Here is a 44,850-nt window from a genome sequence, read left to right as displayed (position 1 = left end):
AGGTAGCCGATGCCGAGCCGGGCGCGGCGGTACATCGGCATCGAAGTGACGTCGAAGCCGTCGATCTCGATCGTGCCTTCGTCCACCGGCACCAGCCCGGTGACCATATAGAAACAGGTCGTCTTGCCGGCGCCGTTGGGGCCGAGCAGCCCGACCGCCTCGCCGGCGCGCACGCCAAGCGTCACGCCGCTGACGACCTTGCGGCCCTTGTAGCTCTTGGTCAGGCCCTTGGCGATCAAGGTGCCCTTGAACTTGGCGGAATCGGCGGAAACCGTTGCCGGCGCCGCTGGTTTGCCGGCGGCCCGCCCCGGAAGGCGAGCCAGCAGCGACGATACGCCGGCCATTATTGCTTCGGCGCTCCCGACTTCGGCGGCGGCGTCATCGACATGATGACGCGCCCGCCACAGCCGTCGACCTGGGCGAGGCCGCTCTTCATCTGCACGGTGAGCTTGCAGCCCTTGAGCACGTTGGGGCCCTGCGACAGCACCACTTCCTTGCCGGAAAGCACGAGCACCTGGCTCTTCATGTCGAACGTGCCATTGTCGCCGGTGGCGATCTGGTCGTTCGACTTGATGTAGACCTTGTTGTCGACCACAAGGTGGTCGATGTTGGCCGAGCCGGTCATCGCCGACGCGCCGGCGGCGGCGCCCTTGGCGGCATTGGGATCCTTGACATAGTAGACCGTCATCTTGCCGGCCTTGAGCGTGGTCGGCCCCTGCGTCACGGTGACATTGCCGCTGAACACGGCGACGCTGTCGGCCTGGCGAACCTCGAGCTTGTCGCTCTCGATCTGGATCGGCTGATCGCCGGAAAGCTTGAGGCCCGAGACCTGGCTGGTCGTGCCGGACTGGGCAAGCGACGGCGACGCGCCGAGCAGCAGCAGCACCGAAGCCGCGCTCAAAAGCCGTGCCATACTATTGCGACGCATTCGATTCTCCGCCCTGTTGCTCTGCCGCCTTCAAGCTGGCGGGATCGATGTTGACGCGCACCTTGCTCTCGAAGACCAGGACCTTGCCATTGTCCTGGACCGCCATCGAATCCGCCGTGATCCGCGAGCCGCCACGGCTGACATCGACCGGATCATCCGTCTTCATAGTGCCTTTGCCCATGTCGAGGAAGACCGATTTGAGCTTGGCCTCGATGCCGTCGGTCGTCGTCACCGTAATGTCGCTGGTCAGGCTCATCGTGTTGCCGTCGCGGTTGTAGACGCCGCGCGTGGCGTTGACGGTCGCCACATTGTCCGATGTCAACGGCAATTTGGCGTTGATCCCTTCAAGATCGATGATGCCTTGCTTGCCGACGTCCTGGATGGCGCGCAGCGCCGTCAGCGAATAGGGCAGCTTCTGCTTGGTGAAGCCGTTGAGCTTGGGGTTGGCCATCACCAGCTTGCCGTCGGCGAAGGCGCTGCCTTCGGCCTGCACCGAGATCGAAACCGGGGCGGCAAGATAGGAATAGACCGGAAAGGCGATGGCGATGCCAGCTGCAAGCAGCGGCACCGCGAATTTCAGCACGCGCACCCGGCGCGAATGCCGCTGCGCGCGGTCGAACGCATCACCGCGCGTGCCGGCTGGCGCCGCTGGCGCCAAAGCCGTCTCGGCATTGGTCGTTTCGTTCGATCGCGCTAGCATGACTAAATTCTAATAAACCCTTGCCCCGCCAAATCACCGCCTATAGGTGGGATGTCGGCCCCCGTAAGCAAGCACAAGCGGAGGAAAACCGCAAAAATGTGACGGCTGCCGTTGTACAAACGGAAGTGAAGTCGACGCAATTTCCGCACTTCATAGCAGATACGGACGAGCGGCGTTAATTTTTCATGAAGCACCGCCTCGCGCCGCGCGGACGCTTTGACGCAACCCCGCCAGGAAACGGTAGCCGGGCGCGGACGCTTGCTTTAAAAGCAACTCTTCCCACCGACCGAGAGGCTGACCATGGCAATGAGAGCCGATGATCTGATCGACCGCCGCCGTTTGCGCCGCAAAGTGACGTTCTGGCGTGTTGCCGCGCTCGTCGTCGCGGCCATCGCGTTGATCGCCCTGTCGACCTGGGTCTATCGCGACGACTTCAGCGGCTCGGCCGTCGACCATATTGCCAAGGTCCGGATCGAAGGCACCATCACCGAAGATGAGGAGCTCATCAAGCGGCTGGAGACCATCCGCGAATCCCCGAGGGTGAAGGGCGTCATCCTGTCGATCGACTCGCCCGGCGGCACCACGGTCGGCGGTGAATCGATCTTCGAGGCAGTGCGCAAGCTCGCCGGCGACAAGCCCGTCGTGGCGGAAGTCGGCACGCTCGCCGCGTCCGCCGGCTACATGATTGCAAGCGCGGCCGACCATATCGTCGCGCGCAAATCCTCGATCGTCGGCTCGATCGGCGTGCTTATCCAGTATCCGGACGTCAGCGGCCTGATGGACAAGCTCGGCATCAAGCTCGAGGAGGTGAAATCCTCGCCGCTGAAGGCCTCGCCCTCGCCCTTCAAGCCGACCAATGAGGACGAGCGCGCCATGGTCCGCAAGCTCATCCTCGACAGCTATGACTGGTTCGTCGGCATCGTCGCCGACCGCCGCAAGATGACCCACGAGCAGGCGCTGGCGCTTGCCGACGGCTCGATCTTCACCGGCAGGCAGGCGCTCGCCAACCATCTGATCGACGCCGTCGGCGGCGAGACCGAGGCGATCGGCTGGCTGGCGACCAAGGGCGTCGACGCCAAGCTCAAGGTGGTGGAGTGGAAGGACACCGAACGGCACGGCGGCTTCCTGTTCTCAAAGACAATGGCGAAAACCATCGCCGGCGCGCTCGGCCTTCCCGACGCCGGCGGCGACGTCATTCACGAAATTGGAGCGGACCGCTTGTTTCTTGACGGTCTCGTTTCGGTCTGGCACCCTTGACGAGCCGTTTGGGACGAGCGAAAAAGCAAATAAAATCATCCTCATAATTTGACTGAAGTGCTTTCAGGGGAGCCGTTCTCATGATCAAATCCGAGCTTGTGCAAATTATTGCCACACGCAATCCGCATCTTTTCCTGCGCGACGTCGAAAACATCGTCGGCGCGATCTTCGACGAGATCACCGACGCCCTTGCCGAGGGCAATCGGGTCGAGCTGCGCGGTTTCGGCGCCTTTTCGGTGAAAAACCGGCCCGCCCGCACCGGCCGCAACCCGCGCACCGGCGAATCCGTCGAGGTCGAGGAGAAGTGGGTGCCGTTCTTCAAGACCGGCAAGGAATTGCGCGAAAGGCTTAACGGCGGCAAATAGGCGCGTAATTCATGCGCCGGCCTTCCGACAGGCCTGCTTTCGACAGGAAATCAGATGTTTAACCGCTTCATGCTCGTCGTTGTCTTCGTGCCGCTGGCCATCATCCTGATCGCGCTGGCCGTCGCCAACCGCGAGCCGGTCGCCTTCACGCTCGACCCGTTCAATCCCGGCAATCCGGCGCTGACGCTGAAGCTGCCGCTTTTCATCTTCCTGTTCCTGGCTCTCGCCGTCGGCATGATCGTCGGCAGCATGGCGACCTGGGTCAAGCAGGGCCGTTATCGCAAGCTGGCGCGCCAGCGCGGCGTCGAGGCCGAGAACCTGCGCCAGGCGGTTAGCCGCGCTCCGCAGGCGCCGCAGGGCCCGGCCCTGCCGAAGCCGACGGCCTGAAGCATTGCAACGCCGCGTGTCCCTTCAGGGCGCGCGCCAGGGATGCCGCAAGAATTTCCGTTTCGCGGGCGCCCTCACTGCACGGAGTCTTTCATGCTGACCATTTCGGCCGCCGAGGTCGACCAGGCGCTGACCTTTCCCGGGCTGGTCGAGACGCTGCGCACTGCTTTCCGTGACGGCGCCGTGCAGCCGGTCCGCCATCATCACACCGTCGAACGTCCCGACGGCGAGGCCTCGACGCTGCTGTTGATGCCGGCCTGGACCGACTTCAACGCCGCCGGCACCTCGGCGGGTGGCCATATCGGCGTCAAGATCGTCACCGTCTCGCCCGACAACAACGCCATCGGCAAGCCGGCCGTGATGGGTCTTTACCTGCTGCTCGACGGAACGACCGGTGAGCCGGAAGCGCTGATCGACGGCCAGCGGCTGACGCAATGGCGCACCGCTTGCGCCTCGGCGCTTGCCGCCTCCTACCTCGCCCGCAAGGACGCCTCGCGGCTGCTGATCGTCGGCGCCGGGGCGCTTTCGACCTTCCTTGCCAAGGCCCATTCGGCGGTACGGCCGATCACTGCCATTCGCATCTGGAACCGGACCCCGGCCAATGCCGAAAAGGTCGCCGCCGGCTTGCGCGCCGAGGGGCTGCCGGCCAGCGCCGCCGAAGACCTCGACGCCGAGCTTTCGGAGGCTGATATCGTCTCCTCGGCGACGATAACCACCCAGCCGCTGGTCAGGGGCGCGTTGTTGAAGCCGGGCGCCCATGTCGACCTTGTCGGCGGCTTCACGCCGACGATGCGCGAGAGCGACGACGACGCCATCCGGCGCGCCCGCGTCTTTGTCGACACCCGCGCCGGCGCCACCAAGGAAGCGGGCGACATTGTCCAGCCGCTCGCCTCCGGCGTGCTGAAGCCGGATGCCATCATTGCCGACCTGCATGAGCTGGCGCGCGGCGAGAAGGCCGGGCGGCAAAGCGACGGCGAGATCACCCTGTTCAAGTCGGTCGGCGCCGCGCTCGAGGACCTTGCCGCCGGCATAGCCGTCTACAAGGCGCTCAAGCGATAGCGTCTGCCGGCGCCACAGCCCTGCGATCGAACTTCCTGATCGCTTCGGCGCTGACCGGAGTGAACAAATTCACCAGATTGCCGTCGGGATCGCGCAGCAGCAGCGATCGGTTTCCCCATGGCATCGTCGTCGGTGTCTGCACGAAGTCGCCGATGGTCTCCACCAGCCTGCGATACTGCGCGTCGACATCGGCAACGCGAAATTCGATGATCGCCGAACGATTGGCGGCCGGCTCCGCCACATCCGCTCCGAACAGCGCCAGGGTGCGCGTGCTGCCGATCGCCAGCGTGCAGGAGGCGGTTGCCAGTTCGGCGAAATCCGGAGTGAACCAGGTCGCCGTCAAGCCGGTGATCGCCTCGTAAAATGCCACCAGAGGCTTGATCTGGTCGGTGATGATGCGGATCGAGACGAAGTCCATAATGTTCTCCTTGGGGCAAGCGCGGCGGATCAGGTGGCTTCTCGCACGAGGCTGCTGACAGCCTGGTGTCAGCAGCCTGCCACTGCGGACCTCAGGCTGCCTCGGTGGCCTTGGCACCCATGGCCTCGGCAATCAGCCGAAAATCGTGTTCGTCGATTTCGAACAGGCCGAAGCGCAGCTGATAGCCCCAGTTCGTCTTGCCCGCCGTGAAGTCCAGCCTGTCGAGCAGCGGCTTGATCGCCGCTTCCTCCGCCTTCGCCCAGGCGACATCGCGCCGGAATGGCGTGAAGCCACCGCCCATCTCGCCCTGGTAGGGCTCGCCTTCACGCACGGTGCCGATTGCCGTGAACGACTGCAGGCCGTCCTTTTCGCCGAGGACCGTGTTCGGCGAATAGTAGGCGATGCCGTCGCCGGGTCTGATGCGGCGCAACGGCGCCAGTCTGCCGTGGTTGACCTGCATGAAGCCGCCCGCGCGGCCGAGCCGGACATGCGCGGCCGAGGCGACGGCGATCCAGTGCGCGCTCATGCCTGGTCCCCGTCGTTCAGCCAATAGACGCGCAGCCGGTGATTGTCGGGGTCGAGCGCGACGAAGGTGCGGCCGAAATCCATGTCGGTCGGTGCCTGCAGGATGTTCAGGCCGCGACCCGCCCAGTCCCGGTGGGCGGCGTCGACCGCCGCCGGCGTGTCCTGCCCGAAGACGATCTCGGCGCCGCCGCCCGCGGCCGCCGCCGCCGGCTCCACCGTATGGCGCGACCACAGGCCGAGCTTGAAGCCGCCGTCGAGCACGAACAGCACGAAGGTCGGCGATGCCTCGACCGGCTGCCGCCCGATGAGCGCGGCGTAGAAGGCGCCGCTCCGCTCCGGGCTGTCGACATAGAGGATGACGAAATTGGGGGTGTTCATTGCTGTTCTCCAACGTGTCTTCGATTGGAGGACCTTACGCACCACCACTGTCAGATTCTGGCAGCAGCCATCAGCGGCCGGTGCCTTTCGACGCATCCCGACCCGCTTGCGGCGTGTCGAGCGTTGCCCGCCACTCCTTGAGCAGCGACTGGCGCCGGCGCGGATAGCGCACATCGGTGGCGTTGAGGCCGGACATGCGATCGGCGCGGAAATGGCGAAAATCCTGCCGCGTCTCGCACCAGGCGACCATCACCCGCACCTTGTCGAAGAAGCCGATCGCGAAGGGCCAGACCATGCGCTGGGACTGGGCGCCTGCGCCATCCCGATAGAGGAACCCGAGCTTGCGTTCGTTGCGGATGGCCAGGCGCCGAGGCCACCGAAGGCATCGACCTTGGGCTGGTGCGCCTGGCCCGACGAGCAGCGCGTTGGCGTCGAGATCCTCGCGCAGGTCATCCGGCAGCACCGCCGCGATTTTGGCCAGCGCATCGGTAGCGGCGGCCGAAAGCCGCTTGTCCGGCTGCTTGGCGACCCAACGCGACCCGAGCACGACGGCCTCGATCTCCTCGTCGGTGAACATCAGCGGCGGCAGCATGAAGCCAGGCTTCAGCACATAGCCTAGCCCCGCCTCGCCCTCGATCGGCGCGCCCTGCCCCTGCAGCGTTGCGATGTCGCGGTAGAGCGTGCGGATCGAGACGCCCATTTCGCCGGCGAGCGTGCGCCCGCTCACCGGCCGGCGGTGGCGGCGCAGGATCTGGATCAGGTCGAGCAGGCGTTCGGAGCGGGACATGGCCCAGATTTGCCCGTTTCCCCCGCTGAGGTCCATCACGGACGTCGGACCATTTTGTTGCGCCGCCGATGGCCCTATGTCAAAAGCGGCCTGCCGTTCCGGAGAGTGTTCTTGAAATCCTTTCGCGATCGAAACCGCGACAACCGTCCGCGCCAGCCCGCCAAAGCCAATGCCGCCCAATCGCATCCCCGCGAGGCCGGCGCGGCAACGAGGCAGGAGCCACAGGGCCGCCCGGAGCCCAAATCCGCGCCGCGCGTCCTTGCGCGCCGCGAGGGCGCGCTGCCGGCCGAGCGGCTGCCACTGATCCTCGAAGTGGCGCCCAATGCCGACTACGCCCTGCTGGACAGCGGCGCCGGACAGAAGCTGGAGCAGTACGGCCCCTATCGCATCGTGCGGCCGGAGGGCCAGGCGATCTGGCAGCCGGCGCTGCCGGCCAGGGACTGGGAGCGCGCCGACGCCATCTTCACCGGCGACACCGACGAGGAGGGCATCGGCCGCTGGCGCTTCCCGAAAACGCCGCTCGGCGAAACCTGGCCGATGAAGCATGACGGCATCGACTATCTTGGCCGCTTCACCTCGTTTCGCCATGTCGGCGTCTTTCCCGAACAGGCCTCCCACTGGGATCACATGGCCGGGCTGATCATGGCCGCCAAACGGCCGGTCAAGGTACTGAACTTGTTCGGTTATACCGGCCTTGCCTCGCTGGTGGCAGCCCGCGCCGGCGCCGAGGTCACCCATGTCGATGCGTCCAAGAAGGCCATCGGCTGGGCCCGGGAAAACCAGGAGATGGCCGGGCTCGCCAGCAAGCCGATCCGCTGGATCGTCGAGGACGCCGTGAAGTTCGCCGAGCGCGAGGAGCGCCGCGGCAGCCGCTACGATATCGTCCTGTTCGACCCGCCCGCCTATGGCCGCGGCCCGAAGGGCGAGGTCTGGCAATTGTTCGACGACCTGCCCGGATTGACCGACCTCTGCCGCTCAATCCTGACGCCGAAGCCGCTCGCCGTTGTGCTGACCGCCTATTCGATCCGCGCTTCATTCTTCGCCATCCATGCCCTGATGCGCGACACCTTCGCCGGCATGGGCGGCACGGTCGAATCGGGCGAGCTGATCATCCGCGAGAAATCCGCCGGCCGCGCGCTGTCGACCTCGCTGTTCTCGCGCTGGGTGGCCTGAATGAACGCTTATGAGAGCTCCCGCGCCGTCGGCCAGGTGAAGGAGGTCACCAGCCTCGCCAACCCGCTGGTCAAGGACATCAAGGCGCTGGCGCTGAAGAAATTCCGCGACCAGCAGAACGCCTTCATGGCCGAAGGCTTGAAGCTGGTCATCGACGCGGTCGATCTCGGCTGGCATATCCGCACGCTGGTCTTCGCCAAGGCCGGACGCGGCAATGCGGCGGTGGAGAAGGTCGCGGCGCGCACCGTCGCCGCCGGCGGCACCGTGCTCGAAGTCTCCGAAAAGGTGCTGGCGGCGATCACCCGCCGCGACAACCCGCAAATGGTGGTCGGCGTCTTTGCCCAGAAGGTGCTGCCACTGAGGGACATTCGCGCCACGGATGGCGACGTCTGGGTGGCGCTCGACCGGGTGCGCGATCCCGGCAATCTCGGCACCGTCATCCGCACCGTCGATGCCGTCGGCGCCAAGGGCGTCATCCTGGTCGGCGAGACCACCGATCCCTTTTCCGTCGAGACCGTGCGCGCCACCATGGGCTCGATCTTCGCCGTGCCCGTCGCCAGGGCGACGCCGGAGGCTTTTCTGGCCTGGCGCAAGGGCTTTCCGGGCCTCGTCGCCGGCACCCATCTGAAGGGCGCGGTCGATTACCGTTCGGTCGATTTTACCAGGGGGCCGGTGCTGCTCTTGATGGGCAACGAGCAGCAGGGCCTGCCCGACAGCCTGGCCGAGAGCTGCGACCGTCTGCTCAGGATTCCGCAAGCCGGCCGCGCCGATTCACTCAATCTGGCGGTCGCCACCGGCATCATGCTGTTCGAGATCCGGCGCGCCGCGCTGAAGCTGGGCCCGGACTAGACCATGATGCCAAGAAATGGCGTCCGGTATTCGGACAGGGTCATGGTCAAACAAGAGGGCATCAAACCGTGAAGTCGTGGTCCCCCTACGCCCTGCTGGTCGTCGTCGCCATCGCGCTCGACCAGTGGATCAAGCACCTGGTGAAAAGCGGCCTCACCTTCCAGGAGAAGGTCGATCTCCTGCCCTTCCTGGCGCTGTTCCGCACCTACAACACCGGCATCGCCTTCTCGATGTTCCAGTCCTTCGGCGATACCGGCCTGGTGGTGATTGCCGTCCTCGTCGTCGCCTTCGTGCTCTACCTCGCAACCCGCACGCCGGCGGGCCACGCGGTTGCCCGGACCGGCTTCGCGCTGATCATCGGCGGCGCGGTGGGCAATGTCATCGACCGCGTCGCCTACGGCCATGTCATCGACTACATTTTGTTCCACACGCCGGTCTGGTCCTTCGCCGTCTTCAATTTGGCGGATGCCTTCATCTCGGTCGGCGCCGCGCTGGTCCTCTTCGATGAATTGATCGGCTGGCGGCGCCAGCCCAAGACCTCGCAAGATTGACCTCGCGCGGCCGTCGCCGCACAGTCCGAGCACCGCACAGCCGGGAGAAGAACGTGTCCGATACCTTCAAAGCCATCCTCGTTTCGCGCGACGCCGACAAGAAGCAGTCGGTCGCCGTCACCGACCTCACCGAAGCCGACCTGATGGAGGGCGATGTCACCGTCGCGGTCGAGGCGACGACCGTGAACTACAAGGATGGGCTGGCCATCACCGGCAAGGCGCCGGTCATCCGCCGCTGGCCGCTGGTGCCGGGCATCGATTTCGCCGGCACCGTCATCTCCTCCTCGCATGCCGACTGGCGCAAGGGTGACAAGGTCATCCTCAACGGCTGGGGCGTCGGCGAGACGCATTTCGGCGCCTTTGCCGGCCGCGCCCGTGTCAACGGCGACTGGCTGGTGCCGCTGCCGGAGGGCATGAGCCCGCATGATGCGATGGCGGTCGGCACCGCCGGCTACACCGCCATGCTCAGCGTCATGGCGCTCGAGCGGCATGGCATCGTGCCGGATCGCGGCCCGGTCGTGGTGACCGGTGCGGCCGGCGGCGTCGGCTCGGTCGCGGTCTCGATCCTCTCCAGCCTCGGCTACCATGTCATCGCTTCGACCGGCCGCAATGCCGAAAGCCCCTATCTGATCGACCTCGGCGCCGCCGAGGTGATCTCGCGCGACGAGCTCACGCAGCCGGCAAAGCCGCTCGCCAAGGAACGCTGGGCCGGCGGCGTCGATGCGGTCGGCAGCCACACGCTCGCCAATGTACTGTCGATGACCGCCTATGGCGGAGCTGTGGCCGCCTGCGGGCTTGCCGGCGGCATGGACCTGCCGGCGAGCGTCGCTCCCTTCATCCTGCGCGGCGTCTCGCTGCTCGGCATCGATTCGGTGATGGCGCCGAAGGCGGTGCGTCTCGAGGCGTGGCGCCGCATCGGCACCGATCTCGACCACAGGAAACTCGCGACGCTGTCCAGGACCATCGGTTTTGACGGCATAATCGACGCCGCGCGCGACATCGTCGACGGCAGGATCAGGGGCCGCGTCGTGGTCGATATGTGAGCCGCGGATAGGGCGAAAACCGCGCGACTGTTAAAATTCGAACGATCCGCCGCAGCCTTCCATAATCTCTCTGTGGCAAGGCTTTCCGCATGATCGCGGAATCCGGCATCAAGGCGGCGCAGAGTGCCGAAGGCGTGGGCGGGCCAAGCCCCGACGCGCCGAAGCGGCAGCTTGTCGCCCCGCCGCCGCTGGCGCCCGTGCTCCCCCCGGCCAATCCCGAAGGCTTGCCTTTCCTGACCGTCGTCGCCATCGCGGTGTTGGCCGGGCTGGCTCACCTGACCGGCGCGCCGATCTTCGTCACCCTCGGTTTGCTGGTGACGGGCCTTGCCGGCCTCGGCATGCATCTGCGCAGCAAGCGCAACGAACGCCGCGCCACGGCTCTGCTCGACGAGACCGCCGCCCGCAACCGCGCCGAGATCGAGACGCTCGCTGACCGCATGTGGGAGATGCAGGAAAGCGAGGAGCGGTTTCGCGGGCTGATCGACGCGCTCGGCGACCTCGTCGTCCATCGCGATCGCGACGGCCATATCGTCTACGCCAACAAGGTTTTCGCCGACCTTGTCGACATCGATCAGCGCGACCTCGCCGGCAAGAGCTTGTCGGAGCTTGGCATCGATGTCGGCATCGTTCCCGACGCCGCCTTCTCGGATCATGAGTGTCTGAGCTCCACCGACGTCGCCATCCGCACGCCGAGCGGTCCGCGCTGGTTTTCCTGGATCGAGCTGTCGGTGCGCGACAAGGACAACGGCGCCGTCTCGCACCGGGCGATCGCGCGCGACATCACCGCCCGCAAGCGCGCCGAATCCTCGCTGATCACCGCCCGCGAGCGCGCCGAATATGCCAGCCAGGCCAAGTCGCGCTTCCTCGCCACCGTCAGCCATGAGATCCGCACGCCGATGAACGGCATCATGGGCATGGCCAAGCTCCTGGTCGACACCGATCTGTCGCCCGAGCAGCGCACCTATGTGGGCGCCGTCTCGACCTCGGCCAGCGCGCTGCTCGCCCTGATCGAGGACCTGCTCGACTACTCCAAGATCGAGGCCGGCCGCTTCGACCCCGAGCCGCAGCCGACATCTGTGCGCGAGATCGCCGACAACATCATCGAACTGATGGCGTCACGTGCCTTCACCAAAAGCATCGGCCTTGGTTGCCATGTCGAGCCCGACGTTCCGCAGATGATCACCGCCGATCCGGGCCGGGTGCGCCAGGTGCTGCTCAACCTGATCGGCAACGCCATCAAGTTCACCGACACCGGCGGCGTGCTGCTCAGTGTCGCGCGGGCGCGCACCGAAACCACCGACCGCATCTGCTTCACCGTCGCCGACACCGGTCCGGGACTGCGCGAAGAGGACATGGAACGCATCTTCGAGGAGTTCGAGCAATCCGACGGCACCTCGACCCGGGTGCATGGCGGCGCCGGCCTCGGCCTTGCCATCTCCAGGCGCCTGGTGACCGCCATGGGCGGCTCGATCTCCGTGTCGAGCCGGCTCGGTGAGGGATCCGAATTCGTCTTCGAGCTTCCGGCGGTGGCGGCGACCGAGCCGCCGCAAAACCGGCAGGACATACTGTCCGGCCGGCGTGCCGTGATCGTGTCGAAGAACGCGGTCGAGGCCGACGCCATCGCGCGGACCATCCGCGCCCATGGCGGCGCCGTCGAACTGGCGACGACGCTCGCCCAGGCAACGCCTTTCGCGGCGGGTTGCGATGCGCTTCTGGTCGACGCCGCGATGGAGAACGGCGACGGGCGCCTGCTCAAGCGCTTGCGCCAGGGCGGCTTTGCCGATTGCGAGGCGATCACGCTGATCGCGCCGACCGACCGCGGCATGCTCGGCGAATTCCGCGCCAATGGCTATGCCACCTTCCTGGCGCGGCCGGTGCGCGGCGAGACGCTGCTGCGCGTGCTTTTGACCAGCCATGCGCCCGCCGTTGCGCTGCCGCAGACGGACAGGCAGGGCGCACCGCCCGCGCGCGCCGGCGGCCGCCGCGGCGAGCACGGCCTGTCGGTGCTGATCGCAGAGGACAACGACATCAACGCCATGCTCGCCCGCGCCACGCTTCTGAAGGCCGGACACCGCGTCAAGGTGGTCGGCAACGGCAAGGCCGCCGTCGAGGCCGTCACCGATGCCGGCCTGAAGCATCGCTTCGATGTTGTGCTGATGGACCTGCACATGCCGGTCATGGACGGGCTGGATGCCATTGCCGCCATCCGCCGCCACGAAGAGGCGCTGGCGGTGCCGCCGGTTCCGATCATGGTGCTGTCGGCGGACAGCCAGGAAAAGACCCGCCATACGGTGCTGGCGCACGGCGCCAGCGGCTTCGTCACCAAGCCGCTCGATCCGGATGCTCTGGTCAGCGCCGTCGAGGCGCAGGTCGCGGCCTGATTTTTTTGCCCCGGCAATCGCCCTTGGATCGCTTGGCTTTGCTTCGTTAAGGTAGCCGGTTGAGGGCATTCGCCAGCCGACGAAGTATTGCCCGCCGCGCCGTATCACGGTACTGTCACAATCCTGTTGCACCTACACCGTATCCCCGTGCCAAGAGGGATGGCTCGAAGGAGAATCACTCGTGCATACAGTTATGCCGGAATGTGACACTCGGCCGAACGCGGGCGGCGCCCTGCTCGCCACGCGGACGGCTGATGCCGTCGCAACAGGCGCCCCTCTCGGCCGCATTGGCAATCTCGAAGTCCGGCTTGCCCGCAACGAAGCCGAGATCGCTGCCGCGCAGGAGGTCCGCTACCGGGTGTTCTATGACGAGCTTGGCGCCAGGAAGGACCTGTTCCAGGCGCAGGACCGGCGCGACGCCGATCGTTTCGATCCGCTCTGCGATCACCTTTTGGTGTTCGACACATCGCTTCCCGGCCCTGAGCATCGCCGCATCGTCGGCACCTACCGGCTGCTGCGGCAGGAGATCGCGGCGACGGCTGGCGGCTTCTATTCCGAGGGCGAGTTCGAACTGACCAATCTGATCGCCCGTCATCCCGGCCAGCGTTTTCTCGAGCTCGGCCGCTCCTGCGTGCTTAAGGAATACCGCTCCAAGCGCACCATCGAGGCGCTGTGGCAAGGCATCTGGGCCTATATCAACCACTACGGCATTGGCGTGATGACGGGCTGCGCTTCCTTCCACGGCATCGTGCCGGCGGCGCATGCCGAGGCGCTAACCTACCTCGCCCATCACTGCCGCACCAATTCGGCGTGGGACGTCAAGGCGGTTGCCGGCCGCTACTGCTCCATGGACCTGATGCCGATCGAAGCGGTCAACGCCAAGGCGGCCATCGCGTCCATGCCGCCGCTGGTCAAGGGTTACCTGCGCGTCGGCGCCCGCATCGGCGACGGCTGCGTCATCGATCACGAATTCTCGACCGTCGACGTCTTCGTCGTCATGCCGGTCAAGGAGATCGGCGCGCGCTACGTCAACTATTATGGCGGGGAAGGCCAGCGCTTCGCGGCCTGACGCGAGTAGGCAGTAGGCAGTAGGCAGTAGGGGAAGACATCACGTTCACGCTCCCCTGACTACTGACTATTCCCTAATCCCTCCATCACGGAATATCCTCCGGCCGCCGCCCGGGCCTGCTCTTGTAGGCCGGGAAGGCCCAGCCGAATTTGAGCGCGCCGCCGCGCACCGCGAATGCCGCGGCGAAACCCACCAGACCGGCCGCCAATGGCGGCAGGCCGGCAAGATCGCCGACGGTGAAAAGCGCCGCACCCGCAAGCGCAGCCGTGACGTAGATCTCGGGCCGCAGAAGCACCGATGGCTCGCCCGCCAGAAGATCGCGCAGGATACCGCCGAAGGTTGCGGTCAGCACGCCCGTAATGGTGGCGACGACCGGGGACCCGGTGATGGCGAGGCCCTTGGCGGCGCCCATCACCGAGAAGGCGGCGAGACCGATGGCGTCGAGCCAGAGCAGCAATTTGTAGCGGGATTCGACCAGATGGGCGCTGAAGAAGACCAGCACCGCGACCACCACGCAGATCAGCACATAATCGCGGTTGCCGACCCAGAACACCGGCAGGTTGAGGATGACGTCGCGCAGCGTGCCGCCGCCGATACCGGTGACGCAGGCCAGGAACAGAAAGCCGATGATGTCGAGTTGCTTGCGCGAAGCGGCAAGCGCCCCTGTCGCCGCGAAGACGGCGACGCCGGCATAGTCGAGAAGCTCGATGAGGTTCATGGGAATAAGGGAATAGGGCAGTAAGGGAGTAGGGGAATAGGGACCTCTAGATAGCACAAGCCGCGTGAATAGTCCCGCCGCTGTCCCTACTCCCTTACTGCCCTACTCCCTTAACTACGCATCCTTCTCGGCCTGCTCGTTCACCGGGCCGGGCTCGACCGGCGCCTCGGTGGCCGCGGCCTTCGGGCCGCCCTTGGCGACGCCGACCATGGCCGGCCTCAGCACGCGGTCGCCGATCGAATAGCCCGGCTGCACGACCTGGACGACGGTGCCGGCGGCAACGTCGGGATTGGGCACCTCGAACATCGCCTGATGGAAGTTCGGATCGAACTTCTCGCCCTCCGGCGCAAGCTTCTTCACCCCATGCCGTTCCAGCGCCGAAAGCATGGCGCGCTCGGTGAGATCGACGCCCTCGATCAGCGCCTTGAAGCCGGCATCTCCGCCAGCCTTTGCCTCGGCCGGAATGGCGTCCAGCGCGCGGCGCAGATTGTCGGACACCGACAGCATGTCGCGGGCGAAATTGGCGACCGCATAGGTGCGCGCGTCATGCACGTCGCGCGCGGTGCGGCGGCGCAGGTTCTCCATCTCGGCCGCCACGCGCAGCGCGCGGTCCTTCAGTTCCTCGTTTTCCTTCAGCAGCCGCACCAGCGCCTCATAGTCGCCGTCGACGCTGCCCTGCGGACGCTCGCCACTGGCCTCGGCAGGCTCGATATCCTCGGGCGCGCGTTCGTCTTTTGCCTGGTCGCTCATCGCCGTTTCCCGTCATTCCGAATGGTTTGGATTTGCGCCCGATATCGAGGTTTGAGGGCCAAAAATCAAGGGGCAAGCGACCCAGCGCAGTTTCACGGCGTCTCCAGGGAACGTTCGACATTAAATCAAATTTTACCTTAATCGCCGGCTTCGCTTGCGAGAAAGCGACGGCGAGGGAACCATTGCCGGGTTGAGGGAGTTTCGAAGCCGACACAGGATTTGGGACAATGAGCGGCAACAAAGGCGAACGGCGCGCGGAACTCGCCGCCGATATCAGACGACAGCTTGGCAGCGAAGCGACGAAGCGCTTCCTGCGCACGCTGCCGTCATTCCGCCTGGAAACGAACACGCCCGAGCATTTCCGCAACCTGCTCGACCAGCTCGATGACATCGAGACCAGGGCCGCCAACGGCGAACGTCGCCAGTAGGCCGCACGAACCGCGGGCATCGCGCGACAATTACGCGCAGTAATTTCGCGTGATCGCCGTCTTGCTGGGGCGGGATGCGCTGCCTATGCTCCCTGATGAACATGATTTCCCCCGAGACGGCGGCAAACAGCAAGCGCGCCTGGTTGAAGATCCTGGCGCGCTACAAGAAGCCTGACCGGCGGCGCAGCGCCATCGAACTAGCCATAACCCTCATCCCTTTCGTCGCACTCTGGGCTCTATCTTCTGCCGCCTATTCCTACGGCCATTGGTGGGGGCTGACCCTCGTCGTTCCGGCGGCCGGCTTTCTGGTGCGGATATTCATGATCCAGCACGATTGCGGCCACGGCTCCTTTTTCGCCAATCGTTATGCGGACGACTGGATCGGCCGCGCCCTCGGCGTGCTCACGCTGACGCCTTATGATTGCTGGCGGCGCGCCCATGCCACCCATCACGCCAGCGCCGGCAATCTCGACGAGCGCGGCATGGGCGACATCAGGACACTGACCGTCGCCGAATACCGGCAGCTATCCTGGCCTGGCCGCCTTGCCTATCGCCTCTATCGCCATCCGCTGGTGATGTTTGGTCTCGGCCCGATATGGCTTTTCATCTTCGAGCAGAGGCTGCCGGTCGGCATGATGCGCGGCGGCCTGACGCCGTGGGTGTCATCCATGGCGACCAATCTCGGCATCGCGCTCGCCGCGGTGACGCTCATCTGGCTTGTCGGGCCGGGCGCGTTCCTGGTCGTCCACCTGCCGATCGTGATCCTCGCGGGCTCGGCCGGCGTCTGGCTGTTCTATGTCCAGCATCAGTTCGAGGAGACCGAATGGGCGAAGGATCCCGATTGGGAATTCCAGCGCGCCGCGCTGCATGGATCGTCCTACTACGACCTGCCGCCGGTGCTGAACTGGTTCACCGGCAATATCGGCGTCCATCACGTCCACCACCTCTCCGCCAAGGTGCCGTGCTACCGGCTTCCGGAAGTGCTGCGGGATTATCCGGAGCTGCGGCGGATCGGCCGCGTCACGCTTCTCGACAGCCTGCGCTGCGTGAAGCTGGCGCTATGGGACGAAAACCGCGGCAAGCTGGTGTCGTTCCGCGAAGCGCGGCTTGCCGCTTGAGGCATGCCGCTCAAGGGCGTTTCGGCGCGCCTTAAGAGCGGCTCAATATCCATTGCCCGCCGCACCGGGATGCGGCGGGTTTCTTCAAACCTTGCTCAGGCCGCCTTGCGTTCGTCGCGCATCAGCGCCTTGCCGTCGCGGATCTCGGTGCCGAGCACCTTCAGGCATTCGCGCATGAACGCTGCAAGGCCAGGCCAGCCCTTGGCCGATACCAGATTGCCATCGACATGGGCGCCGGTCGGCGCGACATCGATGTAGATGCCGCCGGCCAGCGTCACCTCCGGCTCGCAATATTGCAGCGCCGCGACCTCGCGGCCGCGCACCACGCCATCGACGGCGATCAGGATCTGTACGCCGTGGCAAATGGTGAAGATCGGCTTGCCGGTCTCGTGGAAATGCCTGACCAGCGCCTGCACCCGCTTGTCGATGCGGATGTATTCCGGCCCGCGCCCACCGGCCGCATAGACGGCGTCGTAATCGGCCGGGTTCACCTCGGCGAAGCTCTTGTTGAGGATGTAGTCGTGGCCGAGCTTTTCGGTGTAGGTCTGGTGGCCTTCGAAATCGTGCAGCGAGGTCTTCAAGATGTCGCCGGCCTTCTTGTCGGGGCAGACGACATGCACCGTATGGCCAACCGCATGCATGGCCTGTTCGAAGACGAAAATCTCATACTCCTCGCTGAACTCGCCAACGAGCATCAAAATCTTTTTGCCTGCCATGCCGGTTCCTCCCTTAGCTGGCTATTTATTTCGAGGCACGAAATATAGCCCTATCGTAAGGGCAAGCAGGCCGGAGGGGAAGCGCAAATCGCACGATTGGTCCTACCAGATTGATTCCGTGGCGCCCGGCGAGCGATAAAGGCAGGGCTTCCGGAGCAAAACCGGGCAGGCTGGTCTGACCAAGATGGCGTCAGGCTGCCGCCCGGATCATATCCGCCGCCTTCTCGGCGATCATGATCGTCGGCGCATTGGTGTTGCCGCCGACGAGTGTCGGCATCACCGAGGCGTCGGCGACGCGCAGCCCTTGCAAGCCGCGCACCTTTAACTGCGGATCGACGACCGCCATCTCGTCGATGCCCATCTTGCAGGTGCCGGCCGGGTGATAGATCGTGTCGGCGCGGGCCCTGATATGCGCCATCAGCTCGGCGTCGCTGGCAGCGCCGGCGGTATAGATTTCCTTCTGGCGATACCTGGCCAGCGCCGGCGCTTCCAATATGCCTCGCATCATCCGCACGCCCCGGAGCAGAAGCTCGGCGTCGCGCTCGTCCTCGAGGAAACGCGGGTCGATGCGCGGCGGCGCCAGCGGGTTCGCGCTCGTAAGCCCGACCTCGCCGCGCGAATGCGGCCTCAGCACGCAGACATGGCAGGAGAAGCCATAACCCATATGCAGCTTGCGGCCGTGATCGTCGACGATGGCGATGCAGAAATGCAGTTGCAGGTCGGGCCGCTCGGCCGCCGCGTCGGATTTGAGGAAGGCGCCGGCCTCCGCATAGGGCGTGGCGATCATGCCGGTGCCGTCCTTGCGCCAGCGCAGCATGTGCCTGAGCAGTCCGGGCAGGCCGCGGAGGCCGATGCCCATCAGCTCGGTCTCGCGCGACTTCCAGGCCAGGATGAAATCGAGATGGTCCTGCAGGTTCTTGCCGACACCGGGCAGTTCATGGACGAGCGGAATGCCGTGCACTGCCAGCTCCACCGCCGGACCGATGCCGGAAAGCAGCAGCATTTGCGGCGAGCCGAACGCGCCACCGCACAGGATGACCTCGCGCCTGGCTTCCGCCGCGGCTTCGCTCTTGCCGGCACGATAGCGCACGCCCGTCGCGCGCTTGCCGTCGAGCACCACGCCGGTCGCCTGCGCGCCGGTGATGACGGTGAGGTTCGGCCGGCCCATCGCCGGATGCAGATAGGCTGCCGCGGCCGAGCAGCGCTCGCCATTGCGTTGCTCGCCCCAGAATTGCGTGACCTGGTAGAGCCCCGCCCCTTCCTGCTCGGGCCCGTTGAAATCGTCGTTGCGGCGGATTTGGTTTTCGCCGCAGGCCTCGACGAAGGCTTTCGAGATCGAACGCGGTTCCTGCTGCTCGGCCACCCTGAGCGGTCCGTCGCCGCCGTGCAGCGCGTCAGTGCCGCGTTGATTGCCTTCGGCGCGCCGGAAATAGGGCAGCACCTCGCTCCACGACCAGCCGTCGCAGCCGAGATCGGCCCATTCGTCATAGTCGCAAGGATGGCCGCGCGTGTAGAGCATGGCGTTGATGGCGCTTGAGCCGCCCGGCGCCTTGCCACGCGGCTGGTAGCCCTTGCGGCCGCCAAGCCCTTCCTGCGGCACCGTCTCAAAGCCCCAGTTGTTGATCTTGGGCCTGCCCGGCAGCAGCGCGATGATGCCCGCCGGCGCGCGGATCAGGAGATCCTTGCCTTCGCCGCCCGCTTCGATCAGGCAGACCGTCTTCGATGCATCCTCGGAAAGCCTGGCGGCAAGCGTGCAGCCGGCGGAACCGCCGCCGGCGATGACATAGTCGTAGCGCATGGCCTCCTCCCGGCGGATGTTTCCGTCCGTGCGGTCAGAGAAAGCCTGCTTGCGCGCGTTGTAAAGACGTCGACGAGTTACCGCTGGGTCAGCCGGCGCGTTTGCGCCGCCAGGAATATTTCGGCCCCTTGGCCTCCGACTCGGCGGTCGGCTGGTAGTAGAGCCCCAGCCCGCCGGTGCGGCCTTCCTCCAGCCGCTTCAAAAGCACCGGGTTCGAGATTTCGAACTCGTCGAAGCCGACCCGCAGCATATGCGGCAGCTGGTCGACCAGCACCTGGCCGGTGGCGCGGACGGCGCCCTCGAAATGATGGCGGCTGCGCAGCAATTCGCCCTTGGAGAAGGAGCGGCCGTCATTGAACGCCGGGAAGGCCAGCGCCACCAGCGACAGCTGGTCGAGCAGGCCGACGATCTTGTCGAGCTCGTCGCCGGGCTGCAGCAGCACCCCGATGCGTTCCCTGGCCGACTTGCGCACCTCAAGGTCGAGCCCCAGGAACGCCTGCAGCGGCAGGATGAAGCGGCCGTTGCCGGCGAGCGCCTCGGCGCTCTCGGCCTGGATCCACTCGTCCTCGCGGAAACCGTTCGGGGTCCAGAGGCGGGTTTCCGATTTGGTCGGTTCAGTCATCAAAATTCCCAAAATCCAAAAATCAAAGGATGTGTCGCGTTTCAGGTCAGGCCGAGCCGGAGCGGAGCGTCCCGTGGGCACCGGAAACGCAGGAAACCGACGATTGCGGGCCGGCCTCACCTGAATATCAACATAGCCTAAAGGGATGCGTCGGTCAGCGACTTCTCCAGGCCGGAAAGGTGGATGCCGCACTCTGTCTTGGCGTGCCCGGCCCAGCGGCCGCTGCGCGCGTCCTCGCCCGGCTGTACCGGCTGCGTGCACGGGAAGCACCCGATCGACAGATAGCCATAGGCGACGAGCGGATTTTCGCGCAGCGCGTGCGCGCGCATGTAGTCGGCCTGGTCCGCCGTCGTCCAGTGTGCCAGCGGATTGATGCGGATGCGCGAGCCGACCGCCTCGAAGACCGGAAGCGCCGCGCGCGTCGAGGCCTGGAAGCGCTTGCGCCCGGTGAACCAGGCGCGGAACGGCTCGACGCCGCGCGCCATCGGCTCGACCTTGCGCACGTTGCAGCAGGCGTCGGTGTTGGTCTCGTGCAGCCTGCCGGTCGGATCGACCCGCTCGAGCGCGGCCTCTTCCGGCTTGATCACCCTGACGTCGGTGAAGCCGAAATCGGCGACCAGCGCATCGCGATAGCCGAGCGTTTCCTCGAAATGCTTGCCGGTGTCGAGGAAGATCACCGGCAGCGCGCGGTCGACCTTGGCGATCATGTGCAGCAGCACGGCGGAATCGGCGCCGAAGGAGGAAACCGCGGCGATGCCGCCGCGAAACAGCTCGTTCGCCGAGCGCTCGATGACCTCGATCGGGCTCAGGTGACCGTAAAGCGCGTCCAGCCCCGCCGCCTCGGCGGCGACACCGGCCTCGACATCAACGACCCGGTCAAGCGGCCTTGGTTTCGCCAGCATAGAGCGCCTCCTTGAACGGCGCGGGACCGACTCTGCGGTAGGCGTCGATAAAACGTTCCGAGGGACTGAGCCGAAGGCCGAGATAGGTATCGACGATCTGCTCGATGGCGTCGGTGATCTCTTCCGACGAGAAGCCGCGGCCGATGATCTCGCCGACGGAGGTGTTCTCGTCGGCCGAGCCGCCGAGGGTGACCTGGTAAAGCTCGGAGCCCTTCTTCTCGACGCCGAGAATGCCGATGTGGCCGACATGATGATGGCCGCAGGCATTGATGCAGCCGGAGATCTTCAGCTTTAATTCGCCGATCTCGCGCTGCCGTTCCAGCGAAGCGAAGCGCTGCGAGATCTCCTGCGCCACCGGAATGGAACGGGCCGTGGCCAGCGCACAATAGTCGAGGCCGGGGCACGAGATGATGTCGCTGATCAGATTGGAGTTGGCCGTCGCCAGGCCGATGTCGACCAGCGCGTCATAGACGGCCTTCAGATCGGCGCGCGCCACATGCGGCAGGATCAGGTTCTGCTCGTGGCTGACGCGCAATTCGTCGAAGGCGTATTTCTCGGCGATGTCGGCGACCGCCTCCATCTGGCTGTCGGTGGCGTCGCCAGGCACCTCGCCGATGCCTTTCAGCGAGATCGTCACCGCCGCATAGTCGGGATGGCGATGCGTCACCACATTCTGGTCGAGCCATTCCGAGAAATTCTTGGAATCGAGCCGCGCCAGCTTCACTGCCGCGTCGCCTTCCGGCCGCTCGGCCAGACCCGGCGGCGTGAAATAGGCGTTGATGGCCTGGATGTCGGCTTCCGGCAGCTTCAGCTCGGCGTCCTTCAGCTCCTGCCACTCGGCCTCGACCTGGCGCGTGATCTCCTCGACGCCGGTCTCGTGGACGAGGATCTTGATGCGCGCCTTGTACTTGTTGTCGCGGCGGCCATAGAGGTTGTAAACGCGCAGGATCGCCGTGCAGTAGGAGAGAAGATCGGCTTCCGGCAGGAAGTCGCGGATCTTCCGCGCCACCATCGGCGTGCGGCCCTGGCCGCCGCCGACATAGACGGCGAAGCCGAGCTCGCCGGCCGCGTTCTTCTTCAGGTGCAGGCCGATGTCATGCGTCTGGATGGCGGCGCGGTCGCGCTCGGCACCCGTCACCGCGATCTTGAACTTGCGCGGCAGGAACGAAAACTCCGGATGCACCGACGACCATTGCCGCAGGATCTCGGCATAGGGCCGGGGATCGGCGACCTCGTCGGCCGCCGCGCCGGCGAAGTGATCCGCGGTGACATTGCGGATGCAGTTGCCAGAGGTCTGGATGGCATGCATCTCGACGCTGGCGAGATCGGCCAGGATCGCGGGAATGTCGGACAGCGCCGGCCAGTTGAACTGGATGTTCTGGCGCGTGGTGAAATGGCCGTAGCCCTTGTCGTATTTGCGCGCGATGTGGCCGAGCATGCGCATCTGCTTGCTGTTCAGCGTGCCATAGGGCACGGCGATGCGCAGCATATAGGCATGCAGCTGCAGATAGACGCCGTTCATCAGCCTCAGCGGCCGGAACTGATCCTCGGTGATCTCGCCGGCAAGCCGGCGCTGGACCTGGTCGCTGAACTCGGCGACGCGGGCCTGAACGAAATCGTGGTCGAACTCATCGTAACGGTACATGCTTCGTCTTTCAGGGCGCGTCCGCCCACATTGCCTGTTTGGTCTATGCCGCCCGCATGGGTTGCGGGCTCGCCTGCTTGCCGAGATCTTCGCGGATGGTCGGCCCGGCGGCGCGGATCTTTTCGCGCAGCCGCACCGGCTCGACCAACCCGTCGACCACCGTGACGTCGATCAAATTGACGTCGACCACCTCGTTGTTGGCGTAGGCCGCCGCGCCGATCGCTTCCAGCCGGTCCTCCGCCGCCTTGTCATGGGCGAGGTCGGCGCCGCCGACCGTTTCCGCCCAGCCGCCATCGGCGTACCAGACGGCGATGCCGTCGGTGAGCCTGTTCGCGGTCAGAACCTTCATTGTTCAACTCCTTCGGCCGTTGCGCTGGCCGTATCTTCATGCCTGTGTGCCGCGAGCGGCTCGGAACGTTCGAAATTGGCGCCGGCGACCGCGTCGCCGATGATGGTCATCACCGGACCGGCGAGATCGGCGCGGGCCTCCAGCGAAGGCAGGTCGGCCAGCGTGCCGTGGAAGCGGCGGCGGTTGCCGAGGCTGGCGTTCTCGACCACGGCGACGGCGGTGTCGGGCGACAGGCCCGCCTCGATCAGTCGGCCGGCGACTTCGGCCGCGACCGAGCGGCCCATATAGACGGCGACGGTGGCGCCGGAAATGGCGAGCTTGGCCCAGTCGGGCAGCGAATTGCCCTTAAGGTCATGGCCGGTCGTGAACACCAGCGAGGACGACACGCCGCGCAGCGTCAGCGGCAGTTCGAAATCGGCGGCGGCGGCGAAGGCCGCGGTGACGCCGGGAACCACCTCATAGGCGATGCCGGCATCGCGAAGTGCCGCCATTTCCTCGCCGGCGCGGCCGAACACCAGCGGGTCGCCCGACTTCAGCCGCACGACGCGCTTGCCCTCGCGGCCAAGCTCGACAAGCAGCGCGTTGATCTCTTCCTGGCTCTTGGAATGGCAGCCCTTGCGCTTGCCGACCGGCAGGCGCTCGGCATCGCGACGGCCCATGGCGACGATGGCTTCCGGCACCAGCGCGTCATGGACGATGACGTCGGCTTCCATCAGCAGGCGATGCGCCCTGAGCGTGAGCAGATCCTCGGCGCCCGGACCGGCGCCGACCAGCGCGATGTGGCCCGAGGCCGGCGCGTCGGAGACAAGCAGCTCGACGGCGGCATCATGCGCCCTCGCAAACTCGCCCGCCTCGACGGCTCGCGCCGGCGCGCCGGCGAAGAAATCGCGCCAGAAGCGGCGGCGACCGGTGCCCTTCGGCAGCCGCTCGGCGGTGCCGCGGAAGGACGCGGCAAGCGTGGCCAGCGCGCCGAGCGACGGCGACAGCATGCGATCGATGCGGCCGCGCAGCATCTGCGCAAGCACCGGGCCGGCGCCTTCGGTGCCGATGGCGATGGCGACCGGCGCGCGGTTGACCAGCGCCGGCGTGAAGAAATCACAAAGCTCTGGCCGGTCGACCGCGTTGACCGGAATGCTCAAGCGGCGCGCATCCTCGACAACGCGGCGGTCGAGCGCCTCGTCGCCGCTGGCGGCGAACACAATGGTCGCGCCTTCGAGATGCGCGGCCTCATAGGCGGCGGCGACATGGACAGCACCGGTCGCGGCAATGAAAGACAGCAGCTCGGCTTCGGCGGTTTGCGCTATGATGCGCAGCACCGCGCTCGACTGGCCGACGAGCCGCGCCTTGGCCAGCGCCGCCTCGCCGCCGCCGACAATGGCCACGGCTTCGCCCTCGACCCGCATGAAGACGGGGAAAGCGTTGAGCTTGGCATTGGCCTGCGGCATGGCGAGCAGATTCCTGAGCAATTTGGCAGTTTTACGCGCGGGCGTGAAAAACCAGAAGCAAAGCACTCGCGCATCCCGCGATGGCAGGCAATCGCTTTTTCGCAAGCGCGAAGAGCAGGAGAAAAAAATTCCACATCCGGGAGAGGATCGGATTGAAGCCGCTGTTGCGGGCCCTGATCTCAGGCGTTTTTAGCTGCAAATACTCCACGCTGCAAAACAGATTTTTCTAAATTCTACCAATTTAGTAGATTAAGGCCGCAAAAGGTCGTCGCGGGCTTGCACGCTACGTTGGATGAGCGCCACAACGATATCGGAACATTCCTGCTTGAGCGGGCGTTTGCCATACGGACCCGCCCCGGCCTGCCGCCGCGAACGGTTCGCAACGCAGCAAAACCAGGAGGAGCCCGTATGAGCAATGTCACGCTGAAACATGGCCTTTGGATCGTGGTCGCCGATGGCGAAAAAGCGCTGTTCCTGCGCAATGAAGGCAACACCCGCAATCCGGACCTGCAGGTCGTGCAGGAGATGGAGCAGGAGAACCCCGCCACGCGCGAGCAGGGCAGCGACCGCCCCGGCCGCTACAATGACGGACCCTCCATCCATCGCAGCGCGGTCGAGGACACCGACTGGCATCGTATCGGCAAGGAGCGCTTCGCCGACGACATTGCCGAACGGCTTTATGGGCTCGCCAATCGCGGCGCCTTCAAGGAGATCGTGCTGATCGCGCCGCCGCTGGTGCTGGGCGAAATGCGCCGGAAGCTCCACAAGCTTGTCGGCGACAAGGTGACGGTGGAAATTCCAAAGACGCTGACCAACCACACCATCCCTGAGATCGAAAGCCTGCTCCAGGCAGCCTGACGGCGCCCGCAAGCGCAATCCGCCCTTCGCCCGGCATTCGTGCGCCTTTGCCTTTCGATTTCACGGCTTTACGGGTTGCCTCGCGGCCATGCCTCCCCCCATATTGCAAGGGGCGGCTGCCGCGGGGCGGCCCTATCCTGCATCGTGATTTTTTCGAAAGGCGCTCCATAGACAATGCCGCATGACACGCCCCTTATCGCCACCATCGTCGCCGGTCTGGGGCTGGCTTTCATCTTCGGCGCGCTCGCCAACCGTTTCCGCATCCCGCCGCTGGTCGGCTATCTCGTGGCCGGCGTCCTGGTCGGGCCGAACACGCCGGGCTTCGTCGCCGACGCAAGCCTGGCCACCGAGCTTGCCGAGATCGGCGTCATCCTGCTGATGTTCGGCGTCGGCCTGCATTTCTCGCTGAAGGACCTTCTCTCCGTCCGCGCCATCGCCGTGCCCGGCGCCATCGTCCAGATCGGCTTTGCCACGCTGCTCGGCGTCGGCCTTGCCTGGCTGCTCGGCTGGTCGGTGGGCGCCGGGCTGGTCTTCGGCCTGGCATTGTCCGTCGCCTCGACGGTGGTGCTGCTGCGCGCGTTGCAGGAACGACGGCTGATCGAGACCGAGCGTGGCCGTATCGCCGTCGGCTGGCTGATCGTCGAGGACCTTGCCATGGTGCTGGCGCTGGTGCTCTTGCCGGCGCTGGCCGGCGTGCTCGGCGGCGTGCCGCAGGCCGACGTCCATGCCAGCCTGCTGGCGCTGCCGGCCAGCTACGGCATCTGGGGCGTCGTCGGCGTCACGCTGGCCAAGGTGGTGGCCTTTGTCGTCGTCATGCTGGTGGTCGGCCGCCGCGTGATCCCCTGGATCCTGCATTATGTCGCCCATACCGGGTCGCGCGAGCTGTTCCGGCTGGCGGTGCTGGCGATTGCGTTGGGCGTCGCCTTCGGGGCAGCGAAACTGTTCGGCGTATCGCTGGCGCTGGGCGCCTTCTTCGCCGGCATGATCATGAGCGAATCCGAGCTAAGCCATCGGGCAGCCGAGGAATCGCTGCCGCTGCGCGATGCCTTCTCGGTGCTGTTCTTCGTCTCGGTCGGCATGCTGTTCGACCCGTTCAGCCTGGTCAGCAATGGCTGGCCGATCCTGGCGACGCTGGCCATCATCGTCATCGGCAAGTCGCTGGCCGCCTTCGTCATCGTCGTCGCCTTCCGCTACCCGATCGCGACGGCGCTGATGATCTCGGCCAGCCTCGCCCAGATCGGCGAGTTTTCCTTCATCCTCGCCGAGCTCGGCGTCGGGCTGAAACTGCTGCCCGAGCAGGGGCGCGACCTGATCCTCGCCGGCGCCATCCTGTCGATCCTGCTCAATCCGCTGATGTTCCTTGCCATCGACTGGATGACACCGTGGCTGGAGGCTCGCTCCGCCAAGGCATCGCCGCCGGAACAGGCAAGGCCGATCGGTCCGGCGACCGAGCCCGGCCAGGTGGCTTCGGTGACGGCTTCGCCGCAAAAGGACGACGGCCCACCGCTAAGAACCGCGCTTACCGGCCATTCCATCCTGATCGGCTACGGCCGTGTCGGCAGTCTCGTCGGCGCGGCGCTGAAACAGGCCGCCCTGCCCTTTCTGGTCATCGAGGACGCCGACAAGACTCTGGCGAAGCTGAAGGCCGATGGCGTCGAAACCATCGCCGGCAATGCCGCCAATGCCGACGTCTTTTCAGCCGCCAATCCGGAAGGCGCCAGGCGGCTGATCCTTGCAATTCCCAACGCCTTCGAGGCCGGTCAGATCGTGCTGCGCGCCCGCGCCGCCAACCCCAGCGTCAATGTCATCGCCCGCGCCCATTCCGATGCCGAGGTCGAGCATCTCAAGGGGCTCGGCGCCGACACCGTGATCATGGGTGAACGCGAGATCGCGCGCGGCATCGTCGAGGTGGTGACGGGTACGGCACCCGCTGGGTTGGAAGAGGGCGCCCTCGCCCCGGAGATCAAACCGCAACCCGTTTGAGTTGCGCGTCCACGCACCAGCCGGGTTGATCAAGCGACAAATGCGGAGCCGCCGTTTTGCGAGATATCGCTGAGATATTTCGCCGGCGGCTTGCCCAGCGCCTTCTTGAACATGGTGATAAACGCCGTGACGGATTCATAGCCGAGATCGCCCGAGACCTGCTGCACGCTGGCGCCTGAGGCGAGTTCGCGCAGCGCCACGATCAGGTGCAGCTGCTGGCGCCAGCGCCCGAAGGTCAGCCCTGTCTCCTTCACGACGAGGCGCGCCAGACTGCTCTCGCTAAGCGCCACGCGGTTCGCCCATTCCGCAAGCGTGCTGCGGTCGGCGGGATCGTCTGCTAACGCCTCTGCGATCCGCCGCAAGCGCGGCTCGGCCGAAATCGGCAGGTGCAGTTGCTGGACAGGCATGCGCGGCAGTTCGGCAAGCAGGATCCCTCCCAGGAAACCGCATCGTGCGTTCTCCGGCGCGCAATCCGACAGTTCGATGATCAGCTCGCGCAGCAGCGGCGAGATCGAAAGCGTGCAGCACCGGTCCGGTAGATCGGCGGCGCCCGGTTCGAGATAAACGAAGAAAATCCGCGCATTGGCGGTCGCGATGTTGCTGTGCTGCATGCCGCCCGGGATCCACACGGCGCAATGCGGCGGCACCATCCACAGACCGCTCGGAACCCGACAGGTGACGCCGCCTCCCAGCGCGAAGACGAGCTGCCCCTTGCGATGCCAGTGGTCGCGCACCTCGGCCCTGGTCTCCGGTACGTCGACGCGCACGGCGATTGCCGGCGCGTGGACGTCGTCGACATCGAAATCGAGCCATGGGTAGCGAAGAGGCTGTCTCATGATGACTACTTTTAGCGATCTTATGCCATTATAGCTAAATTCTTTGACCCTGAAAGTCGATAGGCTCCGGTTGCGCATGGCGATCGCGTTGACGCCGCGCGCCCATCGCCGGCTTGGTCCAGGAAGGTACAGCCCCATGCTCGCCCTCGTCATCGCTTCCGACAGCGCCACCGGGCTTAGGCTCGCCGATGTCGAGGACCCTCGGCCCTTGGCGAACGAGGCGCTCATCGCGGTCCACGCAACCTCGCTGAACCGGGGTGAGCTGCGCCTCCTCGCCATACGTCCGAATGGCTGGATACCCGGCCAGGACATCGTCGGGGTCGTCGAACGGGCAGCAGCCGATGGCACCGGGCCTGGCGTGGGGACCCGGGTCGCAGCTTTGGTCGACGAGCACGGCTGGGCCCAACGTGTCGCGGTTCCGACCGACCGTCTCGCCGTCCTGCCGGATGGCATCGGCTTCGGTTCCGCCGCCACGCTTCCGGTCGCCGGCACGACGGCGCTGAGGACGTTGCGCCATGGCGGTGACCTCGCCGGCCAGCAGGTTCTGATCACCGGCGCAAGCGGTGCGGTCGGTCGTTTCCAGATCCAGATCGCCCGCGAGCAAGGCGCCTCGGTGACGGCGATAGCCGCCGCCCGGCATGAAGAAGACCTGAGTGGGCTGGGAGCCGGGCGGGTCGTCGACTCGATCGCGCGGGCCGAGGGGCCGTTCTCGCTGATCACCGAGTCGGTCGGCGGCACAAGCCTTGCGCACGCGATCGAACGCGTCGCGCCTGGCGGCACGATCGTCATGTTCGGTTCAAGCAGCGGCGAACTGACGCCCGTCGGATTTCGCCAGTTCGTTCCAGGCCATGAAGGGGCGAGGCTTCAGACCTTCGCCTACTATACGTCCGGTCCAGCCATCGGCACCGACATCGCCACGCTGCTCGCTTTGGTCGCGGCTGGCCGGTTGGAAACCCGCGTCGCCTTGACTGTGCCGTGGACAGACATCGGCCAGGCGCTGGACGCCCTGCGGCAGCGCAGCTTCAGCGGCAAGGCAGTCCTCACCATGACCGGATGAGCAGTCCTGAGTCAGCCGCTCAGACGTGCTGACCGCCATTGATATGGATCTCCGAGCCGGTGACATAGGACGCCTGCCCGGAGCACAGGAAGAAGATGATATCGGCCACCTCCGCCGTGGCGCCGAGGCGCCTGAGCGGGATCGTCTCGACGATCTTGTCGGTGCCCGGCGACAGGATAGCGGTGTCGATCTCGCCCGGCGCGATGGCGTTGACGCGGATGCCGTGCGGGCCGAAATCATGCGCCATCTCGCGCGTCAGCGAACCAAGTGCCGCCTTCGATGTCGCATAGGCCGTGCCGGCGAACGGATGCACGCGGGTGCCCGCGATCGAGGTGACGTTGACGATCGAGCCCTTCGCCTGCGCCAGCTCCTTGAACAGGCCCCTGGCCAGCATGATCGGGGCGAAGAAATTGACCTGGAACACGTCACGCCAGACATGCATCGGCGTGTCGATCGAGTTCATCCGGCTGCCGTCCTTCAGCTTCGGCGAAATGCCGGCATTGTTGACCAGCGCGTTGAGCTGGCCGCCATGCGCCTCAAGACGGTGGCGGATTTCCGAGACGGCGATGCCGACATCCTCCTGGTCTGCGAGATCGACCTTGATGTGGTCCTCCGGCCCCGCAGGCCACGGACAGTCCTCGGCGAATGCCTGGCGCGAGCAGGTGATCACCCGCCAGCCTTCGCGCGAGAAGCGCTTGACCGTGGCATGGCCGATGCCCCGGCTGGCACCGGTCAGCACGATGGTTTTTCTGGTGTCGGTCTCGGCCATATCGCGGTCTCCGGCCGGACATGTAGCCGAAGGCGCAAGCCATGGCGAGAGGCGATGTTGCCGCTCAACCGCCGGTGAGGATGTCGAGGATCGAGGTCTGCCGCTTTTTCGTCGGGCCGCCGACATTGCCAGGCGGCACCGGATGGCCGACCGAGGCTGTCGTCCCGCCATCGCCCGGCATGTCGAACCCGTCGGCATCGACCGTCTCGGCCGGCCGGGACGGTCGCGCCTGGCGTGCGGGCGCCTGGGCGGACTGGGATTGACCGACCGCCGCCTGCGGCACCGGCGCCGGCTGGCCGGCATCGGCCGAGGGTATCTCGTCGGGCACGACTGTGTCGGACGGCGTCGACTTCCAGGTGCCCGGCAGCGGCCGCACCGGCACGCCTTCATGCGCCGCGACCATGAATTCGTGCCAGGCCTGCGCCGGCAGCGCGCCGCCGGTGACCTTCTTCATCGCGCTGCCGTCGTCATTGCCGAACCACACGCCGGTGGTCAGGTTGGCGGTGTAGCCGACGAACCAGGCGTCGCGCGAATTCTGGCTGGTGCCGGTCTTGCCGGCTGACGGCCAGGCGAAGGCCGCCTTCTTGGCGGTGCCGATCTCGACCGTGCCGGTCATCATCGAGTTCATCATGCCGACGATCTCTTGCTTGACGACACGCGGCGCGCTGCCGCCATTGTTGTCGTAGAGCACCTTGCCATCGGTCGTCGTCACGCGGCGGATGAAATGGATGTCCGGCTTGAAGCCGCCATTGGCGAACGGCACATAGGCCGAGGTCAGCTCCAGCGGCGTCACTTCCGACGTGCCGAGCGCGATCGAGGTGTTCGACTGCAGGTCGGACTGGATGCCCATGCGGTGCGCCGCTTCCACCACCGCGTCCGGCCCGACCTCCATGGTGAGCTGGGCGGCGACCGAGTTAAGCGATTTCGCCAGCGCCGTCGCCAGCGTCACCTTGCCGTAGTACTTGCCGCCGTAATTGTCGGGCGTCCATTTGCCGATCTTGATCGGCGCGTCGTTGCGCACGCTGTCCGGCGTGCGGCCGGCCTCGAGCGCTGCCATGTAGACAAAGGGCTTGAAGGCCGAGCCCGGCTGGCGGCGCGCTTCCGAGGCGCGGTCGAACTGGCTGGTCGAATAGTCGTAGCCGCCGACCATGGCGCGCACGGCGCCGGAATCGTCGATCGACACCAGCGCGCCCTGCGTCACGTTGAGCTTCTTGCCGCTCTCGTCGATCAGTCGCCGGATCGACTGTTCGGCAAGCTTCTGCAAGGTGAGATCGACCGTGGTGTCGACGACGATATCGCCGCGCACGTCGCCGATCAGGTCGGGCAGTTCGCCCATGACGGTGTCGGCGACATAGTTTTCCGAACCGGTCCAGTAGGACGGCGCGCGCGTCGCCGGCGCGCTCATCGCGCTCGTCAGTTCCTTGGCGCCGATCTTGCCGGAGTCGCGCATGGCGGCGAGCACCAGTTGCGCGCGCTCCTCGGCCGCCTTCGGGTCGCGCGCCGGCGACAGCCGCGACGGCGCCTTGAGCAGGCCGGCCAGGAGCGCTGCTTCGGAGAGCGTCACGTCACGCGCGCTCTTGCCGAAATAGCGCCGCGAAGCCGCTTCGACGCCATAGGCGCCGGAGCCGAAATAGACCCGGTTGAGGTACATCTCGAGGATCTGGTCCTTGGTATGCTTGTGCTCCAGCCACAGCGCCAGGAGCACTTCCTGCACCTTGCGCTCCAGCGTGCGGTCGGGCGTCAGGAACAGATTCTTCGCCAGTTGCTGCGTCAGCGTCGAGCCGCCCTGCGAGAAGTGCCCGCCAAGCACATTGGTGACCATGGCGCGTGTCAGCCCGATCGGATCGATGCCGAAATGCGAATAGAAGCGACGGTCCTCGATGGCGACGACGGCCTCGGGGATGTAGGGCGACATCTCATGCAGGCCGACGGCCTCGCCGCCGCTCATGCCGCGATTGGCGATCAGCTGTCCGTCGACCGAGACGATCTTGATGTTGGGCGCGCGGTCGGGGATCGACCAGGTGGTCGCTGCCGGCATCTTGGCACCGTAATAGACGACGATGCCAGCCACCGCGATGCCGCCCCAGATGGCCAGCACGAAGCACCAGTAGGCCAGCCGGGCGAGAATGCCGAACAGGCCGCGCCGGCTGCGATCACGCCCGCGACGCGACGACTTCCTGGCCGGCTTGCGTCTGGCGGCGGATTTGCGACTGCCCGGCACGACGCGATCCTCCTCGCTCACCGAAAACCCGGCCGGGGATTTCGCCTGGGGCGGCCCGTCGAAGCTCGGTTCGATGCGACTGTCTCTGCGGTTCGCCATGCGCTTCGCTTAATGTCCCGGTGCTGATGGCGCTCGGGTGCAGACTAGATGCGGCGATTTAAGGGCGCGTTAAAGCAGGGTTTATGCACCCTTTTGAAATTCCTTACGATTTTCTAAATCCGCTACCGACTTCTTGTGCCAGAGATCAACTCGTCAAGATGAGCGGATTGCATGTTGCTCAGCCCGGCGAGTACGAACCGCGCACCGTCTCGCGCCAGCTTCTTGGGATCTCGATCAGGCCGTTCGTCCGCGTACTGGATGTGTGCGATCGTCACGTTTGCGATCAGGATGCGTATGAGCACCGGATCCGTGGCAACGAACTCGCCAGCCTCTATGCCCTGGCGGACAAGTTTCTCCAACGCGAGGTAGAGGGATTCGAGCTTGGCGGCCCAGTGCGCCAATTCCGGCGCACGCAATATATCGCTGCTGTAGAGTTCGGATAGCGAGAGCGGCAGGCTCAATAGCGTCTCGAGATCCCAGACCAGGTAGTCATGAAGCCTCGCTGCCGCCGATCCAGATGCGTTCGCTGTCCTTTCCGCGACGACCACCGCATTGTCGAGGCTGAGAGAAAACAGCGCCTCGAGTATCGCCTGCTTGTTTGCGAAATGGTGAAACAGCGATGGCTGCCTGATGCCTACCGCAGCCGCGATCTGTCGTGTCGAGGTGGCCTGATATCCGTGGCGGCGGAAGAGCGCGCTGGCTTCCATGAGGATTCGTCGCCGGGTGTCGTTTGGCGCGAACTGATCCCAGTTTTGATCACTTGCTCCGATAGTCCGGTCTGCCTTGCTCGCCATTCCTCGTTCCCGGCCGATCGACGCCCCAATGCAGGATATCGGATCGGCTGTAGTGACCCGTTACGTCGAGATCGTGTTTGAACGCTATGGTCTGCGCAAGGTCAAGGTCACAGATGACGGGCGCGTCGCCGAAGACCGGACCGACCAGGTATTCGCCGTCGGGCCCGATGACCCCCGATCCTCCGGGAAACGAAACGTCTCCCCCCGTCCCCTTTTCATAGGCCGCCCACAGGTCCGGCGGCACGGCCTCCACAGGAAGATACGTCGCGGCGCTTGCGACGAAGCAGCGCCCCTCGAAAGCGTAGTGCCGGGAAGCAAGCTGGTGCGCCGACGGCATGTCCGGCCAAAGGGCAACATGAATCTGCTCGTCCTCGGCGTGCAGGGCCTGCCGGATGATGGGATGGAAATGCTCCCAGCATACCATCGCGCCGACCCGCCCGGCCGCCGTTTCGTTCACACGCAGGCCGTCCGCATCGCCCGGCGTCCAGACCAGGCGTTCGGTGTGGGTTGGAGTAAGCTTGCGGTGAACGGACACGATCGATCCATCCGCGTCGATCGTAAGCGCGCTGTTGTAAAGCAGCGCGGCGCTCGGCCGAGCGCGCTCATTGAGGCCGATCACCACGCACACCCCATTGTCACGCGCGGCGTCGCAGAGGGCCTGCACGTGAGGGCCGGGAACGGTGGCGCTTGCGGCCACCAGCTTCTGGAACCAGTGCCGCGCCTCCGGATCGTTCCAGCCGGCTAACCCGAAAACCCAGGCTGGATAGCCGCCGAGCCAGGTCTCGGGAAACACAACGAGATCGGCGCCTTGTGCCGCTGCGGCCTCGATCTCCGCTTTCGCAGTGGCGATGCCCGCGTCGAGATCGAGAAGGTGCGGGGGCTTCTGGCTGATGTAAATGCGCGTCATGTCTCTTCTACCACCCCGTCAGCACGCGGACCGTGACCCAGACCCAGGCAAGAGCGAAAGTCGACAAGGCGGCGAAGTCGCCGACGCCTGCAACCTTGTATCGCTGCGGAAAATCCGGCCACCAGCCCATCGCACCCGTCGAGATGACGGTATAGAAGCCGGTGATCAGCAACACCAAAGACGCATAAGGGTCGACGACGCCTGTCGCCTCCGCGGCGAGGAAGATGCCGCCGAGCACCAAAGCGTCGACGTGGCCTTGCCGCAGCCGCGCGAAGTTTCTGATGTATGCCCAGCCTGCCGGGCGCTCGAGCGACAGATACATGAGGATGCCGGAGCAGCCCCCCATCGACAGCAGCAGCAGGCCGCCTTTGCCCAGAATGCTCATTTCTATTCCGCACCCAGGTTCTTGCGACGCCACGCGCCGATGTAGATGACAGCCAGCGCGGCAACGACCGCGAAGACCCAGATCGCCGCCCAAACCTGCCAAACCGGAGCATTTGGCGGCGCCAGTTCGACGCGCGGCCATGCTATGTTGATGGTCTCGAACAGCAGCCAGACCAAGGCGGCGACGTTGACCGGCGTGCCGAGACGCAACGAGCCCTCGGGGCGCCACTTGCCGCTGAGGCGGGCGTAGAGCGCCGCCGCCACGACCAGCAGGAACGTTATATAGAGGCCTGCGGTGCCGAAGCTGATCATCGTTCCGACAGCCCCTTCGTTGAAGCCGAGAAGCAGGCAGGCCGAGGCGATGAGCGTCATGGTCGTCATGGCGACCAGCGGAACCTTTCTGCCTTCGCTGACCGAAGCCAACTTGCGGGAGAACGGAAGCACGCCATCCCGGGCGAGACTGAAGATGACGCGGCCAAGATAGGCTTGCATGGAAATGCAGCAGGCGAAAAAGGTGATCGCCACCACCGCCAGAAACGGCATTCGCGACCAATCACCCAGCGAGGCGACCACCGTCGCCGTGACCGGATCCATTTCAGAGCCCGAGATCACCGCCTGGAGGTCACCGGTCGCCAGGATGACGGCAACGGCGACCAAAACCACTGCGATGCCAACGACCGCCGTGGCGGCAAGGATGGCACGCGGAACGTTCGCGCCCGCGCCGGTGGTCTCTTCGGCGACCGACGCGCTCGCATCGAAGCCGACGAAGGCCCAACCGCAGACGGCGAGCGTGGCAAGCGCTGCTCCGAGCGAGGTCGGAGCCCCCATCGAACTGAAGAGGACGGTGGCATCGTGGGTTCGGAAGAACACCAGCAGCATCGAGCCGATGAGCATCGAAGCGATTATCTCGGCTGCGATGCCGAAGTTTACCGCCACGCGAACGACCTGGACGCCGCCGGCATTGACCAGCAGGGAAGCGAGCAGAACGCAGAACGAAAGCAGCATGTGCCCGCCCGGCGAGGGCTGAAGACCGAGCAGCTGCGCGAACCACGGCGCCGCAAGGAACGCCACGGTGGCGAGCGCCGCCGACACGGCAACGAGGTATATGAGGCCTGTGAAGATGCCCGCGTCCGGCCCGATCAGCCGGCGCACCCACTGATAGGGCCCTCCTGCAATCGGGAACTCGGATGCGAGTTCCGAATAGACCACTGCCACCAGCACCTGGCCGACCAGGGACAGTACCAGCAGCCACACCCACACCGGCCCGGACAGGTTCATCCCGAGCCCGAAGATCGCATAGAGACCGACCACCGGTGCGACGGTGGCAACGCCGATAGAAAATGTCGAAAAGACGCCGAGTCCGCGCCGGAGCTGCTGTCGATAACCCAGCTCCTGCAACCGTGAAGCGTCCGAGCTCACTCGATCCAAAATCCCCTCCCTATCAATCGATAGTCTACCTATCATATGATAGGCTTGGATTGTTTTGTCAATCGGCTCACGACTCGCGAGGTCGCGATGCTTGCTTGCAGCAGCTCTTCTCAAGTCCGGTGAGGTACAGGGGCGCTTTCGCGGCTGGCCATCGACGCACTACGCCCAATGGATCCGGAGGACCTGTTGCGGCGGCCTTGATCTTAGGGGCGGGTCAAGTGGGATAAATTTGAAAACGATTGATAATCAAATAGTTGCTGAGGGTCCGGCTTGGCGCTCGTCGCGGGCCGCGGTTGCCCATGCTTTCCGGCGCCGCGTCCTGTTATCCGCCGCGCGTTGGCGGCGCGTTGCACGTTCAAACCGGCGAACGACGCCCTGCCCCGGCTGGGCAAACCGGCCGGAGCAGGAGCACGCCGCTAGCCCCTAAAGCCTGAACCAGATCCAGACGCGCCGGCGATGGCAGCGTCTGCGCAGCCGGCCATGCCGCCAGTAGGTGCGGCAGTAACGTCTCCAGGCACGCCGCCTTCTCCGCCGATGCCACCGATGCCAATGGCGATGCGAGACGGTCTGCACCTCCGCTTCGCTGCCATCGTCCTCCCAGGCCTGCTTGTCCTGCGCCTCGAGCTCATCGAGGATACCGCTTCTGGCGTCCGGAATGCCGGCCACGGCGCTGATGGGCCGAACCGCGCTGACAATTGCGGCCGCCCCCGCCACGCCCAGCATTCCCGTCAAGAATAATCGGCGATCCATGAAAACCTCCCAATCTGCCAATCAGTGAACCGAGGTCCACAAAAGGGAAGTAGCGCGGCGGTTGCAAAAGCCCAGGGGGTTCGCGCTGCGCCCAGAGAAGCGCCGCGACAGCCGAGGGGGTGACAATGGAAATGGGGACCGGGGCCGCCTCGCCGGAAACCCGAGAGGCGGCCCGACGAAAGCCGATGCGGCCGGTCAATCCGTCGGCGCCGGCTGCGCCGATCCGATCAATTCTGCTGGATCGAAATGCCCTTGTCGTCGATCTTGAGCTCGACGCCCTTCGGCCGCGTTTGCTCGCGGTAGACATAGACGCCGAGCGCGATGACCACGACCAGCAGCGCGCCGATGATCAGATAGAGTGTGTTCTGCTTCATGGCGCGCCCCTGGTGCCCACGCCAGGCATCAAGCCCGCTTCACCAGCTTGAGCAGCACCAGCAGGATCACCGCGCCGATGGTGGCGTGGATGATCGCGGCAAGCACGCCGCCGCCTACGGCGAACCCCAGCCTCGGGAACAGCCAGCCGGCGATCAGGGCGCCGACGATGCCGACGACGATGTTGCCGATCAGACCGAAGCCGAAGCCCTTGACGATGAGGCCGGCGAGCCAGCCGGCGATGGCGCCGATGATGATGAAGACGAGAAGGCTTTCGATACCCATTGAGCTTTCCTCTGAGCAGGAGGGCGACAGCGGAGCGCAAGTCCCCGAATCGGCCTCGATATCAACGGGTTCAGGCTAAGCCAAAGCAATCCCGGCCGCCAGCGACCGACCTCAAGCCCTTTCTTTGAGCAATTGCGGACGGAAAACCGCCTCACACTTTTCCTGGAATTGCTTTAGTCGTCATCGTCGCTTGCGGCAGGCCGCCAGCTGCTCGGCTCGACCTTCTTCTGCGTGGTGCTGTCGATATAGGTCCACCAGCCGCCGTCGCGATACTGCGCGACCGACTCGTTGATCACCCCATTGCCGTCCTTCCAGTAGACGGTGACCTTCGAGCCGTCGGTCGGCGCGGTTGATATCGGCTGTCTCTCCGCCATGTCGTCCTCCCACGGCCGTCAGCTATGGGCGAAGATATCCTCCTCGCCCCAGCCCATCAGGTCGAGTTTGGCACGCGTCGGCAGGAAGCGGAAGCAGGCGTCGGCCTCCTTCGTGCGGCCTTCGCGCGCCAGCCTGCCGGCCAGCACCTCGCGCAGCCGGTGCAGATAGAGCACGTCGGAGGCGGCATATTCGAGCTGCTCCGGCGACAGGGTCTCGGCTGCCCAGTCCGACGATTGCTGCACCTTCGACAGGGTCACCCCGAGAAGCTCGCCGCAAATGTCCTTCAGCCCGTGCCGGTCGGTATAGGTGCGGGTCAAGCGCGAGGCGATCTTGGTGCAGAACACCGGTTCCGCCATGACGCCGAAGGCGTTGTAGAGCACGGCGATGTCGAAGCGGCCGTAATGGAACAGTTTGGTGACGCTGCGGTTCCTGAGCAGGCTGACCAGGTTCGGCGCCTTCTTCTGGCCGGGCGCGATCTGGATCACGTCGGCGCTGCCGTCGCCGGGCGAGATCTGCACCACGCACAGCCTGTCGCGGTGCGGGTTGAGGCCAAGCGTCTCGGTGTCGATCGCCACCGCCCCGACATTGTAATGGGACAGGTCGGGCAAGTCGTTCTTGTGGAAGCGGATGTCGCTCATCATTGTCTCCGGATCGCGGCCTGGGCTGTTGGTTCGTCCTCGCTTCGATCCATCCAAAAATCAACAGAAAGTTGTCCTTCGCGCCGCCTCAGCGTGTCAGCGCGTCGAGAATGCGGGCCCAGGACCGCTGCCCCTTGTGGAAGGAGGTGAGCTCGTATTTCTCGTTGGGCGAGTGGATCCGGTCGTCGTCGAGGCCGAAACCGACCAGCAGGGATTCGATGCCGAGATAGGTCTGGAAATCGCCGACCACAGGGATCGAGCCGCCGCTGCCCGTGGTCACCGCCGGCTTCGGCCATTCATCCGACAGCGCCTCCTTGGCCTTGGCCAGGAATGGCGAGTCATAGGAAAGCTGGATCGCCGGCGAGCCGCCATGCGGGTGGAATTCGACCGAGCAATCGGCCGGAATGCGCTCCCTGACGAAAGCCTGGAACGCGGCGCGGATCTTCTCGGGGTCCTGCTTGTGGACGAGGCGGAACGACACCTTGGCCGAGGCCTCAGCCGCGATCACCGTCTTGAAGCCCTTGCCGGTATAGCCGCCGATGATGCCGTTGAACTCCGCCGTCGGCCGCGCCCAGGTCAGTTCGAGCACCGAACGTCCCTTTTCGCCCGACGGGATCGACAGGCCGATCGGCTCGAGGAAGCTCTCGGCGGTCTCGCCGAGCGTTTCCCACGACTTCAGCACCTGCGACGGCGTCTCCTCGACACCGTCATAGAAGCCCGGGATGGTGATGCGCCCGTCCTTGTCGTGGATATCGGCCAGGATCCCGGCCAGGATGCGGATCGGATTGGCGGCAGCCCCGCCATAGAGCCCCGAATGCAGGTCGCGATCGGCCGCCTTCACGGTGACCTCTTCGCCGACCATGCCGCGCAGCGACACGCAGATGGAGGGCGTCTCGCGATCCCACATGCCGGTGTCGCAGACCAATGCGAAATCGGTCTTGAGCTCGGCGGCGTTGGCCGCCAGGAACGGCTTCAGCGACGGCGAGCCGGACTCCTCCTCGCCCTCGAACAGGATGGTGATGCGGCAAGGCAGGCCGCCATGCACCTGCTTCCAGGCGCGGCAGGCCTCGACGAAGGTCATCAGCTGGCCCTTGTCGTCGGCCGAGCCGCGGCCGGTGATTACCTTGCGGCCGGGCTCGATCTCCTTGATCGCCGGCGCGAACGGATCGCTTTCCCACAAGTCGATCGGATCGACCGGCTGCACGTCGTAATGGCCGTAGAACAGCACATGCGGCGCGCCCGCCGGCCCGTCGTGATGCGCCACCACCATCGGATGGCCGGGCGTGTCGCGCACGCTGGCGTCGAAGCCGATCAGCTTCAGCTCGGCCACCAGCCACGCCGCCGCCTTGCGGCAGTCGCCGGCATAGGCCGGATCGGTGGAGATCGACTTGATGCCGAGCAGCCCGAACAGCCGTTCCAGGCTCTGGTCGAGATTCTGGTCGAGACGATCGAGGACGGGGGAGATTCTGGACATTTTCTGGCCTTTCGATTTTGCGCCGACCCTAAAGGGGCGAGCCGAAAACGAAAAGCCGGGAACGTTGGACCAAGCGCGTTTGGCTGCGGAAAAACATCCAGACCGGTATGTCGGACCTCAAGGCGAAAAAAAGCCGCCGTGGTGGAGGGGGAACCACGGCGGCCTTACTCGAAACGTTGCGGCAGCCCGGAGAGGGGGGATAGGCTGCCGCAGTTGTCCGGGATAGGCGGGGGACGGGCCTTGCTCCGGACTTCGGCGAAAACTGCCGATGACCCATATTTGGGTCTGTGAACGTGGCGATTCAAGGGCACCAGTATTACACTTTTGTAACATGCCCGTGAGTGGCCGGATCATTCGGCGGCAGCCTCTGTCAGGGTGTTGCCGGAACCGGTGGTTTTCAGCCGCCTTTGGCATGGACCGCGCCGTCTGGCCGCGCTATCCCTGCCGGCATGAAAAAAGGCGATCATCTCTTCCTCGTCGACGGCTCCGGCTACATTTTCCGCGCCTATCACGCGCTGCCGCCGCTCAATCGCAAATCCGACGGCTTGCCCACCAATGCCGTGCTCGGCTTCTGCAACATGGTGTGGAAGCTGATGCAGGATGCCCGCAACACCGATGTCGGCGTGGTGCCGACGCATTTCGCCGTCATCTTCGACTATTCCTCGAAGACCTTCCGCAACGATCTCTACCCCGAATACAAGGCCAACCGCTCGGCGCCGCCAGAGGACCTGATCCCGCAGTTCGGCCTGATCCGCCAGGCGACCACGGCTTTCAATCTTCCCTGCATCGAGATGGAGGGCTTCGAGGCCGACGACCTCATCGCCACTTATTGCCGGCTTGCCTGCGAGGCTGGCGGCGATACCACCATCATCTCCTCCGACAAGGATCTGATGCAGCTGGTCGGTCCCACGGTCGGCATGTACGACCCGATGAAGGACCGCCAGATCGGCATCCCCGAAGTGATCGAGAAATGGGGCGTGCCGCCGGAGAAGATGATCGACCTGCAGGCGCTCACCGGCGACTCGGTCGACAATGTGCCGGGCGTGCCCGGCATCGGGCCGAAGACGGCGGCGCAGCTTCTGGAGCAGTTCGGCGACCTCGACGCGCTGCTGGCGCGCGCCGCCGAGATCAAGCAGGAGAAGCGGCGGGAATCGATCATCGCCAATGCCGACAAGGCGCGCATCTCGCGCCAGCTGGTGACGCTGAAGAACGACGTTCCGGTCGCCGAGGGGCTCGGCGACTTCGAGCTGCATGCGCCGGATGGGCCGAAGCTGATCGGCTTCCTCAAGACCATGGAATTCACCACGCTGACCCGCCGCGTCGCCGAAGCGACCGGAACCGAAATCGGCGACGTCCAGGCCGCCGCCGTCACCATCGAGCGCGCCGATACCGCGCACGGACCCGATGTCGGAGCCGGCGCGCCGCCGGCAGCACGGGCCACGCCCGCCGGCAACGACGCCGACAAGCCAGCGCCGGCCATCCGGGGAGAAGACGCGCCGCCGCAGGGCGACACCCCTTCCCTGCTCTCGGCGCTTCGCCTGGAACAGGCGGCGGCGCGCAAGATCGACACGTCGGCCTATGTCGCCATTCGCGATGCGGCGGCGCTGACGGCCTGGATCGCCGAGGCACGGGAAGCCGGTGTCCTCGCCTTCGACACCGAGGCCAGCTCGCCCGACCCGATGCAGGCCGAGTTGATCGGCCTGTCCATGGCGGTGGCGCCCGGCCGCGCCGCTTATCTGCCGCTCGTCCACAAGAGCGGCACCGGCGACTTGCTGGGCGGCGGCATGCTGGAGAACCAGATCCCCGTCCGCGAGGCGTTGGCGCTGCTGAAGCCTCTCTTGCAGGACAGGTCCGTTCTCAAGATCGTGCAGGACCTGAAATACGACATCGTCGTGATGAGCCGCCACGGCATCGAGATCGGCCCATTCGACGACACGATGCTGATCTCCTATGTGCTTGATGCCGGCACGTCCGGCGGCCACGACCTGGCCGGCCTCTCGGAAAAATGGCTGGGCCATGCCCCGGCCTCCAAGAAGGAGCTTGCCGGATCGGGGAAAAGCGCCGTCGGCTTCGATCAGGTCGATATCGAGCGCGCGACCGCCTACGCCGCCGGGCAGGCCGATATCACGCTGAGGCTCTGGCAGGTGCTGAAGCCCAGGCTTGCCGCCAAGGGCCTGGTTTCCGTCTACGAGCGGCTGGAGCGGCCGCTGGTGCCGGTGCTGGCCCGGATGGAGCAGCGCGGCATCTCCGTCGACCGCCAGATCCTCTCCAGGCTGTCGGGAGAGCTGGCGCAGGGTGCGGCCCGCGTCGAGGAGGAGATCTACGGCATCGTCGGCGAGCGCATCAACATCGGCTCGCCCAAGCAGCTCGGCGACATTTTGTTCGGCAAGATGGGCCTGCCGGGCGGCTCGAAGACCAAGACCGGGCAATGGTCGACCTCGGCGCAGCTCCTGGAGGACCTTGCGGCCGAAGGCCATGAATTGCCGCGCAAGATCCTCGACTGGCGCCAGCTGACGAAACTGAAATCGACCTATACCGACGCGCTGCCTGGCTTCATCCATCCCGACACAAAACGCGTCCACACCTCCTATGCGCTGGCCGCGACGACAACGGGACGTCTCTCGTCCTCCGACCCCAATCTGCAGAACATCCCGGTGCGCACCGCCGAGGGGCGCAAGATCAGGACTGCCTTCATCGCCGAAAAGGGCCACAAGCTGGTCTCGGCCGACTACAGCCAGATCGAATTGCGGGTGCTCGCCCACGTAGCCGAGATCCCGCAACTCAAGCAGGCTTTCGCCGATGGCGCCGACATCCACGCCATCACCGCATCCGAGATGTTCAACGTGCCGGTCGAAGGCATGCCTTCCGAAGTGCGCCGCCGCGCCAAGGCGATCAATTTCGGCATCATCTATGGCATCTCGGCCTTCGGCCTCGCCAACCAGCTGTCGATCCCGCGCGAGGAGGCCGGCGCCTACATCAAGAAATATTTCGAGCGCTTCCCGGGCATCCGCGACTATATCGAGGCGACCAAGGCCTACGCCCGCGAGCACGGCTTTGTCGAAACCATATTCGGCCGCCGTATCCACTATCCGGAGATACGCTCGTCCAACCCGTCGATCCGCGCCTTCAACGAGCGCGCCTCGATCAACGCCAGGCTGCAGGGCACGGCAGCCGATATCATCCGCCGCGCCATGGTGCATATGGAGGAGGCGCTGGAGAAGGCCGGCCTGTCGGCCCGCATGCTGTTGCAGGTGCATGACGAGTTGATCTTCGAGACCGTGGAGTCCGAGGTCGAGGCGACGCTTCCCGTCGTGCGCCGGGTGATGGAGAACGCGCCGATGCCGGCGGTGTCGATGTCGGTGCCGCTGCATGTCGATGCGCGGGCCGCCAACAACTGGGACGAGGCGCATTGATGTGAACGCGTTGCTGCCGCCCTCGACAGCCACCGTCCTCTCCTTTTCGCTCGCATGCCTGCTGATCGAACTCACGCCGGGTCCGAACATGACCTATCTGGCGCTGATTTCCGCCAGCCAGGGACGCCGCGCCGGCTTTGCCACGGTGGCGGGTATCGCCTTGGGACTGGCGGCCGTCGGCGCAGTCGCGGCCTTCGGCGTCGCCGAACTGATCCAGGCATCGCGGCCGCTCTACGAGGGACTTCGCTGGGCCGGGGTGCTGTTCCTTCTCTACCTCGCCTGGGAAGGCTGGACCGCGGGAACGGACGTCGTATCGAGCGCCGGCGGCGCGCACGGCAAGCATTTCATGCGCGGGCTCGTCACCAATCTCCTTAACCCCAAGGCGGCGGTCTTTTACGTCGCGGTGCTGCCGACCTTCGTCGACGCCTCACGGCCGGTCCTTTCCCAGACAGTCCTGCTCACCGCGGTCTACGTGGCGATCGCGACTGCTGTTCACGGCGTCATTGTCGCGCTGGCGGGGGCGCTGGAACCGTTCCTCAACGATCCCCGAAGGGAGCGATTTGCCCGACGGCTGCTTTCCGCCCTGCTGGCGCTGGTCGCGTTCTGGTTCGCCTGGTCGACCGCGCGCTGAAGCGATTCCAGGAAAAGCGCGTAGAGGTCAGGCCGCCTCGGCTAAGCACTTCGCACACGTCCCGCGAAACTCGATCACCGCCTTCTTGGCGGCAAAGCCCGTCGAGCGCACCCATTCGTCCAGCCGGTGGTCGACATCATGGTCGGACATCTCGGTCACCTGGCCGCATGTGTCGCAAATGGCGAAGGCGGTCATCGAATGGCTGTGGTCGTGCGGCTCGGCGCAGGCGACGAAGGAGTTGAGGCTCTCCAGCCGGTGCACGAAACCCGACTTCACCAGCGTGTCGAGCGCCCGATAGACCTGCAGCGGCGCGCGAAAGCCGCGTTCGCGCAGCTGGTCGAGCAACATATAGGCGCTGAGCGGTCCGCTGGCGGCCTCGAGCTTTTCGAGCACGCACAACTGGTTCTTCGTCAGCACATCCCTTGCCGCCATGGTCCTGCTTCCAGTCTGCTTGCGCCGTCCGCGCGCCATTTGCGCATGCAAGTGGCCTGAATTCCACTGAGATAGCGACGAACCGCCTCTTTTGCCACTGTTTCCGTCGCCATCGACGGCACCGCTTCGGTGATTGGTCATCGCCATCGCGCAACCAGCCTTCAAAATACTGACAAAATCATCGACGAGGGTTACCACTGCTTGCGAATTCGATCGGGCTTGGGGGGCATCCATGATCAGATTGACACGCCGGACGCTGCTTGTCGGCGCCTCCGCGCTGACGGCTGCGGGGACGTTGTCGTTCCGTGCGCTTGCCGCCCAGCGCTCCTATCACGCGCTGCTGGTCGCTTGCACCGACTATCCGAACCTGCCGAAGAAGAACTGGCTGATCGGGCCGAAGAACGATGCCGGCCTGGTGCGCGACTACCTGCTGAGGAACACCCCGGCCCCGGTGAAGTTCGCGCCCGAGAACGTCACCCTGCTTGCCAAGGATGTCGACGGCGCAGCCGGCCTGCCGACGCACGCGGCGATCAAGGCGGCGCTGGCCAACCTCGCCGCTAGGGTCAAGCGCGACGACTTCGTCTATCTGCATCTGTCCGGCCATGGCGCCCAGCAGCCCGAGGCGACCAAGGGCGACGAGACCGACGGCCTCGACGAGATCTTCCTTCCCGTCGACATCGAGAAATGGGTCAACCGCGAGGCCGGCGTGCCCAACGCGCTCGTCGACAATGAGGTCGGCGCCGCGCTCGACACCATCCGCGACAAGGGCGCCTTCGTCTGGGT

At 65.5% G+C, this 44,850-nt stretch carries 49 protein-coding genes; 19 read left to right on the top strand and 30 right to left on the bottom strand.

Annotated elements, in window-relative coordinates; all coding sequences use genetic code 11:
* From EN738_RS03160 to lptC, 3 genes are all read right to left on the bottom strand, one after another.
* The coding region (locus tag EN738_RS03160) for an ATP-binding cassette domain-containing protein (RefSeq protein WP_127282413.1) at nt 1-344 on the bottom strand (344 nt) is incomplete at its 3' end.
* Nucleotides 344-928 (bottom strand): LptA/OstA family protein, encoded by a 585-nt coding sequence (locus tag EN738_RS03155; protein ID WP_127282412.1) that lies wholly within the window; start codon nt 926-928, stop codon nt 344-346. The genes EN738_RS03160 and EN738_RS03155, both read right to left, overlap by 1 nt.
* Nucleotides 915-1,628, bottom strand: a complete 714-nt coding sequence (lptC, locus tag EN738_RS03150) for an LPS export ABC transporter periplasmic protein LptC (protein ID WP_127282411.1) — start codon at nt 1,626-1,628, stop codon at nt 915-917. Before lptC ends, EN738_RS03155 begins: the two co-directional genes overlap by 14 nt.
* Nucleotides 1,629-1,928: 300 nt before the next feature.
* On the opposite strand from lptC, the gene sppA reads away from it, so the two are divergent.
* The 4 genes from sppA (at nt 1,929) to EN738_RS03130 (ending at nt 4,696) form a co-directional block, all read left to right on the top strand.
* Nucleotides 1,929-2,885, top strand: coding sequence for a signal peptide peptidase SppA (sppA, locus tag EN738_RS03145; RefSeq protein WP_127282410.1), 957 nt, complete (start codon nt 1,929-1,931; stop codon nt 2,883-2,885).
* An 80-nt stretch (nt 2,886-2,965) separates the two neighbouring features.
* Complete coding sequence (locus tag EN738_RS03140; protein WP_006200394.1) at nt 2,966-3,250, top strand: integration host factor subunit beta; 285 nt, start codon at nt 2,966-2,968, stop codon at nt 3,248-3,250.
* 54 nt (nt 3,251-3,304) lie between these two features.
* On the top strand, nt 3,305-3,637 hold the full coding sequence (locus EN738_RS03135; protein WP_127282409.1) for a DUF1049 domain-containing protein: 333 nt from the start codon (nt 3,305-3,307) through the stop codon (nt 3,635-3,637).
* A 93-nt stretch (nt 3,638-3,730) separates the two neighbouring features.
* Nucleotides 3,731-4,696, top strand: coding sequence for an ornithine cyclodeaminase family protein (locus EN738_RS03130; RefSeq protein ID WP_127282408.1), 966 nt, complete (start codon nt 3,731-3,733; stop codon nt 4,694-4,696).
* Here EN738_RS03130 and EN738_RS03125 read toward each other — a convergent pair.
* The 4 genes from EN738_RS03125 to EN738_RS03110 form a co-directional block, all read right to left on the bottom strand.
* A complete protein-coding gene (locus tag EN738_RS03125) occupies nt 4,686-5,114 on the bottom strand; it encodes a VOC family protein (protein WP_127282407.1) in 429 nt (142 codons plus the stop codon). The two genes, EN738_RS03130 and EN738_RS03125, sit on opposite strands and share 11 nt — an antisense overlap.
* Nucleotides 5,115-5,205: 91 nt before the next feature.
* Entirely contained in the window at nt 5,206-5,640 is a 435-nt protein-coding gene (locus EN738_RS03120) for an EVE domain-containing protein (RefSeq protein WP_127282406.1), read from the bottom strand.
* Entirely contained in the window at nt 5,637-6,017 is a 381-nt protein-coding gene (locus EN738_RS03115) for a VOC family protein (RefSeq protein WP_127282405.1), read from the bottom strand. Before EN738_RS03115 ends, EN738_RS03120 begins: the two co-directional genes overlap by 4 nt.
* Nucleotides 6,018-6,087: 70 nt before the next feature.
* Nucleotides 6,088-6,804: a YafY family protein gene (locus EN738_RS03110; protein WP_127282404.1), complete on the bottom strand. Its 717-nt coding sequence runs from the start codon at nt 6,802-6,804 to the stop codon at nt 6,088-6,090.
* A gap of 111 nt (nt 6,805-6,915) precedes the next feature.
* On the opposite strand from EN738_RS03110, the gene EN738_RS03105 reads away from it, so the two are divergent.
* The 6 genes from EN738_RS03105 (at nt 6,916) to EN738_RS03080 (ending at nt 13,870) form a co-directional block, all read left to right on the top strand.
* Nucleotides 6,916-7,977 carry a class I SAM-dependent rRNA methyltransferase gene (locus EN738_RS03105; protein WP_127282403.1) on the top strand — a complete coding sequence of 354 codons (1,062 nt, stop codon included), beginning with the start codon at nt 6,916-6,918 and terminating at the stop codon, nt 7,975-7,977.
* On the top strand, nt 7,978-8,826 hold the full coding sequence (locus EN738_RS03100; RefSeq protein WP_127282402.1) for an RNA methyltransferase: 849 nt from the start codon (nt 7,978-7,980) through the stop codon (nt 8,824-8,826).
* Nucleotides 8,827-8,894: 68 nt separating this feature from the next.
* Complete coding sequence (lspA, locus tag EN738_RS03095; RefSeq protein ID WP_127282401.1) at nt 8,895-9,377, top strand: signal peptidase II; 483 nt, start codon at nt 8,895-8,897, stop codon at nt 9,375-9,377.
* Nucleotides 9,378-9,430: 53 nt separating this feature from the next.
* Nucleotides 9,431-10,420, top strand: coding sequence for an MDR family oxidoreductase (locus EN738_RS03090; RefSeq protein WP_127282400.1), 990 nt, complete (start codon nt 9,431-9,433; stop codon nt 10,418-10,420).
* Nucleotides 10,421-10,509: 89 nt separating this feature from the next.
* Nucleotides 10,510-12,801, top strand: coding sequence for a PAS domain-containing hybrid sensor histidine kinase/response regulator (locus EN738_RS03085; protein WP_127282399.1), 2,292 nt, complete (start codon nt 10,510-10,512; stop codon nt 12,799-12,801).
* A gap of 181 nt (nt 12,802-12,982) precedes the next feature.
* Nucleotides 12,983-13,870 (top strand): GNAT family N-acetyltransferase, encoded by an 888-nt coding sequence (locus tag EN738_RS03080; protein ID WP_127282398.1) that lies wholly within the window; start codon nt 12,983-12,985, stop codon nt 13,868-13,870.
* Between the two features lie 85 nt (nt 13,871-13,955).
* Here the strand turns inward: EN738_RS03080 and EN738_RS03075 are convergent, their stop codons facing one another.
* Both EN738_RS03075 and grpE read right to left on the bottom strand, forming a co-directional pair.
* Nucleotides 13,956-14,588, bottom strand: a complete 633-nt coding sequence (locus tag EN738_RS03075; protein ID WP_127282397.1) for a trimeric intracellular cation channel family protein — start codon at nt 14,586-14,588, stop codon at nt 13,956-13,958.
* 114 nt (nt 14,589-14,702) lie between these two features.
* Nucleotides 14,703-15,338: a nucleotide exchange factor GrpE gene (grpE, locus tag EN738_RS03070; RefSeq protein WP_127282396.1), complete on the bottom strand. Its 636-nt coding sequence runs from the start codon at nt 15,336-15,338 to the stop codon at nt 14,703-14,705.
* 227 nt (nt 15,339-15,565) lie between these two features.
* Between grpE and EN738_RS03065 the strand changes: the two genes are divergently transcribed.
* Nucleotides 15,566-15,766 (top strand): hypothetical protein, encoded by a 201-nt coding sequence (locus EN738_RS03065; protein ID WP_127282395.1) that lies wholly within the window; start codon nt 15,566-15,568, stop codon nt 15,764-15,766.
* Nucleotides 15,767-15,861: 95 nt separating this feature from the next.
* Complete coding sequence (locus tag EN738_RS03060; protein WP_127282394.1) at nt 15,862-16,884, top strand: fatty acid desaturase; 1,023 nt, start codon at nt 15,862-15,864, stop codon at nt 16,882-16,884.
* Nucleotides 16,885-16,979: 95 nt separating this feature from the next.
* On the opposite strand, the gene EN738_RS03055 is transcribed toward EN738_RS03060, so the two are convergent.
* The 7 genes from EN738_RS03055 to cysG all read right to left on the bottom strand — a co-directional run bounded on the left by EN738_RS03055 (nt 16,980) and on the right by cysG (nt 24,361).
* Nucleotides 16,980-17,600, bottom strand: a complete 621-nt coding sequence (locus EN738_RS03055; RefSeq protein ID WP_127282393.1) for a DJ-1/PfpI family protein — start codon at nt 17,598-17,600, stop codon at nt 16,980-16,982.
* A 190-nt stretch (nt 17,601-17,790) separates the two neighbouring features.
* Nucleotides 17,791-19,398 (bottom strand): GMC family oxidoreductase N-terminal domain-containing protein, encoded by a 1,608-nt coding sequence (locus EN738_RS03050; protein ID WP_127282392.1) that lies wholly within the window; start codon nt 19,396-19,398, stop codon nt 17,791-17,793.
* An 88-nt stretch (nt 19,399-19,486) separates the two neighbouring features.
* Nucleotides 19,487-20,020 (bottom strand): DUF934 domain-containing protein, encoded by a 534-nt coding sequence (locus EN738_RS03045; protein WP_127282391.1) that lies wholly within the window; start codon nt 20,018-20,020, stop codon nt 19,487-19,489.
* Between the two features lie 137 nt (nt 20,021-20,157).
* Entirely contained in the window at nt 20,158-20,922 is a 765-nt protein-coding gene (locus EN738_RS03040; protein ID WP_127282390.1) for a phosphoadenylyl-sulfate reductase, read from the bottom strand.
* The gene (locus EN738_RS03035) at nt 20,897-22,567 is read right to left on the bottom strand and encodes a nitrite/sulfite reductase (protein WP_127282389.1); all 1,671 of its coding nucleotides are present in this window, start codon (nt 22,565-22,567) and stop codon (nt 20,897-20,899) included. Before EN738_RS03035 ends, EN738_RS03040 begins: the two co-directional genes overlap by 26 nt.
* Nucleotides 22,568-22,610: 43 nt before the next feature.
* Nucleotides 22,611-22,916, bottom strand: coding sequence for a DUF2849 domain-containing protein (locus EN738_RS03030; protein ID WP_127282388.1), 306 nt, complete (start codon nt 22,914-22,916; stop codon nt 22,611-22,613).
* Entirely contained in the window at nt 22,913-24,361 is a 1,449-nt protein-coding gene (gene cysG / locus EN738_RS03025; RefSeq protein ID WP_127282387.1) for a siroheme synthase CysG, read from the bottom strand. Before cysG ends, EN738_RS03030 begins: the two co-directional genes overlap by 4 nt.
* Between cysG and EN738_RS03020 the strand changes: the two genes are divergently transcribed.
* From EN738_RS03020 to EN738_RS03010, 3 genes are all read left to right on the top strand, one after another.
* Nucleotides 24,360-24,554, top strand: coding sequence for a hypothetical protein (locus EN738_RS03020; protein WP_127282386.1), 195 nt, complete (start codon nt 24,360-24,362; stop codon nt 24,552-24,554). The genes cysG and EN738_RS03020 overlap by 2 nt on opposite strands.
* Nucleotides 24,555-24,769: 215 nt before the next feature.
* Nucleotides 24,770-25,219 carry a host attachment family protein gene (locus tag EN738_RS03015; RefSeq protein ID WP_126058273.1) on the top strand — a complete coding sequence of 150 codons (450 nt, stop codon included), beginning with the start codon at nt 24,770-24,772 and terminating at the stop codon, nt 25,217-25,219.
* A gap of 174 nt (nt 25,220-25,393) precedes the next feature.
* Entirely contained in the window at nt 25,394-27,202 is a 1,809-nt protein-coding gene (locus tag EN738_RS03010) for a cation:proton antiporter (protein ID WP_245494323.1), read from the top strand.
* 29 nt (nt 27,203-27,231) lie between these two features.
* Here the strand turns inward: EN738_RS03010 and EN738_RS03005 are convergent, their stop codons facing one another.
* A complete protein-coding gene (locus EN738_RS03005; RefSeq protein WP_127282385.1) occupies nt 27,232-28,038 on the bottom strand; it encodes a helix-turn-helix transcriptional regulator in 807 nt (268 codons plus the stop codon).
* 136 nt (nt 28,039-28,174) lie between these two features.
* Here EN738_RS03005 and EN738_RS03000 point away from each other — a divergent pair, with 136 nt between their 5' ends.
* Nucleotides 28,175-29,095, top strand: coding sequence for a zinc-binding dehydrogenase (locus EN738_RS03000; protein WP_127282384.1), 921 nt, complete (start codon nt 28,175-28,177; stop codon nt 29,093-29,095).
* Between the two features lie 19 nt (nt 29,096-29,114).
* Here EN738_RS03000 and EN738_RS02995 read toward each other — a convergent pair whose 3' ends face one another.
* The 12 genes from EN738_RS02995 to EN738_RS02940 all read right to left on the bottom strand — a co-directional run bounded on the left by EN738_RS02995 (nt 29,115) and on the right by EN738_RS02940 (nt 39,591).
* A complete protein-coding gene (locus EN738_RS02995; RefSeq protein ID WP_126058269.1) occupies nt 29,115-29,864 on the bottom strand; it encodes an SDR family oxidoreductase in 750 nt (249 codons plus the stop codon).
* Between the two features lie 64 nt (nt 29,865-29,928).
* Nucleotides 29,929-32,184 carry a transglycosylase domain-containing protein gene (locus EN738_RS02990; RefSeq protein ID WP_127282383.1) on the bottom strand — a complete coding sequence of 752 codons (2,256 nt, stop codon included), beginning with the start codon at nt 32,182-32,184 and terminating at the stop codon, nt 29,929-29,931.
* Nucleotides 32,185-32,306: 122 nt separating this feature from the next.
* Entirely contained in the window at nt 32,307-32,978 is a 672-nt protein-coding gene (locus EN738_RS02985; protein ID WP_127282382.1) for a TetR/AcrR family transcriptional regulator, read from the bottom strand.
* Complete coding sequence (locus tag EN738_RS02980; RefSeq protein ID WP_127282381.1) at nt 32,941-33,885, bottom strand: carbon-nitrogen hydrolase family protein; 945 nt, start codon at nt 33,883-33,885, stop codon at nt 32,941-32,943. Before EN738_RS02980 ends, EN738_RS02985 begins: the two co-directional genes overlap by 38 nt.
* Before the next feature lie 7 nt (nt 33,886-33,892).
* Entirely contained in the window at nt 33,893-34,270 is a 378-nt protein-coding gene (locus EN738_RS02975) for a hypothetical protein (protein WP_127282380.1), read from the bottom strand.
* A gap of 2 nt (nt 34,271-34,272) precedes the next feature.
* Nucleotides 34,273-35,811, bottom strand: coding sequence for an APC family permease (locus tag EN738_RS02970; RefSeq protein WP_210214059.1), 1,539 nt, complete (start codon nt 35,809-35,811; stop codon nt 34,273-34,275).
* Nucleotides 35,812-36,120: 309 nt separating this feature from the next.
* Complete coding sequence (locus EN738_RS02965) at nt 36,121-36,420, bottom strand: protamine-2 (modular protein) (RefSeq protein ID WP_245494330.1); 300 nt, start codon at nt 36,418-36,420, stop codon at nt 36,121-36,123.
* A 254-nt stretch (nt 36,421-36,674) separates the two neighbouring features.
* Nucleotides 36,675-36,821: a hypothetical protein gene (locus tag EN738_RS02960; RefSeq protein WP_127282378.1), complete on the bottom strand. Its 147-nt coding sequence runs from the start codon at nt 36,819-36,821 to the stop codon at nt 36,675-36,677.
* Nucleotides 36,822-36,849: 28 nt separating this feature from the next.
* Nucleotides 36,850-37,104 (bottom strand): GlsB/YeaQ/YmgE family stress response membrane protein, encoded by a 255-nt coding sequence (locus EN738_RS02955; RefSeq protein WP_127282377.1) that lies wholly within the window; start codon nt 37,102-37,104, stop codon nt 36,850-36,852.
* Nucleotides 37,105-37,277: 173 nt separating this feature from the next.
* Nucleotides 37,278-37,478 (bottom strand): hypothetical protein, encoded by a 201-nt coding sequence (locus EN738_RS02950; RefSeq protein ID WP_127282376.1) that lies wholly within the window; start codon nt 37,476-37,478, stop codon nt 37,278-37,280.
* Between the two features lie 18 nt (nt 37,479-37,496).
* Complete coding sequence (locus EN738_RS02945) at nt 37,497-38,117, bottom strand: ribonuclease D (protein WP_127282375.1); 621 nt, start codon at nt 38,115-38,117, stop codon at nt 37,497-37,499.
* A gap of 88 nt (nt 38,118-38,205) precedes the next feature.
* Nucleotides 38,206-39,591, bottom strand: coding sequence for a M20/M25/M40 family metallo-hydrolase (locus tag EN738_RS02940; protein WP_127282374.1), 1,386 nt, complete (start codon nt 39,589-39,591; stop codon nt 38,206-38,208).
* A 449-nt stretch (nt 39,592-40,040) separates the two neighbouring features.
* Here EN738_RS02940 and polA point away from each other — a divergent pair, with 449 nt between their 5' ends.
* Complete coding sequence (gene polA, locus EN738_RS02935) at nt 40,041-43,004, top strand: DNA polymerase I (RefSeq protein ID WP_189605729.1); 2,964 nt, start codon at nt 40,041-40,043, stop codon at nt 43,002-43,004.
* Nucleotide 43,005: 1 nt separating this feature from the next.
* A complete protein-coding gene (locus EN738_RS02930) occupies nt 43,006-43,635 on the top strand; it encodes a LysE family translocator (protein WP_245494321.1) in 630 nt (209 codons plus the stop codon).
* Between the two features lie 27 nt (nt 43,636-43,662).
* Here the strand turns inward: EN738_RS02930 and EN738_RS02925 are convergent, their stop codons facing one another.
* The gene (locus tag EN738_RS02925) at nt 43,663-44,067 is read right to left on the bottom strand and encodes a Fur family transcriptional regulator (RefSeq protein ID WP_127282372.1); all 405 of its coding nucleotides are present in this window, start codon (nt 44,065-44,067) and stop codon (nt 43,663-43,665) included.
* Between the two features lie 232 nt (nt 44,068-44,299).
* Here EN738_RS02925 and EN738_RS02920 point away from each other — a divergent pair.
* On the top strand, nt 44,300-44,850 hold a 551-nt coding region (locus tag EN738_RS02920), incomplete at its 3' end, for a caspase family protein (RefSeq protein WP_145966823.1).

Source organism: Mesorhizobium sp. M4B.F.Ca.ET.017.02.2.1, from assembly GCF_003998955.1.
Classification (GTDB): domain Bacteria; phylum Pseudomonadota; class Alphaproteobacteria; order Rhizobiales; family Rhizobiaceae; genus Mesorhizobium; species Mesorhizobium abyssinicae.
Note: the sequence above shows the minus strand (reverse complement) of the source record. Positions and strands in the feature narration are given on the sequence as shown.

Bases quoted from the DNA above. Each gene is read 5' to 3' on its own strand.
- lptC (WP_127282411.1), bottom strand. From the start codon at position 1,628: ATGCTAGCGCGATCGAACGAAACGACCAATGCCGAGACGGCTTTGGCG.
- EN738_RS03015 (WP_126058273.1), top strand. From the start codon at position 24,770: ATGAGCAATGTCACGCTGAAACATGGCCTTTGGATCGTGGTCGCCGAT.
- EN738_RS02960 (WP_127282378.1), bottom strand. From the start codon at position 36,821: ATGAAGCAGAACACACTCTATCTGATCATCGGCGCGCTGCTGGTCGTG.
- sppA (WP_127282410.1), top strand. From the start codon at position 1,929: ATGGCAATGAGAGCCGATGATCTGATCGACCGCCGCCGTTTGCGCCGC.
- EN738_RS03060 (WP_127282394.1), top strand. From the start codon at position 15,862: ATGAACATGATTTCCCCCGAGACGGCGGCAAACAGCAAGCGCGCCTGG.
- EN738_RS03040 (WP_127282390.1), bottom strand. From the start codon at position 20,922: ATGCTGGCGAAACCAAGGCCGCTTGACCGGGTCGTTGATGTCGAGGCC.
- EN738_RS03100 (WP_127282402.1), top strand. From the start codon at position 7,978: ATGAACGCTTATGAGAGCTCCCGCGCCGTCGGCCAGGTGAAGGAGGTC.
- EN738_RS02980 (WP_127282381.1), bottom strand. From the start codon at position 33,885: ATGACGCGCATTTACATCAGCCAGAAGCCCCCGCACCTTCTCGATCTC.
- EN738_RS03125 (WP_127282407.1), bottom strand. From the start codon at position 5,114: ATGGACTTCGTCTCGATCCGCATCATCACCGACCAGATCAAGCCTCTG.
- EN738_RS03050 (WP_127282392.1), bottom strand. From the start codon at position 19,398: ATGCGCTACGACTATGTCATCGCCGGCGGCGGTTCCGCCGGCTGCACG.
- EN738_RS03065 (WP_127282395.1), top strand. From the start codon at position 15,566: ATGAGCGGCAACAAAGGCGAACGGCGCGCGGAACTCGCCGCCGATATC.
- EN738_RS02990 (WP_127282383.1), bottom strand. From the start codon at position 32,184: ATGGCGAACCGCAGAGACAGTCGCATCGAACCGAGCTTCGACGGGCCG.
- EN738_RS02940 (WP_127282374.1), bottom strand. From the start codon at position 39,591: ATGTCCAGAATCTCCCCCGTCCTCGATCGTCTCGACCAGAATCTCGAC.
- EN738_RS03135 (WP_127282409.1), top strand. From the start codon at position 3,305: ATGTTTAACCGCTTCATGCTCGTCGTTGTCTTCGTGCCGCTGGCCATC.
- EN738_RS03140 (WP_006200394.1), top strand. From the start codon at position 2,966: ATGATCAAATCCGAGCTTGTGCAAATTATTGCCACACGCAATCCGCAT.
- EN738_RS03155 (WP_127282412.1), bottom strand. From the start codon at position 928: ATGCGTCGCAATAGTATGGCACGGCTTTTGAGCGCGGCTTCGGTGCTG.
- EN738_RS03085 (WP_127282399.1), top strand. From the start codon at position 10,510: ATGATCGCGGAATCCGGCATCAAGGCGGCGCAGAGTGCCGAAGGCGTG.
- EN738_RS02955 (WP_127282377.1), bottom strand. From the start codon at position 37,104: ATGGGTATCGAAAGCCTTCTCGTCTTCATCATCATCGGCGCCATCGCC.
- EN738_RS02985 (WP_127282382.1), bottom strand. From the start codon at position 32,978: ATGGCGAGCAAGGCAGACCGGACTATCGGAGCAAGTGATCAAAACTGG.
- EN738_RS03000 (WP_127282384.1), top strand. From the start codon at position 28,175: ATGCTCGCCCTCGTCATCGCTTCCGACAGCGCCACCGGGCTTAGGCTC.
- EN738_RS03055 (WP_127282393.1), bottom strand. From the start codon at position 17,600: ATGGCAGGCAAAAAGATTTTGATGCTCGTTGGCGAGTTCAGCGAGGAG.
- EN738_RS03075 (WP_127282397.1), bottom strand. From the start codon at position 14,588: ATGAACCTCATCGAGCTTCTCGACTATGCCGGCGTCGCCGTCTTCGCG.
- EN738_RS03005 (WP_127282385.1), bottom strand. From the start codon at position 28,038: ATGAGACAGCCTCTTCGCTACCCATGGCTCGATTTCGATGTCGACGAC.
- polA (WP_189605729.1), top strand. From the start codon at position 40,041: ATGAAAAAAGGCGATCATCTCTTCCTCGTCGACGGCTCCGGCTACATT.
- EN738_RS03010 (WP_245494323.1), top strand. From the start codon at position 25,394: ATGCCGCATGACACGCCCCTTATCGCCACCATCGTCGCCGGTCTGGGG.
- EN738_RS03035 (WP_127282389.1), bottom strand. From the start codon at position 22,567: ATGTACCGTTACGATGAGTTCGACCACGATTTCGTTCAGGCCCGCGTC.
- EN738_RS02950 (WP_127282376.1), bottom strand. From the start codon at position 37,478: ATGGCGGAGAGACAGCCGATATCAACCGCGCCGACCGACGGCTCGAAG.
- EN738_RS02975 (WP_127282380.1), bottom strand. From the start codon at position 34,270: ATGAGCATTCTGGGCAAAGGCGGCCTGCTGCTGCTGTCGATGGGGGGC.
- EN738_RS02965 (WP_245494330.1), bottom strand. From the start codon at position 36,420: ATGCTGGGCGTGGCGGGGGCGGCCGCAATTGTCAGCGCGGTTCGGCCC.
- EN738_RS02925 (WP_127282372.1), bottom strand. From the start codon at position 44,067: ATGGCGGCAAGGGATGTGCTGACGAAGAACCAGTTGTGCGTGCTCGAA.
- grpE (WP_127282396.1), bottom strand. From the start codon at position 15,338: ATGAGCGACCAGGCAAAAGACGAACGCGCGCCCGAGGATATCGAGCCT.
- EN738_RS03020 (WP_127282386.1), top strand. From the start codon at position 24,360: ATGGCGAGCAGATTCCTGAGCAATTTGGCAGTTTTACGCGCGGGCGTG.
- EN738_RS02945 (WP_127282375.1), bottom strand. From the start codon at position 38,117: ATGAGCGACATCCGCTTCCACAAGAACGACTTGCCCGACCTGTCCCAT.
- EN738_RS03110 (WP_127282404.1), bottom strand. From the start codon at position 6,804: ATGTCCCGCTCCGAACGCCTGCTCGACCTGATCCAGATCCTGCGCCGC.
- cysG (WP_127282387.1), bottom strand. From the start codon at position 24,361: ATGCCGCAGGCCAATGCCAAGCTCAACGCTTTCCCCGTCTTCATGCGG.
- EN738_RS03030 (WP_127282388.1), bottom strand. From the start codon at position 22,916: ATGAAGGTTCTGACCGCGAACAGGCTCACCGACGGCATCGCCGTCTGG.
- EN738_RS03130 (WP_127282408.1), top strand. From the start codon at position 3,731: ATGCTGACCATTTCGGCCGCCGAGGTCGACCAGGCGCTGACCTTTCCC.
- EN738_RS03045 (WP_127282391.1), bottom strand. From the start codon at position 20,020: ATGACTGAACCGACCAAATCGGAAACCCGCCTCTGGACCCCGAACGGT.
- EN738_RS02995 (WP_126058269.1), bottom strand. From the start codon at position 29,864: ATGGCCGAGACCGACACCAGAAAAACCATCGTGCTGACCGGTGCCAGC.
- EN738_RS03115 (WP_127282405.1), bottom strand. From the start codon at position 6,017: ATGAACACCCCCAATTTCGTCATCCTCTATGTCGACAGCCCGGAGCGG.
- EN738_RS03120 (WP_127282406.1), bottom strand. From the start codon at position 5,640: ATGAGCGCGCACTGGATCGCCGTCGCCTCGGCCGCGCATGTCCGGCTC.